The organism is Brevundimonas sp., assembly GCF_035627475.1.
Classification (GTDB): domain Bacteria; phylum Pseudomonadota; class Alphaproteobacteria; order Caulobacterales; family Caulobacteraceae; genus Brevundimonas.
On the sequence record NZ_DASPLR010000062.1, the window covers coordinates 1 to 40,466 of the forward strand.

Genomic DNA, 40,466 nt, shown 5'->3' on the forward strand with positions numbered 1-40,466 from the left:
AGAGAACCTTTAGGCTGTGGACAAACCGCGGCTGTGGACAAGCCGGCGCGGGCGGGACGGCCCGCCGCTCGGCCGCGTCCGCGAGCATCGCCCGCACACCGAGATCCACGAGCCGTTGCCCGAGCTGGACGGCGGCGGCGCCCTCGAGCACCCGCTCGCCCAGGAGCACGCCACCCTCTACGTGCAGCGTCACCCGGACCGTGCGCCCGCCGCCCGCCTCGGTCGCGGCCAGAAAGGTGCGCGGCCGCATCACTTGCCGCGCCGGAACAGCCCGCCCAGGCGCCCGACCGCCCCCACCGCGCTCTCAACCGCGGCGCCCAGCTTCCCCTCCCCGCCCGCCACTTTGCCGGCCTCGCGCGCGAGGATGTAGGTCACCACCACCGCCGCCGCCGGCCCGGTGGCCTCGGCGTAGAGCGTGGCGTAGATCGAGCCGCCGGCGAACATCTGCCCGGCGATCGGCTCGATCCGCGTCGTCAGACCGAACGCCGCAAGGAGCGCGTTTACACACATCGCCGCGCCGTCGATCACGATCAGATAGAGCGGCACGAGCAACAGGTGCGACATGCGCCGCACGATCACCGGGCGGGTGGTCATCCGCAGCCGCGCCACCTCGCCGGCGACCGCCGGCGGCAGCGCGCCCAGGACAGCCGCCGACACCTCGCCCTGCTCGAGCGTCAGGCGCTCGGTCTGCGCGCGGTAGAGCGTCACCTCGGCCTCGAAGCGCCGCGCCCAGGCGTCCGCCTGATCGGGCGGCAGCGCCTGCACCTCGGCGGCGAGCGCCACCGGCGACGTGGCGGCCGGCGGCGCGCCGGTGACGCCTTCATAGATCGCCTTGCCGGTGGCGAACAGGTCGGGCAGTTCGGAGAGCGCGGCGAGCGCCCCCATCAGAAGCGGAGCCATGTCGGAGATCCCTCAAAAACGGCACGGGCGCCCCGAAGGCGCCCGCCGATGGTTGCACGGTTGCGTGGCGCCACGGCGCCACGGCGTCAGGCGAAGCCGCAGCCAGCCGCCGCGTACTTCTCCACGAAACCGGCGGGCGTGCCCTTGCCGGCCTCGGTGTTGTAGTGCCGCTTCCAGTAGCGGCCGTACCCTTCGAGGTCGCCGGCGGCGGGCAGCGGCTCGGCGACGCGCCGGTAGTGCAGCCGGCACAGGGCGGCGGCGTAAGCGAGGTTGGTCACGAGCTGCTCGACGGGGCGCGGCCACGTCGCGAGCAGCGCCTCCACCTGGGCGCGCAGCTCCGGCCGATAAGCGATCATGTTGCGCCACAGGTCATCGTGCGTCGCCTCCTCCATCTGCCACAGCCCGTAGGCCGGGCCGAGGCGGTCATCCGCGCCCGAGGTGACCTGATCGAGCAGGCGCAAGCCGGTTTCGGCGGCCGCGGTGCCAAGCACGAGGTCCTCGGCGGCGGCGCTCCACAGATCGAGGCGGACGAGGACCGGGCGGATCACGAACAGACGGAGGTGTCGGGGACTGAGGCTCATGATTTGGTCTCCTTGGCCGCGGCGCGCGCCTCGGCCCAGCGGGTGAAAACGAGGTCGAGGACACGCGGCCCCAGGAAGGCGACGCCGATCGCGAAGGCGAAGGCCGGGCGGCCGGTCATGCCGGACATGTCGGCCACGCCTTGGCCGATGAACCCCATGGGGATCGCGATCATGGTTTCGACCGCGAGCAGCCAGCCGATCGCCGGCCGGCGGCCGTGGCGCACCTGATCGAAGTGGTAGAGCCAGCGCCCGAGGACCCCCGGAAGGATCGGCGCCGCCTCGGTGAGCAACGTCATGCGGTCCATGCCGGCGCCCTCCCGCATGCGAGACGGGCGCGCGGCGGGCGCGGGGAGGCGGTGGCGCCGGCGGAGCCGGCACCCGGCGGGGGGTGCGTCATGGTCGGGGGTGCCCTTACGAAAAACGCCCGGCGGAGGAGGTCCTCGGCCGGGCGCGGGTGGGGTTGCTGTAGAGTGTCAAGCCGTGGCCGCGGGGTCAAGCCGTGGACGGTGGAGTGTTGTCGCGGGCGCCTCACGCCGCCAGCGCGGTCAGATACCGCAGGATGAAGACGCCCGACCCGCCGGCGCCGGACTGCGACCCGGTGCCCTTGCCGGCGCCGCCACCATCGCCCTTGTTGGCGCGGCCGTTGCCGGCGGCCGGGCCGGTGGACGCGACTTGCGCACCGTTGCCCGTTCCCCCGGTGCCGGCGGCGCCGGGGGTGATCCCCGTCCCGCCGCCGCCGGCCGCGTAGTTGACCGCCGTGCCGGTGATGGACGATTGGCGGCCGGGGCCGCCGTTGCCGCCGAGGTTGACATAGGCGTCACCCCCACGGCCCGCGGCCCCTCCGCCGCCGCCCGCGCCGTAGTTCGGGGCGGCGTCCCAGCCGTTGCCGCCGCCGTACCCTTGGGTCGGGTTGGCGGTGGCACCGCCGGGGGAACCGCCCCCGTTGTTGTACCCGCCGCCGGACGCGCTGCCCACATCGCCGCCGGCGCCCGTCCCGACGTGGACGCCGCCGGCGCCGCCCTTGGCGGTGCGCCCGAGCGCTGTCGTGTTGCCGCCGGCGAGCCCGTTCGTCCCGTCCGTCGAGCGCGCCGCGCCGCCCTGACCAATGACCACCGGATAGGAGCCCGCCGCAATGGCGACGCCCGTCTCTTCGATGACACCGCCAGCGCCCCCGCCGCTGCCCGCATTGAACGCGCCGCTGCCTCCGCCGGCCACCAACAGAATATCGGCCGTCAGCGTGCCGCCGGTGACGATCAAGGTATCGTTGGCCGTGAAGGTTCTGACGGTGTAAAGCCCGTCGTATGTGACGGTGCCGCCGGTGACGGTGATCGCCGGGCCGCCGCCCATCCTCATGCGGTTGAGCATGGCGCGCCTACCACGTGAGCGGGAACAGGGCGCGGATCGCCGCCACGTCGCCCGCAACGCGCGCGGCCTCGGTCGCCACCAGAAGCCCGCGGCGGCGCCCCTCGATTCGGGCGTTGAGCACGGTCCATGCCTCGGCGGTCGCCAGCACCACCGCCGCCACCTCGGCGCGCGTCGCCCCGGTCGCCTCGGCCTCGGCGTCGAGGTAGGGGAACACACCACCCCCGCCGGCCGCGAAGCGCGCGGCCTCGGCCTGCTTGGCGAGGTACGTCGCTTCCTGCCCGACCGCCACGGTGATGTGGGCGCCGCGCTGCGCCCCGGCCTCGCGGTTGATGCGCTCGACGGCCCACCCGGCAACATCGTCCACCGGCTTGTCGGCCGGGCTGTAGACCGCAAGCGCGCTCTGCCCGTCCTCCGCCACCGTCACCACGGGATCGCCGAGGGTTTGCGTGTCGGGGTCGTAGGCGTCCCCGACGACGGCGCAGGGCAGCACCCGGAACGGGCACCCCTCCCAGGAGAGAGCCTCCGTCAGAGTGACATGCCCGCCCAGCGGGACGCCCGCTATCGCTCGATCGGGAAGCGCGTCCAACAGCCCCCCAATCGCTACACCGAAAGAAAAGCCCGACCAGATGGCCGGGCCGAACACGACAGCGTTGTTGCTGTCCACAATCACGGCCTTGGTCATGCCTTCACATCCTTTCGGGCTGACAGGTGCACCCGTCCCGTCGTCTCGGCCACGTAGTCGATGGCCGTGCAGGCGCCGGCGGTGCTGGTGATCACGAGGGTGGACAGGCCGCCGGCCGTCACGTAGCCGCTGGCGAAGGCGAGGGTCCGGCTGCCCGTCCCGTCCTGATAGATGTAAAAGGTACCGGCCTGCTCGGCGGTCACGTTGGACGGGAAGCCGAGCGTGCGGTTGCCCCCGAGGGTCACCTTGAAGCTGTTGCCCAATGAGAAGTCCACCGCGATGGTGGCGGCGTCCGTCAGCGTAACCGCGGCCTTCCCCTGCACCGGGCCGGAGAACTGCCCGCCGGTCTTGAGCATCGGCATGGCTGCCGCCGACAGGTAATCCACGCACCGCCAGTTGCCACCCCCCAGGCTCTCGAACCACGCCACGTCCCCGGCCGCCGCGGTCAGGTTGGCGCCGCCGGGCAGGATCAGCGACGCGGCGTTGTGGGTCAGCGTGAGCGCCCCTGCGAAGGTCACGCGGCGCAAGGCGCCGTTCTGGGCGGTGCCGAGCGCCGTAATCGTTGTGGTGCCCGTTACCCTCACCGCGTTGCCGGCGGCAGCGCCGATGTCCGTGGTCGCGGCACTGGCGATGGTGACGGCGGTGTCGTTCAGGCTTCCGGTCAGGTTGCCGCCGGACAGGCTGCCGGTGGCGCCCACATCGCCGGCCCGCACGAAGCTCACCGTCAGCGGGTCTGCGTTGGCAAAGGGCATCGCGGCCGATCCGCCCACGTGGGCCACCGCGACCTTGCGGTAGCCCACCGCGGCCGCGACCCCGGAGACCGTGAACAGAAGCCACTTGGTCGCGTCGGTGCGGTGCTGGAGGCGTAGGTGGCCCTTCACCGCGTTGGTGCTGTCGTCCAGGCTGTCGAGGAGCGCGGTGAGGTCGGCGCCGGCGGCGTCGGCGAGGTCGGCGAAAAGCTGGGTCGCCGCGCTCGCTGTGGCGGCGTCCAGGCGCACCACGCCGGCGCCGGGGTCGGCGTCGGCGGTCGCGCTCGCGAACGCGCAGCGCCAGGAGAAGCCGGAGGCGCCGGCCGTCGCCACCGCCTCATCCGCCGCGTCCGCGGCCTCCTCGGCGGCGTCGGCCATGGCGCCAAACCCCTTGACGAGGTTGACCTCCATGCCGCTGGGGCCGTCGAGACCGCCCGGATTGTCGTCGGCGTCGTAAACGTCGGTGTTGATCGTCCTCAGCAAAGCCGTTGCGGTGCTCATACCGTGATCTCCTCAAGATGGATCGCGCCGGCCGTGAGCTTCGGCGCAATCCAGCGGTTGGCGTGGGGCTCGCGCTTCTGGAAAAGCCCGCCGTAGCGGAAGCAGTCGCCCAGGCTGTCGACGTCGGGCAACCACACCACCGGCCGGCTCCAATCCACCCGGCGCGCCATGTCAAAGAGCGCGTCGCGCAACCCGCGCGCCGCCACGGCGCGCTGGATCGTCACCGAGCGGTACCCGGTCCCCGGCTCCACCGAGACGCCGCCGCCGGGGAACCGCGTGATCTCATCGGTGGGCGTGTAAACGTCCTCGCTGTCCATATGCCGCGCGAGCGGCACGCCGTCGCTCAGCCACATGTGGCCGATCGAGTAGCCGGTGGCCTCGCTGTTGTCGGCCTCGTACGCCGGCCCGTAGAGGGTCCAGCGGAACGCCGCCGGGCGGCAGACCGGGACGATGCAATGCACGTGCGTCGGGTAGAGCGCGAAGTCCTCGGGCGGCAGATCGCCGCGGAACAGGTTGGGGTCACCCCAGCGGAGATCCCGCCAGTCGGTGAGGCTCGGGATCACCGCCCGGTCGGCGCCGTCGGCGCCGCGCGTGTCGAACAGCCGCGTGGTGGCGTCGAGCGTGACGGCGCTCGAGAACAGCTCGAGGCGCCAGCGCGCCGCCTGCCTCAGGTTGGTGTCGAACAAACCGCCGTAGGTGCAGGGGTAGCGCTCGGGAAAGGCGCCGGTGATCGTCACCGGCCCGCCGGCGGTGCCGAGCGTGGTGGTGACGGCCGCCGCAACCAGCGGAAGCGTTTTCACGTTGTCCAGCGGCGCGTTGGCCTGATAGGCCGCCGAGCTGGTCAAGGTGGCGGTGGGCACGCGGTTGCGATCCGCGAGATAGCCGTACCCCATCAGGTCCTCACCGTGAGTGTGGCGCGCGTCGAGCGCATCGTCTTGCCGATCACCGTCACCAGCCGGCCGCCCTCGAAGCCGGCCACGTCGTCATCGACGGCCACCACCGAGCGCCGCGTGACGCCGGGGGCCAAGTCGTAGACGGGGAGGTCGTAGACCCCGACCACCCGCTTGAGGTCGGCGAGGAACTCGGCCGCCTCGGCGTCGGCGTCGGCGCGGGCGAACAGCGCGGTTTCGATCGTCACCGTCCGGGCGCCTTTGTAGGCGGCGGCGGTGGCCGGGTCGCTCACCGGGCTCTCGCGCCACGCCGCCTTGAGCAGCTTGGCGTCCGCCTCGGTGGCCGAGCTGGCGAGCGTTGCCGCCGGCGTCGGGATGCGGGCGAAGCGCAGCGTCACCGCCTTGGCGGGCAGACCGCGCCCGGCGGCGGCGCGCGGTTGCAGCCCCGGCGTGGTCCGCCCCTTGACGTACGTGGCCGCGGGAGCGCCGGCGGCGGCCGGCAAGCGCCCCACCGAGAGCTTGCCGTCCTCGCCCATCAGCCAATAGCCGCGCGCCAGCGAGCCCAACAGACCGTCCAGCGCCTGCCGGCCGGTCGTGCCGTCGCCGGGCGCCAGCCACAGCCCCATGGTGCGCGGCGTGGCGTCCAGCGTCGCCACGCTGGCGGTGTCCACCTCGGCCAGCGTCAGGACGCCGGTGTGCGTCACCGCGAGGTGCTGCGCCAGCTCGCCGGCGTAGCGCCGCCACACGCCGCCGGTCTTGTCGCCCTTGACCTCGCACATGGGCGCGCTCGGCCGGGTGCCGCCGAGCGTGATGATGCCGGTGGCGGGGTCCACCTTCCATTCGCTGGCGCCCGGCGTGCCGCTGGTGACCTTGGTGAGCCGGGCGCCGCTGTCCCAGAACACCGCCACGTCCTCGATCGCGTGGGCGCCGTTGACCGAATAGGTGTGCTTGCCCCCGATCACCCCCAGATAGGTCGGCTCGGCGTAGCCGTGGCCGAAATGGCGCTCCTTGGTGCGCCCCTCGAGGTCGGCGCCGTCGCCGGCGCTGTAGGTCTCGCGCAACACCGGATCATCGAAATCGGCCTCGCGCGTGCGGATCGGGATGGTGATCGCGCCGCGCGCCGGCTCCGGCATCTCCATCACGCCGCGGAACACCACCGCCGCGGTGGAGAGCGCGGCGCCCGCCTCCACCACCCGATCGACCACGGGCCAGCCGGCAAGCGCGTAATCGGTCAGAAGCAGGTTGAGCGGGCGCTCCGGCAAGGTCACGGTGAGCCACGTTCCGGCGGTGACGTCGTACACCCGCGCGCGGCGCTCGCCCTGCCAGTCGAGCGCGTTGCTCAGCTCGATCCGCCCCACCTCCACCCGCGTGGCGCCGAGCGCCTCGCCGAGCGCCACCAGCGCCACCGAGACCGCCGCCGGCGTACCCACCAGCGGCAGATACGGCAGCGCCGCCGGCGTGTCGGTGGCGCGCGAGCGGTACTTGCCCAGCGAGAGATACCAGCGGTGCACGTGGCCGCTGGCGAGGTGGTAGGCGTCCAGCTCGATCAGCCGGGCTTTGGCGGTCATATCGGCACCCTCTTGCGGGCGGTTTCCTCGGTGGCGGTGGCGACGCGCTCGAGGATCGCCGCGGTGCTGGCGGCGATCATGGCGCGCTGCTGTTGGTCGAGCAGGGTGGCGCTCTCCACCGCCGCGGCGAGCGCGCTCACCGCGGCGGTCAGGGCGCGGACCTCGGCCGCGGTGCGATCCTCGGCCGCGCTGGCGCGCGCGGCGGGGAAGGCCACCACGTTTCCGCGGTCGTTGGCGGCGAAGCGCACGGACGCATCGTGCGGCATGATCGCCTCGCCGCCGCGCAGGCGCATGAGTTCCGGGCCGCGCTCGCCCACCCACGCCCAGCCGGCCGGCGCCGAAGGCGTGCCGGTGGCGAAGCCGGGCACGCCGCCGCCATCGCTGCCGCCGCCGCCGAGCATCCCGCCGGCCAGCCCGCCGATCCCGCCCAGGCTGGCGCCGGCGCCGCCGGCGGCGACGCGGATCGCCGCCTCAAAGGACCGCGCCCAATCGGGGTGCGCGCCCATGAAGGCGAGGAGGCCGCCGGCGCCGAAGTCGCCGGAATACCCCATGGCGCGCGCCACGGCGTTGCGCCGCGCCTGGGACACCGAGACGCCGCCGATCGACAGCATGACGTCCGCGCGGCCGCCGTCGGAGAGCGCGCCCTCCGGGGCGGTGAGGGCGCGCGCCAGCGCCGTGGGCTGGGTGTTGGCAACCACCGCCTCAAGGGCGGTGAGCGCGTCCGTCCGCAGCGTGCCGATCGCCGCGACGATCGGGCTCGCCACCGGGTTTTCCGTGGTCGCGGCGAGGCGGGTGAGCGCGTTGCCGACGGTGGTGGAGAGCACGCCGTGCACCGCCGAGAGCCCCTCGGACAGCGTGCCGTCGGCCTTGGCGATGTCCTTGAACGCGGTGATCTCCGCGCCGCGCGCGGCGGTGATCGCCGTGTTCAGCTCGGCGAGCCGGGAGGCGGAGAGCTTGGTCGCCGTCGCGGTGACCTGGGCTGGCGTCTCGCCCGCCTCGATCTTGTCGGCGAAGGTCTCGAGCGCCCCGGTGACGGCCGTGTAGTCCGCCACATACCCCGCGCTCGAGGCGTACACCCCCTGCGACGCCTTGAGGAAGGTGGAGGCCAGTTCGGTGAGGCGGCCGATCGCGTTGGCGTCGCCCTTGCCGGCGTCGGCGAGCGCCGTCTCGAACGCCGCCTTCGCCTCGGCGCGCTGCGCGTCCGGCGCCAGAACCGACAGCTCCCCCGTCTTGATGTCCGTGAGGTAGTTGCGGATCGACACGCCCAGGCCGGTCATGGCGGCGGCGGTCTCCTCGGCCTTGGCGGCGGTGCTGGCGTACGCCTCGCCCAGCTCGCCGAGGAGGGTGGTGTATTGCTCGGCGCTCATGCGGTCCCGGTCGAGCGCCACGGTGAGCCGGAGCGCGGCGCCGGCGTAGTCATCCGCCGTGGCGGTGCCGGCGCGCGCGGCGGCGACGAAGCCGTTTAAACGCCCCACGAGGTCGGGGAACTCCTCCGGGTTCAGCCCCGCCGACAGCATGGCGTGGCCGAAGCCGGGGGCGCCGCCGCCGAGGGTGGCGCGCACGCCGAGGAGGCCGGTGCGCTTGGCGTCGGCGGTGGCGCCCCGCGCCTGGGCGGCGCTGCGCAGCGCCTCGGCGCCGGTCTTGAACCGCGCGGTGACGTAATCGACCAACGCCCCATACTGCGTGGCGTCGATCCGGCTGGCGTTGAACGCGCGGCCGAGGCGCTCGATCGTGCCGGCGAGGTAGGCGCCGGAGGCGGTGCCGGCGCCGGCGGCGGCGGAGAACGCCGTGAGGTCGGCGGTGAGGGCGGGGCGCTCGCCGGGGTCGATCCCGGCGCCGAGCATGGCGATCCGCGCCCCGCTCACCGTGCCGCCAAGGGTGCCGTAGGCCCTGGACACGGCGGACACCGGCGTCAGCGCGAGGGCACGGTGCGCCGCCAACGCCTCCTGGGCGACACCGCCAAAGAGCTGCACCCCGGCGGCCGCGGCCTCCGCCGCCTTGGCGGCGGCGGTGCGGTAGCTCTCGGTGAGAGCCCCGAGCGTGGCGTTGTACTGATCGGCGGACACGACCCCGGCGCGCAAGGCGGCGTCGAGGGTGGCGAGCACGCCGCGCAGCGCCGCGGCCGAGACCTCGCCGGCGCCGAGCTGATCCCACACCGACGCCACCGCGGCCGCCACCCCGCTCGCCAGCGGCGCGGCGTCGGCGTCGAGGCCGAGGTTGAGCAACAGGTCGGTGGAGGAGACGCGATAGCCGCCGTCGATCGCCGTCTCCACCGCCGCCCGGCCGCCGCGCGTCACCCCGCTCACCATGCGGTCGTAATCGGCAATCATCTTGTCGGTGTACTCGCGCACCAGACGCGCCTGCTCGGCGACGCTGTAGCCGAGCGCTTCCATGGTCGGCCGGAAGGCTTCGAGGTTGATCTCCGCTTGCTTGGTGACGGCGGCGACGCCGCGCAGGCTGTCAAACGTCTTGCCGAGGCCGAGCTGCGCCTCAAAGACCGTGCGCAACTTCGGCAGCGCCTCGGCCTCCGTCGCCAAGCCGAGATCGAGCACCCGCGCCTTGAGGTCCACGAACTGTTCTTTGAACGCCGCGCCGGCGTCTTTCGCCGCCGCGGTCATATCCTTGATCTGTTCGCTGAACGGGTTGTACCCCTCAGCGGTGTATTTCATGATGCCGGACCATTGGACGCCGGCGCCAATGTCCTTGACCGCTTCCTCCGCCGTGGTCGCCTTGGTGTTGCGGATCGCCTGCCGGACGAACTTATCGCCGTGCAGATAGGGGATGCCGGGCGCGATCTCCTGCACCGCGTCGGCGATGGTGCGGGTCACCTCCCGGAAACGTTCGACCAACATCGTGGTCTTGGTGACCATGCCCTCACTGTCACCGCCGATGGTCTCGACTTCATCAAACCCGTCCGAGACGCGCTCGGTGATCGTCTTGGTTGCCTTGCCGCCCTTGCCCGGCGTGAAGTCGGCCGGGGTGTTCGCCTCCATATACTTGAGGGCGTCGATCATCATCTTGCCGGCGTCGGCGCTGTGCGAGACCACCGGCCCATCCCAGCCGCCCAGCTTCAATTGTGGCCCGGTGTTGGTGGCGTTCTCGGTGCCGACGAACAGCCCGCCGCCGGTCAGCGTCAGGCCGGAGCCGCGGACGATCTCGTGAATGCTTTGCGTGATGCCGGTGGCGGCCGACTTCATGCCGTCAACGTTGGTGCCCTTCTTGCCGCCGGCGCCCTCGTTGTAGATCTGCCCGGTCGTCACGTCGGAGAGGTTCCAGGCGCCGGAATACTGCGTGGAGGGCTTGCCCGAGGCGCCCATGATCGCGGTCACCGCCGCCAGAATGGCGGCGGCGATCCAGCCGTAGACGGGGATCGCCGAGAGCGCCGCCGTCGCGCCGGCCATGCCGCTCACCCCCGCCGCGCTCGCCGCCGCGCCCATGCCCATAGCGCCCATGGCCGCGGTGCCCGCCGCCATGGAGCCGACGCCGAGCACCGCGCCGGACACGCCAGCCCCCACCCGCGAGCCGTTCATGAACCGGTTGGAGAGAGCGGCGCCGCCCATGCCGCCGAGCATGCCGTAGGGCGCGGCGTAGCCGATCGCCCCCGCGGCGCTGGTGAAGGCTTGACCGCTCTGGGTCAACGTCATGCCGTTGGTGATCTGCGCGGCCCCGATGGTGTCCACATAGCCGGCCGCAATGCCCGTGCCGGGGGCCACCGCGTTTGAGGACAGGCCGAGGCTGTACCCCAGGGACGAGGTGGCGAAGCCGTTGGCCGCGGTGCCCAAGGTGTTGGTGCCGGTGAGCGCGTTGTAGCCCTGTTGACCGGCTTGCAGGATCTGCCCGTAATTGGCGCCGCCCCCGCCCGCCGCCGCCCCCGCGGCGCCGGCGTTGCCGCCGCTGAAGGCGTCCCACAGCGTCGGCGCGTTGGAGCCAAGGACGGCGTTGCGCAACGGGTTGATCGCGCCCAGGCGGAACAGATCGGCGGCGATCGAGGCGATCACCCCCTTGACGACGTTGCCCCACTTGACCGCCTTGCCCTCGCCCTGCACGAACGCCTGGGTGATCGCGTCGCCCACCCGGTCAAACGCCTGATCGAGCACGCGCCCGACCTCGGCATAGGCCGCCTGGGCACGCTCGGTCTCGCTCCTTTGAACGGCCAGCGCGTCGGCGTTGGCGAGGATCTGCTTCCCCTCCTCCGAGGTCTCCGACACGCCGCGGCGGAGGAGGTCCTGCTTCGCCTTGAGCACCGCCAGTTCCCGCGCGCGGGTCTCGGCGGTGGCGCCGACAAGCCGGCGCTCGGTCTCGAGGGTGGCGCGCTCCTCCGCCTGGGATTGCAGCATGCCGGCGGCGGCCGCCTTGCGCTGCGCCGCGTCCTCGCGCTCGATCGCCGCCGTCTTGCGCTCGATCACCGCGATCAGGCGCTCTTTCACCTCCCCCTCGGCGGTCTCGAGAGCGGTGGTCTCCTCGAGCGTCGCCGCGCGCACCCGCTCGGCCAGCTCGGCGGCGCGCTGCGCCTCGGTGCCGCGCAGCGCCGCCGCCGCAAGGCGCTCCTGGGCTTCGGCCGCGAGCGTGAGGCCGTGCGCCTGTTGACCGCCGGCCTCCACCGCCTTGGCGGCGCGCTCGGTGAGGATCTCCTGGGCGCGCGCCGCCGCGTCCACGCCGCTGGTGAGCGCCTCGAGCGCGGCTTGCCGCTCGGCGTCGGCGCGCGCCGCGGCGGCGGCCGAGGTGAGCCACGCCGCACCGACGGCGAGGGCGCCGCGCGCCTGCACCGAGAGCTGGGCCGACTGATCGGCGATCGCCGCGCCCAGCTCCCGGCGGGCGCGCGTCTCGGCGATCGCCGCCGCCTCGTTGCGCGCGGCGAGGCTCTCGCCGCGGCGGAAGCTGTCCTCCCACGCCTGGGCGCCGGCCATGAGCACCTGTCGCTCGGCCCCCACCGCGGCGAGCGCCTTGAAGTAGCGCTCGTTGGCCTTGCTCACCCCGTCGAGGCGCTTGGCCTCGTCCTCGGTCATGGCGTCGGGGCCACGCGACCGCGGGCGGCCGCCCCCCGGCGCGAAGCCCGGCTTTTGCGCGTCCATGGCGCGCGACAGGCGGCGCTGCTCCTCGATCAGCGCCGCCTCGCGCGCCTCAAGATCGGCGATCTGCGCTTGCAGCGCCGTGATCCGGCCCGCCATGCGGGAGGAGCCGGAGCCTTGAAGGTCAGCCAGCTCGCGGCGCTTGTCGGCGATCTCACGCCCGACACCGACGATCTCCTGCTCCGGCGTGGGGGCGAGCGCCGCTTTCCAGCCGCGCGCCGCCGAGGCCGCGGCCGCGGCCACCCGCTTCGCCGCGTCGCTCGAGCCGAGGCGCTCAAGGAAGGCGTCCCAGGCGGTGGACAGGTCGTGGAAGGCGTTGCCCCACTCCGAGCGCATCGCCTGGGCGGCGCCGCCGAAGCGCTCTTTCAGCGCCGCGGTGGCGACGGCGAGCGCCTCCACCCGGCGCCCCTGCTCATCGAACGTGCGGATGCTCTCGAGCTGATCACGGGTGAGGAAGCCGAGTTCCTCGTCCAGCTTTTCAATCCCGGCGGCGCCCTTGGCGTAGGCGGCGGCGAGCTTGGTCGCCACGTCCTCCACCTTCTGGCCGAGCACGCCCTCCATGTCGGGGGCGAGGCTGGCGAGGTCGCGCACGGTGGCCTCATCCCGCACGCCGCGGTTGGACACGATCGCGCGGATCGCGCCCATGACCTCGGTGCGGGTGCCGGCGCCCTGTTGCGCCACCTCGGCCGCCATGCGGCGCAGCCGCTCGGCGGTGGTGTCGAGCTGAGGGTTGAGGGTGGCGAGCTGGGTGGACAGCGCGCGCGTCTCGCTGGCGATCCCGGCGATCCGCGTCCCCACCAGCGCGGCCGCGCCGCCGATCGCCGCGAAGCCGGCCACCGCGGCGCCGGTGGGCGTGGCGAGCAGCGAGAGCGCCCGCCCGACGCCGCCCACGGCGGCCGAAGCCTGGGGGCCTTGCTGCATGAGGATGAGGAACGGGTTTTGCCCGCCGGCGAGCTGCACCGCCGCATCCTGCAACTGGTAAGTGAGGTTGGTGACCTCGTGCGCCGCAAGCTTGGTTTGCCGGCCGGCGCCGGCGGCCGCGCCGCCCATGGCGTTCGCCGCCGCCACGGCGCGGCGATAGCGCTCCTCGGCGCCCGCCAGCACGCGGTTGGCCTTCTCCTGCTCCATGCGCCCATCGGCCACCGCGGCGGCGATGCGCTTTTGCGTGGCGGCCAGCTCCGCCGTGGCCTTGGCGATCGCCCCGGTGGCGCGCGCCTGGACGTCCTCGCCGAGCACCTTGCGCGCGGCCGCGTCGCCGGCGGCGCCGAGCGCGTCGAGGCGCCGCTTGACGTCGGCGTCGCCCGACAGCGCATAGACGAGATCCACGCGGCGTTGCGTCATGCCGAACCCCTTTTCTTGGCAAGCCGCGCGTCCTCTTTGCCGAGTTCGCGCGCAAAGCGCTGTTCCATTTTCGCGAGGCGGCGCTGATACACCGCATCGACGTTGAGCCGCTTGGCGAGGATCACTTTCTTCACCAGCACCCACAGCACCACGCGGGTGCGGCGCGCCACGATCAGCGCGCGGGTGCTCGAGATCCGGATGAAGACGGTGGGCACCGCCGCCGCCTTGCCGTACTTGAAATCCGCCGGGCGGGCCGGGCGCTCGGAGTTGCCGCGCCCCGCCGCCCTGGGCGTGGCGCGCGTCGGCACCGCGAGCCACGTCGCGCCGTCGGCCTCGATCACTTCGCCGCGGTCGAAGACGTCGAGCAGATCGGTGAACTGGCGCCGGCCGCCCGCCTTCGGGCCGTAGGTCGCCCGGCTGTAGGCGTGCGCCTCGGCCGAGAGCGCGTAGCCGCGCGCCGGATCGGCGCGGAAGCGCACGAGGTTGGCGAAGGTGCCCAGGTGATCCGAGCGGCGCTTGCTGAACGCGCGCTCCGCCTGCTTCACCAGATCGCGGCGCGCCCCGGCGGCGGCGGCGCGGACGGCGATCGTGCCCGCCTTGGCGATGATCGCCGCCTCCTCGCCGAGCTGGGCGCGCAAGGCGCCCTCGATCCGCCCCGCCAGCCTCACGGCGCGCCGTCCCGCCCCCAGGCGTCCCAGGCCACGGCGATCACCGCGAACGCCTCGGACAGCCACGCGCCCTGATCGAGGGCGCCGCCCGGTTCGGGGAGGTGGCCGGCGCTCATCTCGCCGCCCCGGCACCCCAGCCACAGCCGCACCACGTCCACCCACACCGGCGCCAAGCTCAGCCGCGGGTTCTGCGCGTACGTTTCGCCGAGGATCTCCCAGGCGCCGCCGTCGGGAGCGTCGGCGCCGCCGTCGAAACTGCCGGGGGAGTGGCAGACGGCGACGGCGCAGCGGAGTTTTTTGCGTCGTCCTCGGACGGGCTCATCAGCTCCACGATCCGCGCGCCGACGGCGTGCACGTGGTCCTCCGGGATGCGGGCGAGGGCCGCCTCGTCCACCATGCCGCCGACGGCGGCGAACGGCACCGGCGCCCCGGTCGGCGCGAGCACCCGTTCCCACCCGACGATGAAGCGTTTGCACGCCTCCCAGCTCGCCACTTCGATGTACAGCGCGCGATCGGCCTCCACCTGGGACACGCGCGGGAAGTCGGCGCGCACCGTGGCCTCGATCCGCGCGTACAGCTCCACCGTCTCCGGCGTGGCGGCGCGCGCCTCGATCGCGTCGATCACCTCGAGGCAGCGCCCCTGCTGATCCGGCACGATCACCGCGCGCACCCCGTCGCGCATGGCGTTGAAGACGTCGCCGGGGCCGAAGAAGCGCGCGCCGGCCGCCATGACGGCGTGGCGCCAGCCGAACACGTCGCGGCGCGACGGCACGCGCAGCCGGTAGACCGGGCGGGTTGGATCGTCGGCGGCCCAGCCGGGCGGCGTGTGCTCGAGAACGGTGGCGGTGGAGACGGGCAGCATGAGCGAAATCCCTTGGGTCGGAGGTCAAAGGAGGGGGAGGCCGGCGGCGCTCCGACACGCCGCCGGCCGCCTCCGCGCGCCACCACACACGGCGCGCGGAGGTGCGTCGCGCCGCCGGGGGCCGGGCGGCGGTCGGAGAACGGCGCGCCGGCGGGCGGGGCGGAGTGGGCCGCCACCGCCGCCGGCGCGCCGCGTCACCAGATGGTCAGGAAGGCGCCGGCGTCCTCGCCGGTGGTCTGGAACGAGAGGTTGGTGATCGCCGCGCCCTCGCGCTCGCCCAGCTCGTGGCGGGTGTACTGCGCCGCCGGAACCGTGATGCCGATCCGGTTGCCGGCGGTCGTGCCCCACCGCGCGTGGATCAGCGCCGGCGTGCCGGCCTTGAAGTGGCCGAGGCGGTCGGCGGTGGCCTTGAGCCCCTTCTTGGGGTCGAGCGTGCCGGTGATCCGCCGGCTCATGATGTCGGCGACGTCAAAGCCCTCCTCGGCGTTCGGGTTGGGCTGGCTCACCACCTGGTTTCCCGAGGCCAGCGTCAGCGAGGACAGCGCCACCGCGGCGCGGCCGATGCTCATCACGCCGTTGCGCCACACCGGGGCTTGGCCCGCCTGGAACGCGCCGGTGGGCACGCCGGCGTCCTCCTCCGCCACGAAGATCCCGGTCATGGTGTAGGACAGCCGGCCGACACCGCCGGCGTCGGCGCGCAGCGACCAGTCCCCGCGGCAGCCGCGGAACTTGTAGGAGGTGCCGTCCTGATAGAAGCGCATCGACAGCGCGTCCGGATCGCCGCTCACCGGGCGGTACAGGACGTTCGCCGGGATCTGGTAGTCCGAGGTCGCCACCAGCGCGCCGCCGAGCGTGTCGGTGAGCGTCGCCGTCTTGCCGGCGCTGTAGGCGGCGATGAAGCTGGTGCCCTCCACCGCCTCGCTGAAGACGATCGGCATCCCGCGGTACAGGTTGGCGGTGCCGAGGGCGGTGGCGCCGAGCACGGCCGTGGTGGTCGAGCCGCCGGCGGCGAGGGCTTCGGCCGCCACCGGCACGGCGGCGGCCGAAGCCACCTCCTGCCAGTTGCAGGCGGGCATGAGCACGCCCCACTCCGGCGCCGTGCCGGCGGTGCCCGAGCCCTTGAGCAGCACGTCGAAGGCCAGCGAGGCGCGCATGCCGCCTACGATCGGCGCCGAGGCGTCGAGCGAGCCCGTGTATTCGTTGGTTTCGATCATGTTGGGGTCGAAGGTGAGGCGGCAGTTTTCCACCTTGATGCTGTCGGTGGACGCCGTGGGGTCCTCGTACACCCCGGCCTCGGCCTCGGTGACGGCGAGGAGGAGGGCGTTCTTGAGGCGGATCGTTCGGCTCATCGCGCGGTTCCTTTACTTGGCGCGGGGGGTGGGGGCGGGCGCGGCGTCGGCCGGGACCGGGGGGGCGTCGGCCGGCGCGGGCGCGGCCGCGGCGGGCTCGGGCGGTGCGGCCGCCGGACGGGGCGCCGGCGCGAAGGCGCCGGTCGCGGACAGGGCGAAGCGGCCGGCGCGCGTCGGCGCCGGAGGAACGGGCTTGCTCATGGGCCTCCTCGGGGGTCAGGCGCCGGAACGCGGGTTGCGCTCGGCGGTGGCGAAGGTGACGGTGAATTCCAGAACGAACACGGCGGCCGCCGCCGCGCCCTCGGCCTCGGCGTGGTCGAGCGGCGTCATGGCGCCCTCGGCCACGTCGGTGACCAGCCCGCCCAGGCTCGGGTCGGCGGTGAGGGTTTCGACCACGCGGGCGTACAGCTCCGACGCCGCCGGGCCGAGGTCCTCGTCCTTGGCGGCGCCCACGTGCGCCTCGATCTCGACGGACAGCCGGTATTCGGTCTGCCCGGTGAGACACAGCGGCTCGGCGTGCCCGCCGTCGAGCACGTTGAGCGCCGGACGCTCTTTGACCGCCTTGCCGCGCTGGCGGTAGACGGTGACGCCGGACAGGCCGCGCAACGCGGTCACCAGCGCGGCGAGCACGGCCTCGCGATAGGCCAGCGTCACGACGACGCCCGCCCTTCGAGGCGCCAGACCAGCCCGGCGCGGTCCTCGGGGCGCGGCGGCGCGCTGAGGACGATCGTCTTGCCGGCGACCTCGAGCACGCCCTCCTCGGCCGGCGCCGCCAGCGCGGACACCGGCACGAGGAACACGATCCTCTCGAGCGCCGCGCCGCTGCGGCCGAGGTCCACGAACGAGCGGTCGGCGTCGCGCACCAACGGCACGCCCTCCACGGCGGCACCGCCGCCCGGCGGCGTGTAGACGCCCAGCTCCACCCACGGGTTGCCGGGGGCGAACCACACGGCGAGGTCCTTCGCCGGGTCGATCGGCATCGTTTAAACGCTTTCGCCGGGGGCCGGTTCTCCGGGCGGCGGTTCTCCGGGCACCGGGGGCGCGGCGTCGCCGGGCGCGGGGGGCGGGGTGAGGCCCGGTCCGCTCTCGCCCACCAACGCCAAGCCGGCCGGCGCGGCGCCGGGCACCGGGGCGGACGGCCGGCGCGGCGCGCGCAGCGCCGTGGCGCCGTCGCCCTCGAGCGCCACCAGCGCCGCCTTGTTGACGAAGGCGGGCAGCGTGCCGAAGACCTCGCCGGCCTTGAACTGCACCGTGTGCCCGTCGCGCACGGCGAAGACGTCGGGCGCGCCCTTGACCGGCTCGACGGCGTGGGCGCGGGCGGCGAGCTGCTCGCGCGTGAGCGCCAGCACCGCGCCGGGGTTGAACGCCACCGCCGCGGTGGCGCGGACGGTGAGGAAGTCGCGTTTCTTCATGGGGAATGGCTCCGCCAGAGGGGCGCCCGCGACGCCACGGCGACCGGGGATCACCCCCCGCCGCCGCGGCCGCCGGCGCCGGCCGATCAGGTCAGGGTGACGAGGCAGGCGTGCTGCCAGTAGCCGTAGCCGACGTTGCGCCAGCTATCGACGCCGTACTGGTGCGCGTCGTTGTCCATCTCGAATTCCGAGCCCTCGGCCTTCACCTTGAGATCGACCTCGGTTTCCTGCTGCCGGATGAAGGGCTTGACGCGCCCGTCGGTGCGGAACACCGCGAACTTGTCGGTCCACGTCAGGCGGACGTTGCCCTCCACCTCGATCTTGAAGCCCTTCTTCGCCAGCTCGCCCAGCGTGTTGGAGGCGCCGGAGCCCACGAGCGGCGCCGTCACCGCCGCCTGGGCCGCCTCGTAGAGGCCCATCGGCACCATGACGAGGAAGGTGCGGGCGTTCTCGTTCATCGGCTCGCCCTGATCGTCCTTGAACGACAGGATCTGCGCGATCGCCTTGAAAATCGCCTTCTGCATCTCCTCGGTGGTCGGCTCCGTGGCCGAGCCGACGTTGTAGGCGATCGAATTCGACTGCGTGCCGCTGTTGCCCTCGGCGTGGTCGGTGTCGAAGAAGTATTGCCCGTCGTAGCAGACGCCGGCGGCGCCGTTGAGGATCAGGGCCGAGCACAGCGACGCCCAGTGCGAGTTGGCGCGCTCGGCCAGCTCGTCAATGCGCACCATGACCTGCCCGGTCTTGTCGCGGCGCATCTCGGACACCTGAATTTCGATCGTCGCCTCATAGTGCTTGTTGGTGATGGTGAGCCCGTTCTCACGGAAGCCCTTGGCGTTGCGACCGCCCACCCACTCGCGCATGGCCGGGCTCTGGCCGAGCCACTTGTACTCTTCGCCCGCCTGATCGGAGGTGAAGAACATCGACAGACTGTCCACCCACGAGGCGGTGGACTGCTCGAGGGTCTGATAAAAGCGCCCGATGATGGCGCGCGACGAAAGTCCTTTGGCGGACATGCGGAGGTCTCCCTTGCGAGGCGTTTAAACGCCATGGGCCGCCCGCGGCGGGTGCCGGGGCGGCCCATGGCGGCGAGGCGGTGGGGCGGGGCTCAGCCGATCATGCGGACGAGCGCGTTCACCTTGGCGGCGAGGTCGGCGAAGTTGCCGTTGATCGCCGCGCTGACGTCGCCGCCGTTGGTGGCGCCCACCACGGCAATCGTGCCGTCGGCGACGCCGCCGGAGTTGTCGGTCAGCTCGGCCAGCGCGCCGAGGCCGGCGCGGCGGCAGTCGAAAGCGACGATGCCGACGCCGCTCGAGACGAAGCGGTGCACGCGGCCGATGTGCGAGTTGGTGCCCTGGGTCAGGGTGAACGTCGCGTCGTCGCTGGCGTAGACCGGCTTGCCGACGTCGGTGATCGCCAGCCCGGCGATCGCCAACTGGACCTTGCCGGCCTCGCGCACCAGCACGCGGGCATCGCCGGCCGAGCCGGCGGCGTTGTCCTCGCCCACCACGGCGAAGCCGCGGAACTTGTCGCCGGCGGCGAGCGGGCGGGCGTAGCCGGCGCCGTTGTCGCCCACGGCCGCGCCCTCGTACAGGGTGGTGTTCGCCGCGATCGGCAGCGCGTTGCGCTCGCCGGTCTCGTAGTCGCGCGGCGTGTCCTTGGTGAGTGCCGTCATTTCTGGCCCCTTGCCCTAATGGTTGCAGACGTGCGGGCGGCTCAGCGCGCGCCCAGGACCTTGAAGCGGCCGCCCTCGGCCGCCTTCTCGTAGGCGAGGTACGCCTCGAACTTGCCGCCGAACTCGGCGCGCAGATCGGCGTCCTTGTCCCAGGCGAGCTTGGCGCGCTCCTCGAGCGGCAGCGTCGAGGCGTCCACGTCGGAGGCGGGGGCGGCGCTGCGCGGGGCGGCCGGGGCGGTGCCCTTGTCCTTGGCCTCCTGCTCGTCCGTCCGGAGCTGCTCGAGCACGCGCGGCCCCTTCTCCATCTCGGCGGCGAGGATCGCCGCGCCCACCTCGGCGGCGGTGGTCTTGCCGTCCTCGATCGCCTTGCCGATCAGGTCCTCATGCCCCTTCGGGCGCTTGAGGGCGAGGATCGCGCCGATGCGGGCGCGCTCGGCGGCGGCGCCGTCGGCGCGCACCGCCGCGGCGACGTCCGGGTGATCCTTGAGAAGGGTGTCCTTGTCCATCGTCTGTGTCCCTTGCTGTTGCACGTCCGCCGCGGCCGCGGCGCGGCCCGTGCGGGAGGGGGGCCGAGCCGCGCTCAGCTCGGCGAGAAGGTCCTCGAAGTTGCCCAGGCGGTCGGCGAGCCCGGCCGTGACCGCATCGGTGCCGATGCGCATGCCGCCGCGGATCGCGCGCACCGCCGCCTCGTCCATCGCCCCGGCGCGGTAGCGCGCCACGGCGCCGATGAAGATCTCCGTCAGGTGGTCGACGCGCGCCTGGACCACGCCGCGCCCCTCATCGGTGGTGATGTCCGGGCGCTTCTCCGGCGACTGGCTGGAAACGATCTCGATCGTCTTCACGCCGTCGCGGCTGTCGCGCTCGCGGGTGTCCGTCCACACCTGCACGGTGCCGATCGAGCCCACCTCGGCGGTGGCGGCGAGCACGATCTCCGAGCACGCCGCGCCAATCCAGTAGCCGGCCGAGGCGCTCATGTTGGAGACGTAGGACACCACCCGCTTGCGGGCGCGGGTGCGGTGCACCATCTCGGCGAACTCGCCGATCCCCGCGGCCATGCCGCCGGGGGTGTCCTGCTCGAGGATGATCGCCTTGACGTCGGGGTTGTCCGCCGCCGCCATGAAGTCGCGCGCCAGCACCGCCAGCGACGTCGCGCCCGAAACCTCGGTGAACATGTTGGCGTATCGGAAGATCGGCCCGATCGTGGAGACGATCGCCACGCCGTTGCGCTCGGTCACCCGGTGGGTGTTCTCGAGCCGCCGGCCGAGCCGCGCCGCCACCGCCTCCGGCGCCTCGCCGGAGCGGTTGGCGATCGCCAGGATGGTGGGGAGCCACTCCGGCGCGATCAGCCACGGCACCGACGCCACCGCCCGCGCCGCCAGGGTGGCGACGTCGCCGGCGATGATTGGCGCCGTGGCGTCATGGTGGCGTGGCGCCATGGCGTCCGCCTCGGGGTCCGGCCGCTGCTCACCCATTGCCCTGCTCCTCCTCGTCCTTAGCCTCGTCCTCGTCCTCGTCCGCCGGAGCGGCCGGGGGTGCGGCGGCGGCCGGCGCCGGGGCGCCGAGCCCCGCCGCCCGGCGCAGCCGCTCCTCTTTGGCCCGCTGCGGCAGGTTGCGCTCCCAATCGCCGCCGGTGGTGGCGGCGGTGATCTGCGAGAGCGTCTTGACCCCCAGGGCGGCCCACTTCTCCGCCGCGGTGGCGTCCTTGACCGGATCGAGCGAGATCGGCGCGTCCCCGATCCACTCGCACCCGCAGTAGGCGGCGCGCACGAAGGGGTCGGCGAAGAACCCCGGCGCGTCGAGCCAGCCGCGGGCGATCGCCTCGGTGAGCAGGCTCTCGTAAAACGGCTGGCAGTAGCCGGCCGCCAGCCACACCCGGCGCCGGCGGAACGCCTGCCACGCCATTTCGAGCGCCGCGCGCGAGGCGCTGTAGCTCGCCGTGAAGTGCTTGATCACCACCTCAAAGGGCAGCTCGAGGGCGACGCCGATCTGGCGCAGGATCGCCTGCACGAAGGGATCGAAGGCGGCGCTCGGGCGCCCCGGCGTGAAGGACTGGATCTGCTCGTTCGGCAACAGGTCGAAGATGAGCCCGGCCTCGGTGACGGCGATGTTGCTCGCCCCCGCCCCGCCGGCGCCGGCCGCCTTCTGCTCGAGCGAGGAGGCTCCGGTGCCGTCCTCGGTCTTCACCCCCACGGCGAAGCAGGCGTTGACCACCGCCGCCATGATCTCGGCTTCCGAGTACTTTGAGAGCTGCTTGAAATGCTCGATCACCGGCGCCAGGAACGGCACGCCGCGCGCCAGATCCGGGCGCAGCCGCAGAAAGACGTGGTGCACGTTGCGGCGGCCGCTGGTGGGGGCAAACACCGGCACCCGCGCCCACTTGAGCCCGTGCGCGCCGCGCTCGCCGGGGTGGCGGTCGGTGACGTGGTAGGCCACCGGGGCGCCGTTCTCATCGAACTCGACGCCGCCGGCGAGCGTGGCGGTGTCCACCCGGCGGGACGGGTTGCACACCCGATCGGCTTCGATGAGCTGCACCTTGAGCCCGAAGGGCGAGCCGGGGCGCTCGAGGAAGCGCTCCGCCGCGAAGACGTCGCCGGAGCTGAGCGCCGAGCGCAGCGCCAGCGATTGCGTCTCGTAGAAGGTGCTGGTGCGGGTGAGGTCGCACTCGCGCGAGCCCGCCCAGGTCTCGAAGATGCGCGCCGCGTCCTGCTCCCAGCGATCGGCCTCGGCCTCGCTCAGCCCGAGGAACGCCCGGTCGATCGACGGCCGCGCCCGCAAGCCGGTGCCCACCACGTTGGTGTCGTAGGTGTTGAGGGCGCCGGCCGCCAGCGGCGCGTTGCGGTCGAGATCGCGCGAGCGGGCGCGCAGCTCCTCGAGATCGGGCAGCGTGTCGGCGTTCGGCGAGCCGCCGCCCGGCGCCCAGCCCTGGGTGGCGGTGCGGCTGCGCTTGGCGCCCTGGTAGCCGCCGGCCACCGCGAACACGGTGCGGGCGCGCAGCCGCTCCACCCCGGCCGCCGGGCTGACGTAGGCAATCGCGCGGTCGATCCAGTTGAGCGGGACGGGCTTGCGCATGCTCACCCCACCATCGCGCCGCGGCGGAACCGCACGCCGGCGGTGCCGCGCCTGACCAGCCCCAACAGGCGCTCCTCACGCGCGTACAGCGTCGCCAGATCGCCCCGCGTCAGCGTGCGGCCGTCCATCTCGTAGGACTGCGCGCCGCCCTCCACCTCGGCGATCGCCGCCTGGACGCTCTCGAGCTGCTGCTCATAGGTCTTGATTGCCATCAGATCGCCACCCTCCCCCGCATGCCGCGCCGGCGCGCGCCGGCCACGGCCGCCGCCGCCACCGGCGCGGCCACCCGCACCGGCGCCGCCGGCGGCTCGTCCTCGATCTCCACCGCCTCGGCCTCGCCGTCCTCGATCGCGCCCGCCGCGGCCTCACCGTCCCCGGCCGTGCCCGCCGCGGGCGCCGGGCGCGCCGGCACCGCGGCGAGCGGCCCGCCGCCCCACAGCACGGCAAGATCGCCCTGGGCCGGCGGGCCGGCGGCGGCGCGCTCGGCCGCCAGCGCCGCCCAGGCGGCATCCGACAGCTTGTCCATGCCGGCGCGGCACGCGGCCGCCCAGGCGTAGACGCGGCAGTCCAACGGCTCGTTGCGGCCGGTCTTCTTCCACCGCCGCCGGTCGTAGCCGCCCTTGCTCTCATCGCTGATCAGCGTCTCCGCGGTCAGCCCGCGGAAGTAGTCCTCCGGGTAATCGGCCGGGAAATGGCAGTAGCCGCGCGGGACGCTGCGGCCGTCGGCGCCCGGCGCCAGCCCGAGGCGGTCGTAGATCTCGCGCTTCGCGTCCCAGGTCCCGACCGGGTAATACGCGTGCCCGCGCTTGATGGTGCGGCCGTTCTCCTTGAACTGGACGTAGGCGCGCCGGCCGAGCACCGGCACCTTCCAGCCGTCCACGCCCTTGACGGCGATCGCCCGCATGCGGCCGCGCACGAAGGTCTGAACGGTCTGGGTGCGGTAGCCCTCATCGACGGCGAGGACTTCGATCGGCAGCGCCGCGCCGCGGCTGTCGAAGAACGTCTCCTCGTAGAGCGCCGCCAGCGCCCGCCAGCACGGATCGTCGGCGTCGGCGGTGTTGCCGTAGAACACCCGGTAATCGATCGAATAGGCGACCTCGCCCGGCGCCCAGCCCACCACCTCCACCTCGAGGCGGTCGCCCTGGACGTCGCAGCCGGCGGTGAGGAAACACGCCGCGGACGGCACCGTGTTGCGGCGGTAGGCGTCGGCGGCGCGGGCGCGCTCGGCCAGCGCCTCCCACGGCGGCGCCTCGCCCCGTTCCTCGAAGGTCTCGCCCAAGTAGGTGTTGGTGAACACCTTTTCCGCCTTCGGATCGCCCTCGGCCGCCTCATGCTTGCGGGCCATCTGCTCCCAGGTGACGAACGGCGAGTACAGCGCCGAAATGTGGAAGCCAACCGCCTTGCCGGGGCCGGGCGCCGTCGCCAGCCAGCGGCCGCCGGCGAGCATCGCCGGCTTGTGCTTGTGGGCGATGTCGGCGCCGCAGCCGGCGCAGACGTAGACGGCGGTTTCCGGGGCGCCCTTGGTCCACTGGACGCGCTCCCACACGAGGCGCTGCTCGTGCCCGCATTGGGGATGCGGGCAGCGCACCATGTAAAAGCGCTTGTCGCTCGCCTCAAACGCCTTCTCGATCTTCGAGAAGCCCTTGAGCGTCGGGGTGGAGACCTCGAAGATCTTGCGGTTCCAGAAGGTTTCGCAGCGCTTGTCGGCCAGATCGGAGGGGTCGCCCTCGCCGTCCACCTCGTCCGGCCAGCCGTCGAGATCGTCCTTGAGCAGGTAGCGGATCGAGCGCTGGCGCAGGCCGGCGGCCGAGTTGGCGCCGGTGAGGACGAGGAAGCCGCCGGGGAAGCGTTTAAACCGGGTGGCGGAGCCGCCGTCGCGGCTTTTCTGCTCGACCACCCGCTTGCGGGCGATCGCCGTCGCCTCGATCGTCGGGCCGAGCTTCTCCACCGAGAAGGCGCGGGCGAGGTCGATCGACGGCTGGACCACCATCGCCGGGCCGGCGGCGGCGCACGCCACGAACATCAGCCAGTTGGTGGCAAACGCGGTGCCGGCGACCTGGGCGGACTTCATCAGCACCACGCGCTCGGCCGGGTGCGACGGCGACAACACGTCCTGGATTTCCCGGCCGAACGGCACCAACGCGTTGTCCCAGGGGCCGGGGCGCGCCGTCACCTCGGGCGGCAGCACCACGTGCGCGGCGGCCCACTCCGACACCTTGAGATCGGGATCGGGCTCGAGCCCGGCGGCGAACGCCTCGCCCCAGGTCCGCCCCGCGTCGGCGAACATCTACGCCTCGCCCATCGGTTCGCCGATGGCGTCGGGGAAGCTCTCGCGCACCGCCTTGGCGTAGGCGCGCAGCGCCTCGGACAGCTCGAGGGCGAGGCGGCGGGCGATCACGTGCTCATCGGTCTCGAGCGCGAACAGCGGGCCGAGCTTGCCGGGCAGCGCCAGCAGCGCGTCGCGCAGACCGCGCGCCGTCTCGCCGGCGACCTGGGCGACGTCGGCGCGCTTGACCAGCCCGCCGGCGCGCTCCTCGAGGTCGATCCGGCGGCGCTCCACCTCGAGGCGCTCGCGCTCGGAGCGGTGGTCCATGTAGGCGCCGCCCCCACGCCCCCCGTCGGGCTTTGCCCGTCCCGCGTCCGCGGGGTCCGACGCCGGAAGCGCCTCGGCCGCCGGGGCGGGCTCCGCCACGGCGGCGCCGGCGCCGAGGGCGTTGGCGGCGACGCGGCCGGGATCGCGCAACGCCTCGTAGGCGGCGCGCGCCGCCGCCGGATCGAGCTTGGCCTTGCCGTCGGCCCCGGTGGTGACGGGGAGCCGGCCCTGCTTCACGAGCTTGCAGACGTAGGCGGGCGACACGCCCACCAGCGCCGCGAACTCCTTTTGCGTCACCAGCTCCACCGTTCACCCCTCCATCCGGTTAACCGGGCGGCGCGCCGGTTAACCCATTGACGCGCCCACCCACTGGCGGAGCCGCGCGCGGTTTTGGCCCGTATACACCCGGCTCCCGGAAGGACCCGCGTGCCCGCAACACTCTTGCGCGACACAATGTGTCGCCGATGGGGCGCGCCGCGCAATAAACCGTCGCCGACGCACCCCGTCGCCGCCCCGCGCCGCCGCCAACCCCTTGATCGGGCACGAAAAAGGCGCCGCGGCGGTGAGGCCGCGGCGCCAGTGCCCAACAAACGGGGAGGAAACGCCCGGAGGCGGAGCCCAAAACGAAAGCGCCCGGTGGGGTCTCCCCCGCCGGGCGCTCGTGTGGCTCGTGTCGTTTGTCAATCAACCGCCGCCCGAAGTCAAGCGGCGAATTCACCGCCCGCGGTTAACCGCGCCCCGCCCCGGCGAGCGGCGCCCCGTCGATCGCCTGCCCGAGCCGCTCCCAGGGCGTGGCCGGCGGCAGCGCCGCGGTGACCCGGTGGGCGCGCAGCATGCCCGGCTCGGCGCGCAGCCGGACGGCCAGCCGGGCGAGCGCGGCGGCCCACTCGAGCCACTCGAAGCGCGCCGCCTCCACCAGCGCCGGCGGGTCGAGATACTCGACGTGGCACCACTCGGCCTTGCCGGTCGCCCCGAAGTGCATCTTCGGCCGCCCGCGGGCGTTGAGCACCGCCGCCGCCCGCGGCCGCGCCGTCGGCATCCAGTCCGGCCGCGACAGCCCCTTGCCGTGCAGCACCAGCAGCGCCGCGCCGATCCCGCCAGCGGCGCTGATCAGCGCGTGCACCGCCTCGGCGTCGGGGTGCACGCCGGGATCGGCGACGGCGAGCGCGGCAAAGCCGGAGGTGTCGATCGAGCAGCCCAGGCGGCCGTTGCGCCCGACCGCGGCCGTCGCCGTCGAGCCGCCGCCGCGCAACAGGACGCGATCGGCGACGCCGACGCCGGCGAGGTGGGCGCGCTGGCGGTGGTAGGTCCAGCCCACGAGGGCCTCGGCGGACACCGCCTCGCGCCCCGCCGTCACGGGGCGGTAACGGCGGGCGGTGGCGGCGTTACCTGTGGCGTTACCGTCCGGCATGCTTCCTATCCCTTTGATCGACTTATGTTTTTCTATCTCAGTCTTGACAGAGGTAACGAGGTAACGGGGTAACGGCGGTTCGGTCCCAATACGGGCGTGCACACGGATTGCGTCTGTATGGGATGGCCGGCGTTACCGCGTTACCTCGGCCCCGCGGAGGGGGCTCAACCCCGCGCGGCGCCTGGGCCGGGGCGGGGTAACAGCGCGGTAACGCGGCGGTAACGCGGTAACGCTGGCGCCACGGCGCCACGACGCCACGGCGTCGGGACGCCACGCCACCACGGCGGCACGGCGCCATGGTGGCGCCGGGGCCGGGAATGCAGGCACAACCAGGCCGGCGCCATTGAGGCTTTACGTCCTAGCACATAAGACGAAACTCCGCAACCCCGCCGCGTCCGGCTGCACCCCACAGGGTGTAAGGGAGCGGGGAGGGAGGGGGAGGGAGGGCGCGGGAGGCTAGGTGACGGCATCGAGATCAACCTCCTGCTCGTCTGCGGCGCCCACCCACTCCAAGCCGACGTAGACGGCGCGGGAGCGGGCGCCGGCGAAGTTGACCACCTTGTTCGGGATCTCCCGCCCCGGCACCCGCTCGAGGCTCTGGCGCCAGACCCCTTGCGCCCAGCGGGTGCCGGCGAAGATCTCGCGCAGGCTGTCGTGCTGGTTGGCGATGGCAAGGCGCGGCCGGTGGTCCGCCCCGGTCTGCAAGGCCAGCCCGTAGGCGCGCAGCGCCCGCGCCGCGTCGGCGTGCTCGCGCGCCTCGTTGATCAGCTCGCCGATCGTGCGCTTGCGCCCGGAGGACCACGCCTCGGCCGAGCGCGAGAACAGGTGCATGAGGCACTGCACGTGATCGGCGTCCTCGTCCCGATCGAGCACCTCGCCGGGCTTGAAGCCGCCGACGATCGAGGCCGCCTCGGCGGCGGTCGCCTTCTCATCGTTGAGCAGCACGTGGGCGCACGCCAACAGCACGCCGAGCTGATCGGCTTGGCGGGCGCCGTGGCCGAGGTCCTGCAACGCGCCGTCATAAACCACCAGCGCCTCTTGCAGCCGATCCCAGCCGCGCACCATCCGCGCCCGCATGCCGGCGCCGAGGGCGCCGCAGCGCTTGAGCCCCTCGCGCATCCGCGCCGCCGCGCCTTCGATCTTCTGCAACGGATCGAGGTTGAGCACGCAAATGCGGGTGAGGTCCTGCGGCAACAGCGGCACCGTAAGGATCGAGGAGAAGTAGAAGCAGGCGCGGATGTAGTAGCTTTGCGCCTTGCCGTCGGCCGAACCGCGCACCACCGCGCCCTGCCCGTCCGTCGAGCCCAGGCGCGCCAGCGCCACGACGTCGCGCGCGCGCCCCACGGTGCCGTCGCTGGACACCTCGATTTCGTCCAGCGCCACCGGGCGCGCGGCGCCGGCGAGCGCTTGGCGGATGCCGGCGGCGGAGGGGTCGGAGGCGCGGTAGACGGAGGAGCCGAGCAGCGCGTCCGAGAGCTGCTCGAGCGTCGTCTTGCCGGACCCGCGGTCGCCGGTGACCCAGATGTGCGGCCGCCAGCGCAGCGCCCCGACCACCATCGCGGCGCCGAGCCAGCCGAGGTACAGGCGGGGATCGGTCTCCGGCTTCCGCCAGTTCCACGTCTCGAGCAGCTCGAGGAGGTCGCGCACGTCGTCCTGCGCCGCCGGCTTGCGCGCCGGGCGCGGCTCGGGCACCGAGGCGGGGTAGATGTGGTTGCCGATCCGACACCCGGCGTCGAGCCACGCGCCGTCCGGCAAGCGGATCTGATCGCCGCAATGGAGCAACAGGCGCCCGTCGTCGTCGCGCCACGCGCCGGGGCCGCGGAGCTGGCGGTCGGGGTCGAAGAAGCCGGAGCGGGTGGAGGCGCGCATGAGCCACGCCGCCGCGTCCTGCTGTTTAAACCCGACAACCTCGCCTTCCTTGTCGAAGCGCGGGAAGGTCTTGCGCAACCACTCCATGTCGCCATCGAACAGCGACAACAGCCCCGTGTTGGCGTGCTCGCGGTGGTTGAGGCGCGCCAGCGCGCCGCCGGGCGAGAGGTAATAATACGTCTTGCTGCCGTCGCCGGCGGCGTAGCCGAGGCTGCGCACCGGACAGTTCTCGTCCGGCGCCCGGTCCACCGCGTCGCGGATCGTCTCCACCCTATAGCCCTCCCGAGCGCATTTTCAGATCGTTGGCGTCCAGCCCGAGCGGCAGCTCCACCACCACGGGGCGGCGCCCCTCCTCGCGGTAGCGCTGCGCCGCCTTGGCCGCCGCGTCCGGCCCCGGCCAGTAGACCGCGCCGGTTTTTTCGTTGAGGTGGGCAAGGTCGGGGTCGGGCACGATGACGGGCTCGCGCACCAGCCGGGGCAGCACGAGGTTCTGCACCCCGACCGCCGACAGCCCGGCCCAGGTCGGGAGCCCCGCGTCCTCCTGAATGGACAGCCCCGTTTCGATGCCCTCGCAGGTCGCCAGCCGCGGCGCGGCCGGGCCGAGGCGCACCGCGCCGCCGCGGGCGACGCCGAGGCCGAGCTTGGGCTTTTCCACCGGCGCCTTGCCGCGCCCGTCGGCGGCGAGGTAGATGCGCCACACCCCGCTAAAGCTGCCGTCGGGCGCCTGCACCGCCGCCACCACGGCGGGAAAGCGCGGCGCGGCGGGGTTGCAGGGGTGGCCGTAGGGCAGCGCCGGGGCGAAGCGCAGCGTCGGCGGCAGCTCGCCGCCGATCGCGCGGGCGCGGAAATAGACCTCGCCCAGCGTCCCGGCGATCGGCTGCGCCGCGCGCCAGTAGGCGCGGGCGCGCTCGCGCTTCTCACGCACGCTCTCGGCCACCTCGGCGGCGCGCGCCTCGGCCGCCGCCTGGGCGCGCCGCGCGTGCTCCTGGGCGCGGGCTTTGGTCTCGGGATCGAGACCGGGGCCGAGGCCGAGCACCTCTTTCGCCCAGGCCACGGCGTCGGCGCGCGACAGGCTCCACAGGTCCATGGCGGCGTTGATGAGGTCGCCGCCGCGCGAGGCGCTGTTGTGGAAGTACGAGCCGCGCTTGGCGCCGTCGATCACGATCACCAGCGAGCGCTCGACCGGGCGGCCGCCCACCTCTTTGAGCGCCACCCATTCGTGACCACGCCGGCGGCCCCAGGGGATGAGTTTGGGCGCGAGGTCCGCCGCCAGCGGCCGCAGCCGCCGGGCAATCTCGGCCACGCTGAGATCGTCGCCCATGGCGCGCCCCTCAGAAGCCGGGCGGGCGCTTGGGCGCGCGGGCGCGCATCACCGAGGCGTGCTCCTCCTGGGCGCCCTTGAGGCCGCCGAGGAGGGCGCCGATCACCCGGCGCGGGTTGTTGGCGTGGCTGTCGCTGCTCTTGACCTCGGTGGCGCCGCGCACGCCGGCGGCGATCATCGGCCCGTTGACGCCCTCCTCGGCGATCGCCGCGAGCATCGCCACAACGTCGCTGGGATCGACCTTCGCTCGCGCGGCGACGCGCTCGACCCAGGTGGTCGCGCTCACAGGTTGCCCTCCCCATACCCGCGTATGTACTTTCGCGCGATCAGTGCGTTTCGGGCTTGCATATGCAACCCATCGTGCCAAGATGTTTCGGCAGTCGAAACAGGTTGCGTCAGGCCCTTATGACCGATCCCCTTGCGGAGCGGATTGCGCTCCTGCGCGCCCAGGCGGCGTTGAGCCCGTCGCAGGCGCCGGGCATCCTCGCCTTGGCCGATCGCCTCGAGGAGGCGGGGCGGCTGGCGGGCGCCCCGCGTCACGCCGCCGCCCCCGCCATGGCGCCCGCCGGGCGCGGGCGGTCGAAGAAATCCTCCGGGCTCAGATCGACACGCTCGGCCGCCGCCAGATCGAGCAGCGGTTGATGGTACTCGACCGGGATCAGCCCGCCCGTTCCGCCCCGCGCCATCGGGTAATCCCACTTGTAGACCGTGGCCGGCGCCAGCCCGAGCAGGCGGGCGAGGCGGCGCGCGCCGCCGAACTTTTCGATGATCCGCTTCGCCTGTCCGCTCACGCCCGTCACCACATCTCGCCCACGCCCGAAGTGGCTACCACCATATTTCGATTATCGAAACGCCGTCAAGGGGGCTCGGCCTAGACCGTTTCGGAATTCGGCATATCCAACGCAACGAGGTCCGACTATGCGACAGACAACCATGCACTGCGCCGCCCAGCCGGGGAGCCTCGCCCTCGTGCCACCACCCGTTGATAAAAAATGGTTTCAACAGCGTTTACGCGAGATGCGGCGCTCACAGGCGGAGCTTGCCCGCTTTATGGGTGTGCCGCCGGCCGCGGTGAGCCTGATATTTGCGGGGCGCCGGACGGTGCGCGCGCAAGAGGCGAGCGACATGGCGCGCTTCTTGTCCGTGCCCGTCAACGAAGTGTTAAAACGCCTCGGCACTACCATAGCCATATCCCCAAACGCCGTGCGGGTTGCCGGCATTCTCAAGGATCGGGACGTGGTAGCATCAATATCCGACGCGACAACCGACCCGGACACCCTCGCGATCATTGCCCCGCCGGGGCTGATGGACGCGGAATGCATCATCGTCGAGGCGAGCGACGCCGCGCCGCGGTTCTTTCCGGGCGATCAGATATTTTTCTACCGCCACGATGACGGCGACCCGGCCGAGCTGATCGGCAAGACGGTTGTCGGCGCCACCGCCGACGGCCGTCTGTTCGTCAAACGACTCGCCCCAGGATCGCGCCCCGGCCACTACACGTTGCTCAGCTTCAACCCGCTGGTCATGCCGGAACTCGACGTCCGGGTGAGCTGGGCGGCGCAGATCGCGTGGGTGCGGCCGGTCTGAGAGGCGCCGCGCCGGCGGCGGCGCGTTTCGCCGATCGAACGTCCTCGTTTCGCGGATCACAACGTTTTATGCGAAACGCATAAATGAGCGCTTGACGCGGATTATGCGATCCGCATAGCCTTCGGCCGTTCACCCCGCGCCGGAGGCCACCCATGGACCGCACCCCACCCCTTGAACTCGTCTGGATCGTCGCCCCGAACGGGCTCCCCGCGCTCGGCGTGCGCGCCCGCCGGCCGGCGCCGCCGCCGCCGCGCCGCGCCCGCCTGCTCAACCTCGCGCTGGCGCTGGTGGTCGCGATCGCCCAGGCGGCCGAGCGCTGACGCGGCCGCCGTCTCAGGGGAGTGGAAGAGGGGCGGCCCGGTGAAAGGCGCCCCTCTTCTTTCGTTGCGGATCACAGGAAACCGCTTGCCCTCCTCGTATGCGGATCGCATAAAGTGACGCAGACCAGCAACCGCGCGGAGCCGCCCATGCCCAGCCCCCACGGAGAGCGGAGCGCCGCCGCACCGGCCGGCGGCGCCAAGAAGCAGACCGCCCGCATGATCAAGTGCACATGCGCGACGTGCGGCTATGTGGCCCGCACGTCGCGCATGTGGATCGTGGAGGTTGGGGCGCCGCACTGCCCGCGGCACGGCGCCATGACCACGGACGGCCGGGAGCGCGACGAGCGCCAGACCGACCTCGAGGACTTCGTGCGCCGCGGCGCCTAGCCCACCCCGACTTTCGTTTGCCGAAACATTGCCCCGTTGCGCGTGGCGCGGCGGGGCGTTATGTTTCGCAAATCGAAACACACGGGAGGAGCGCCACCCATGAGGGTCTTCCGCGCCGGCAACATCAAACCCCGGACCACGCGCCCCATTCTGCTCCGCCTCGCCACCGAAATGCGCCGCCAGCGCTGCCCGGCCCTCGAGCTGTCCGACCGCCACGGCGCGCTGTCGAACGGCGCCATCAGCCGGTGGCTGTGCGATCGCACCTCGCCGCCGCTCGCCGATCTGGCCGACGTCTTCTCGATCCTCGGGCTCCGCCTCGATCTGGTGCGCCGCGCCCCGCCGGCGATCCCGCCGAGCCCGCGCTTTACCCCCCACGCCATCCCACCGCACGCGCACCCGCTCGTGCGGCGCTTCTACGCGGAACTCAACCGCACGGGCATCGCCGCGGCCGACGTCGCGGACGCGGCCGGGCTGAGCCGGCAAACCCTCGTCACGTGGAAGATCAGCCGCGCGCCGCTGCTCGTCACCTTCGAGCGGGCGCTCACCCCGCTCGGCCTCGCGATCGTCGCGTTCGCCCAGGCGGAAAGCCGGAGGGCCGCGGCATGAGCGAGCCCCGCCGCGTCTCCCTCAAGGACCTGTCGGAGCTGCTCGACGTCACCGGCGGCTCCGTCGCCCGCTACGTCACCCGCGCGCCGGACGGTGCCCCCGAGCACGCGCTCATCATGGTCCGCGGGGAGCGGATGATCCGCCGGGTGATCGCCCTCATGGACGAGGCCGAGGACGTTCTCCGCACCAAGGATCTGTGATCATGGCCGTCACGACCCCAACCTACCCGCTCGAGGCGCTGCGCACGCGGCTGCGCGTGGACGCCATTCTCGGCGCCGCCCAGGTGGACCCCGGCAACCGTTCCGCCGCCACCGTCCTCGCCGAGGCGGCGCTGCAAACCGCGGGCGGGCTCCCGTGCCGCATGCGCGTGGAGTTCCTCGAATGGCTCACGGCGGCGGTCGCCGGCGAACTGGAGGACGCGCACCGGGTCATGCGGGAGCGCGACGAGCCATGAGCGCCACCGTCCTGCGCCTCACCCAATGGCGGCGACCGATCCTCGAGGTGTGCACCCGCTGCTGGCGGGAGCCGAGCCTGGGCGCCGCGCTGCTCGGACGGTGCAACGGCTGCGGCTACCGCGCCCCTCCCGAGTTGGTCGACGCGCACGCCGGCGAGATCGCCGCCATGGTCGCGGCCTTCTCCAGCGGCGAGGACCCGCTCGCCTCGGACACGCTGTTCTGAGATCCGCGCCGCCGGCGCCCCATCCATCCGCCCCGCACTCCGGAGGATCGCACCATGCCCAAGCCGCCGCCCAGGTTCGCGCCCAATCCACCGCCCAGGATCGCCGGCCTCCGCCGCCCGCCGGGGTTCCTCACGCTGGCCGAGGCGGACGCGCCGCTCTACCGGCGCGGCGTGCGGGACGGGCGCCTTGAGGGCGCCGGCATGGCCTCGGCGCTGTGGATTGCGCTCGCCGCTGCGGTGGCGATCGGCCGCTGGTGGGTGTAGGGGGCGATCATGCCGCTCAAGGCGAAGCAGTACATCACGCAACAGGACGTCCGCCGGCGACGGGATTGCGTGTTTGTGTTCGGCGACAACGACACGCGCAAGGGGCGCGGCGGGCAGGCGCATGCGTGCCGGGGCGAGCCCAACACAATCGGCGTGCGGCTGCGGAAGCATGCCGGCGACCATCCGTCCGCGTGCTGGACGGATGAGGAGTTCGCCGAGAACCGCGCGAAGATCGATGAGGACGTGAGGGCGATCCGCGCCGCGCTCGAGGCAGGGAAAACGGTGGTGTTCCCCAAGGGAGGGCTGGGCTCGGGCTCCATCCCGATCGAGGAGGCCGCACCCAACACCGCGCGATACCTCCTCGAGCAGCTCGCCGCCCTCAAGGCGATCCCCGGCGCCGTCGCCCAGGCGCCGCGCGAGACCGAGCCCGTTTAAACGGGCTCAGCCACCCCTTCCGCTATGATGCGGGGAGATGCGCGGCGAGCAGCGCCCACGCCGCCCGCTGCACCTCGTTCAGCGCCTTCTCATCGCCAGCGGCGGCGCGCGCCACGGCGCTGCTGAACAGCTCGCGCATGTCGGAGCCAGTGGAAAAAAAGCAGGCGGCCGCCCCGTTGAACTCGGGGCCGGTGACCTCGGGCGCAACCGAGACACGGACCTCGTTCGCGGCGCGCCGTCCGCGATCGAACGCAAAGAGGATCGCGCGGACGGCGACCTCGAGCGGAACAGAGGCGCCGGGCTCCCGGCCGCCGGCGGTGTCGTGCAACAGGTCAAGCGCTTCATCGCGTGTCATGGTCTCCCTGTTGTGGCGCCGGGGAGTGTGATCCTCCCCGGCGCGTGGCGGAAGGGCTCGGTTAGCGCACGTAGCCGCAGAAGCCCCGGCGTTCCGCTGGCGTCTTGTCGCGCACCCAAAGGGCGGAGAAGGACGCTGAGGGAGGGTCCTCGTCCCAGCATCGGCAGGACGTGGAGCGAAGCCGCCAGCCGTCGCCGGGCGGCGGAGAGGGCTCCCAGGAGCGGAGCGCCAGCTCGATCTCCTCGCGCGCCGCGACCACCTTCTCCTGGGCGGCGTCGTAAACCTCATTCGTGGCGTTGTGAGGGAGATCGTCACGCGCCGTCACCGCGGCGACGAAAGCGGCGTCATCCGGCCGAAAGCTGGTGGTGATCTGCTCGAGCGGATCAGCGTCCGCGTCGTTCGTCCACTGCCACGCCATGCACGTGGCGCCGATGCACAAGCGGCCGACGGCGTTGATGTAGGTGAGCGGGCCGTTCACGAGCGCGGAGCCGGTGGCGACGCCGCAACCCTCCGGGCCGCAGCACCGGAGGGTGAGGGCGGTTGCTAGGGTGTGGGTGGTGGGCATGGGGCGAGGCTCCTCGGGCTGGGCCGGCGCCTGGGGCGGCGCCGGCGCGTGGCGGAAGGGTTCGATAGCTCCGCGTTTAAACGTGGCGCCATGACGCCATGGTGTCACGGCGTCATGGCGCCGTCAAACGGATTTATGCGATACGCATAGTTACGCGGGGCCGCCCGCTCATCCCGCCGCGCCAGGACCATGAGCCGGCTCAATACGCTGTGGTGCCGGCGGCCCATCGCCCGGCCGATCGCCGCATAGGTCATGCCCGATCGCGCCAGCCGGAGGAGACGCTCGTCCTCCTCCGGCGTGAAGCGCCGCACCGGACGGCCGTTGCGCTCGACCACCATCGGCCCGACCGGCGACGCCTTGACCGGCTCCGGCGGCTCGGCTCCGAGCTTGAGGCACTGCCATTCCACCGCGCCGCGCGAGCACCCGACGATCGCGGCGATCTTCGGATAGGAGAGCCCCTCCTCGCGGAGTTCGCAGATCCGGTCAATCTGCTCCTGGGTGAGGCGGGCGTACCTCATGGCTCCGCCTCCTCCACCGCGAAGCACCCGCAGCCGCCGATATCGTGCCTATCGACCTGGGCGCCGGCCTCGATCCGCTCGCGCAGTTCCCGCAACGTCATCGGCCGGCGCTTCCCGCCACCGCGGCGGTCCACCAGCATGGCGATATCAGTTCGGCCCAGGTATTCGCGGATCTCCTGCTCTCGACGCTCATGGTAGGCGTAGCGCGCCGGCATGGTGCGCAACAGGTTCGCGAAATGTCCGTGTCCAGCCTTGATACAGAAGCCCCCGCAATTGTTGTGAGAGAACCCCAGAGCGTAGAGGCGCGCCGAAGCGATCCCCTCCGCTTCGAGCGCCCGGCGAATGTCGTCTTTCAAGACGTAAGGGGCGCCACACAACGGGGCCTCGTAGCGCCAGCCGACAGCGGCTCGGCGATCACGAAGCTCCGTGTATCGGTGCTCCTCGGTCCAGTCGATCCCGACATAAACGACCGTTTGAGCCGGATCGCAATTCTCCCGAAGCCACCGATCGGCCAACTGCCGCTTGAGGATCTTTGAGCACGGATCGTGCCGCGAGTTGCCAAGGAACCGCTCATCAAAGAATACTTGCCACGGAGTTCGCCCCTCGGCGACCCACACAAGACGAGGCAGGACCTCCGCGGCCGCCGCCGCGAGATCCTGCAAGAACCGGCCGCGCGCGGCCTCGTCTTCCATTGGCGGAATGCCGGCCAACCGATCAAGGAGCCGCTGCGGCGCCGGCACTCCAAAGACGTTCGCCGCCCCCTCGATCAGGAAGCGATAGAGGTCCTCATCCTCCACAAGGGTGTCGCTGAAATAGAGGTACAGACGATCCACGCCATGCGCACCCACAACGCGCTTGGCAGAGCCCCACGAGCCCTCACCGCCGGAAAACATCTGCACGTGCACCGGTCCGCTGTCGGTAAGCATGGGGCGCCTCAGATCTCGGCGCGATGCGCGCGGTATGTGCCCTCCACCTCGCGGCGATAGAGGTCGTACCACGTTTCCCCGTCCGGCAAGACAACGGCCCGCGCGAGGCGGGCAACCGAATGGTACAGGTCAATAATCGCGTCGGCTCCGGCCAGACCGGGCGACGTCTTGTAGTACTCCGCACACCGCTCGGCGTCGCCCGCGACGGCCGCCAGTTCGCGCACCACTCCATTTCTCGACATACAGGCGCCCTCTTTTTGAATGTTTAAACATCCGGCAACCGGCCGGCGCGGTGCCACAACCTCACCCTTTCACCGCGACCGCCACCGGGCGAGGCCGATCGCGGCCTCCGCGCTCCAGCACCAGCCGGTGAACCACGCCTCAGCGGCAGCGCTGCCCGACGGGTACGGGTTGACGTTGAAGTCGCGCCCCTCACGCTGGGCCTGGGCACCCTGGGCGCGCCAACGCACGACAAGATCCACCACCTTCGCACCCACCATGAGACACCTCACCTTGCGCGTGATGTTTCGATTTCCGAAACATGCCACGCCCAGGCGCCGGCGATCAAGCGGGCTTTCATGCCAAAATCGAAACGAACCGCCACCGCCCACGGCGCCGCGCTTGCGCCGGGCTTATGCGCGCCGCATACTCCGCCCTCAGCGGAAGAGGATCGGATGGACAAAGACGGATACGCCGCCGCCGTGGATGAGCTGGGCATCACCGACGCCGAGGTTGCGCGGCGGCTCTCGATCGCCGGCGGCTACACGGTGCAGCAAACCACGCTGTGGCGCATCCGCATCGGCGAGACCCGCCGCGTGCCGCCCGCCCTCGCCGCGTACCTGTATCTGCTCCTCGCCATCAAGCGCGCCGGCGTGGACGCGACGCCCTTCCTCGAGCGCGCCGCCAGCCTGCCCGCCGGCGCCGGAGCCCGCCGCCCGCATGAGGACGGATAGACCCCTGATCGCCCCGCCCCGGCTCGTCCGCGCCGCGCTGGCGGGGGCGGTGGCCGAGCTGCGCCTCCCCGCCGGCCATCCGCTCACCGAGGCGATCCCCGGCGATCGGCTCTATCTGCGCGAGGAGGTCCACCTCGAGGGCCGCGCCGGCGAGCCCCCGACCGGCGCCGTCTACGCGATCGACGGCGCGCCGGTGGACCTCGGGCGCTTTCCCGCCGGCAAGGTGCTGCCCCCGGCCTTCCAGCCGGTGCGCTACCCCGGCGCCTGGGCCGCGCGGCTGTGGTTCCGCATCGTGCGCAAGCACTATCACCCGCTCGCCCAGATCTCCGAGGCCGAGGCGATCGCCGAGGGCATCCCGCCGGCGCCGGCGCGGCCGCGCGGCATGCCGGCGTGGGTGGCGCACCCCACCGCACGGGGCGATCGCCTCCGCTTCTGGGATGCCGAGCACCCCGACCACCCGGCGGCGGGCAACCCGACCGCGCTCGCGCTCACGCTGGCGCCGATAGACCGCCCGTCCTGATCGAGGACGCGCCGCCCATCCGCCGGGCGCCTGGTTGGGCGTTCCGTCTTATGCGAGCCGCATAAATTCCCGCTTTACGACGCCGTGGCGCCATGGCATCGTGACGCCACAGCGCCACGAAGGAATGACGCCATGCCACCAAGACGAAAACCCACGCCGCTGCGCGCGGTCGCCGTGATGATGCAGAAGGGCGGGGCCGGCAAAACCACGCTTGCCGTGCACCTCGCCGTTGCCGCCGGCGCCGCCGGCGAGCGCGCCGTGCTGATCGACGCCGATCACCCGCAAGCCTCCGCCTCGGTGTGGGGCGAGCTGCGACAAGACAGCGAGCCGCCGGTGATCACCGTTGAACCGATCAACGTCGCCGCGGTGCTCGCGGCGGCGCGCGAGGACGGCCGCACGCTGGCGATCATCGACACCAGCCCACACGCCACGCCGTCGGCCGCCGAGGCGGCGAACGCCGCCGATTTCATCCTGATCCCCTGCCAACCGAGCCTGTTCGATCTGGCGGCGGCCGAGCGCTCGGCGGCGATCGCCAAGGCCGCCCAGGCGAAGGCGGCCGGCGCCGGCCGGCGCGTCGGCGCCGCCTTCGTGCTCAACGGCGTGCCGGCGCGCGAGGATGATCCGGAGGTGATCGACGCGCGCGCCGCCCTCGAGGCGATCCTCCCGGTGGCGCCCATGGCGATCGGCCGGCGCAAGCCGTTCGTCCGCGCCGTGGCGCACGGTGAAGCGGTCACCGAGTTTCAGCGCCGCGGCAAGGCCGCCGGCGAAATCTCCGCCCTGCTCACCTGGATCAAAGGAGCCCTCGAGCGATGAGCGACAAGAGCGCAAAGAAGACCTCCTCCGGCCTCGCCGCGTGGCAGAACCGCCGCCCGGCCGCCGGCGCGGACCCGGCGCCCCCGCCCGCCGCCCCGGCCGGCGACGAACGGCTGGTGCCGGTGACGATCCGCTTCACCGAGGAGCAGCACCGCCGCGTGGCCGAGCTGGCGCGCGCCACGCCCGGCAAGCGCAAGCGCACCGCCAGCGTGCAGGAACTCGTGATCGAGGGGCTGTCGCGGCTGTTCGCCGAACGCGGCCTCCCGCCGCTGTGAGGCATGGCGCCACGGCGTCACGGCGCCGTGGCGTCTTCCTTGGCGCCGGTGATCCGCGCCTTGCGGCCGGCGCTGTGGCGGCGAAGCTCCTGAAAGGCTTCCTTCAACTCATCCGGCGTCTTGCGCGCCCAGGCGAGCGTGATCGCCTCCACAGCCCGCCCCTTCTTCACCGGCTCGATCGACACCCAATAATCGCCGAGCGCATTGACCTCGGCCACCGCGGGCTTGAGCGCCCAGGCGTTGAGGTTGCGGAACCCCTCGAGCTTGCCCGGCTCGACGCCGAGGTATGAACGGATCTCGTCCAGAGTAAAGGTCTGCGCAGACTGATAGATCATGTTGCCGCGCTTCTGCACCATCTCGTACAGCGCGAGCGCATACTTGCTCGACAGGTGCAACATGATGTCCCGCCGCAGTCGCCCGAAGGTCTCACTGTTGACGATCACCACGCGCATTTCTTCCGAGAAACGGTAGCGGAACATCCCGTCCGGAACGACGTCCTCATAGTTCGGGGCCAGGAGCTGCACGCGCAAGGTCTGCTCAATGTCCTTGCCCCTGCGCTCGTCCCGACGCTTGATGCGCACGCGCAGGATTGCCGACATGAGGCGCTCAATGCTGTCGCCCAGGCGGTCATTGCTCTCGTGCGAGCCGCGCAGGTCAGCCTTTGGAATGACGTGCTGCACCGGCTCGCCGATCCGGTCCCAAGCGTGCGCAATGAGCAGGTTCCAGATCTTGCGGTCCTGCAACGTGAGCGGCGTCATTTCCACCACGTCGATCAGCTCGCCCGGCTTGATGATCGTATCGTGCGAAGGGCGCGCCTGGATGGTCTTGTAAGGCTCTGGCGTCATGATCGGACCCCGTATGGTTTCGCCGGGAACCATACATGTTAGTGTTAGGTGCCGTCAATTCTCACCTAACACAGCGCCATGCGAGGACGGTTAGGTTTGGGGCGGCGCAGCGAGGCGGACAAAGCGCAGCCACCCGCCCAAAACCTAACCGATGGGCCAGCCGCAACCGGTGCCACGCCTGGGCCCGGTTGCCACCCGCCCAAAACCTAACCGTTCGCCGGGGGCCTGTGGACAACCGGGCCGCGGCCCGCACAACACCCCGCCCAATCCCTAACCGTAGCCATCCCAAAACCTAACCGTTCGCCGCCCAATCCCTAACCCGACTCCGCCCAATCCCTAACCGATCGGGCACTTTTTCAGTTTCGGAACAGTGACTTAGCCTTGGCGAACATAGAACAAGAAGAACAGAGAACCTTTAGGCTGTGGACAAACCGCGGCTGTGGACAAGCCGGCGCGGGCGGGACGGCCCGCCGCTCGGCCGCGTCCGCGAGCATCGCCCGCACACCGAGATCCACGAGCCGTTGCCCGAGCTGGACGGCGGCGGCGC

At 72.4% G+C, this 40,466-nt stretch carries 49 protein-coding genes; 13 read left to right on the plus strand and 36 right to left on the minus strand.

Annotated features, from left to right (window positions below):
- From VEA62_RS15950 to VEA62_RS16095, 30 genes are all read right to left on the minus strand, one after another.
- Positions 1–250, minus strand: a 250-nt coding sequence (locus tag VEA62_RS15950; RefSeq protein WP_324823654.1) for a hypothetical protein, incomplete at its 3' end; no start/stop codon positions are given.
- Positions 250–900 (minus strand): hypothetical protein, encoded by a 651-nt coding sequence (locus tag VEA62_RS15955; protein ID WP_324823656.1) that lies wholly within the window; start codon positions 898–900, stop codon positions 250–252. The genes VEA62_RS15955 and VEA62_RS15950, both read right to left, overlap by 1 nt.
- An 86-nt stretch (positions 901–986) precedes the next feature.
- The gene (locus tag VEA62_RS15960) at positions 987–1,481 is read right to left on the minus strand and encodes a hypothetical protein (RefSeq protein ID WP_324823658.1); all 495 of its coding nucleotides are present in this window, start codon (positions 1,479–1,481) and stop codon (positions 987–989) included.
- The gene (locus VEA62_RS15965) at positions 1,478–1,786 is read right to left on the minus strand and encodes a phage holin family protein (protein WP_324823659.1); all 309 of its coding nucleotides are present in this window, start codon (positions 1,784–1,786) and stop codon (positions 1,478–1,480) included. Before VEA62_RS15965 ends, VEA62_RS15960 begins: the two co-directional genes overlap by 4 nt.
- A 223-nt stretch (positions 1,787–2,009) precedes the next feature.
- A complete protein-coding gene (locus tag VEA62_RS15970) occupies positions 2,010–2,846 on the minus strand; it encodes a glycine-rich domain-containing protein (protein ID WP_324823660.1) in 837 nt (278 codons plus the stop codon).
- A 7-nt stretch (positions 2,847–2,853) separates the two neighbouring features.
- Positions 2,854–3,528 carry a hypothetical protein gene (locus tag VEA62_RS15975; protein ID WP_324823661.1) on the minus strand — a complete coding sequence of 225 codons (675 nt, stop codon included), beginning with the start codon at positions 3,526–3,528 and terminating at the stop codon, positions 2,854–2,856.
- Positions 3,525–4,778, minus strand: coding sequence for a hypothetical protein (locus VEA62_RS15980; protein WP_324823663.1), 1,254 nt, complete (start codon positions 4,776–4,778; stop codon positions 3,525–3,527). Before VEA62_RS15980 ends, VEA62_RS15975 begins: the two co-directional genes overlap by 4 nt.
- Complete coding sequence (locus VEA62_RS15985) at positions 4,775–5,671, minus strand: hypothetical protein (protein ID WP_324823665.1); 897 nt, start codon at positions 5,669–5,671, stop codon at positions 4,775–4,777. The genes VEA62_RS15980 and VEA62_RS15985 overlap by 4 nt, the downstream gene beginning before the upstream one ends.
- Positions 5,671–7,236, minus strand: a complete 1,566-nt coding sequence (locus VEA62_RS15990) for a hypothetical protein (protein WP_324823666.1) — start codon at positions 7,234–7,236, stop codon at positions 5,671–5,673. The genes VEA62_RS15985 and VEA62_RS15990 overlap by 1 nt, the downstream gene beginning before the upstream one ends.
- A complete protein-coding gene (locus tag VEA62_RS15995; protein ID WP_324823739.1) occupies positions 7,233–13,646 on the minus strand; it encodes a phage tail length tape measure family protein in 6,414 nt (2,137 codons plus the stop codon). Before VEA62_RS15995 ends, VEA62_RS15990 begins: the two co-directional genes overlap by 4 nt.
- The gene (locus VEA62_RS16000; protein ID WP_324823667.1) at positions 13,643–14,284 is read right to left on the minus strand and encodes a hypothetical protein; all 642 of its coding nucleotides are present in this window, start codon (positions 14,282–14,284) and stop codon (positions 13,643–13,645) included. Before VEA62_RS16000 ends, VEA62_RS15995 begins: the two co-directional genes overlap by 4 nt.
- A gap of 26 nt (positions 14,285–14,310) precedes the next feature.
- Positions 14,311–14,487 (minus strand): hypothetical protein, encoded by a 177-nt coding sequence (locus VEA62_RS16005; RefSeq protein WP_324823668.1) that lies wholly within the window; start codon positions 14,485–14,487, stop codon positions 14,311–14,313.
- 2 nt (positions 14,488–14,489) lie between these two features.
- The gene (locus VEA62_RS16010) at positions 14,490–15,176 is read right to left on the minus strand and encodes a hypothetical protein (protein WP_324823669.1); all 687 of its coding nucleotides are present in this window, start codon (positions 15,174–15,176) and stop codon (positions 14,490–14,492) included.
- A 194-nt stretch (positions 15,177–15,370) separates the two neighbouring features.
- Positions 15,371–16,525 (minus strand): hypothetical protein, encoded by a 1,155-nt coding sequence (locus tag VEA62_RS16015; RefSeq protein WP_324823670.1) that lies wholly within the window; start codon positions 16,523–16,525, stop codon positions 15,371–15,373.
- Positions 16,526–16,537: 12 nt separating this feature from the next.
- Positions 16,538–16,726, minus strand: coding sequence for a hypothetical protein (locus VEA62_RS16020; RefSeq protein ID WP_324823671.1), 189 nt, complete (start codon positions 16,724–16,726; stop codon positions 16,538–16,540).
- A gap of 15 nt (positions 16,727–16,741) precedes the next feature.
- A complete protein-coding gene (locus VEA62_RS16025; protein ID WP_324823672.1) occupies positions 16,742–17,179 on the minus strand; it encodes a hypothetical protein in 438 nt (145 codons plus the stop codon).
- Positions 17,176–17,505 (minus strand): head-tail joining protein, encoded by a 330-nt coding sequence (locus VEA62_RS16030; RefSeq protein ID WP_324823674.1) that lies wholly within the window; start codon positions 17,503–17,505, stop codon positions 17,176–17,178. Before VEA62_RS16030 ends, VEA62_RS16025 begins: the two co-directional genes overlap by 4 nt.
- A 3-nt stretch (positions 17,506–17,508) precedes the next feature.
- On the minus strand, positions 17,509–17,937 hold the full coding sequence (locus VEA62_RS16035; protein WP_324823676.1) for a hypothetical protein: 429 nt from the start codon (positions 17,935–17,937) through the stop codon (positions 17,509–17,511).
- Positions 17,938–18,023: 86 nt separating this feature from the next.
- Positions 18,024–18,950, minus strand: coding sequence for a Mu-like prophage major head subunit gpT family protein (locus tag VEA62_RS16040; protein ID WP_324823678.1), 927 nt, complete (start codon positions 18,948–18,950; stop codon positions 18,024–18,026).
- Between the two features lie 92 nt (positions 18,951–19,042).
- A complete protein-coding gene (locus VEA62_RS16045) occupies positions 19,043–19,609 on the minus strand; it encodes a hypothetical protein (protein WP_324823680.1) in 567 nt (188 codons plus the stop codon).
- Between the two features lie 41 nt (positions 19,610–19,650).
- The gene (locus tag VEA62_RS16050) at positions 19,651–21,081 is read right to left on the minus strand and encodes a S49 family peptidase (RefSeq protein WP_324823682.1); all 1,431 of its coding nucleotides are present in this window, start codon (positions 21,079–21,081) and stop codon (positions 19,651–19,653) included.
- Positions 21,074–22,678 (minus strand): phage portal protein, encoded by a 1,605-nt coding sequence (locus VEA62_RS16055; protein ID WP_324823684.1) that lies wholly within the window; start codon positions 22,676–22,678, stop codon positions 21,074–21,076. Before VEA62_RS16055 ends, VEA62_RS16050 begins: the two co-directional genes overlap by 8 nt.
- A 2-nt stretch (positions 22,679–22,680) precedes the next feature.
- Entirely contained in the window at positions 22,681–22,890 is a 210-nt protein-coding gene (locus tag VEA62_RS16060; RefSeq protein WP_324823686.1) for a hypothetical protein, read from the minus strand.
- Positions 22,890–24,965 carry a phage terminase large subunit family protein gene (locus VEA62_RS16065; protein WP_324823688.1) on the minus strand — a complete coding sequence of 692 codons (2,076 nt, stop codon included), beginning with the start codon at positions 24,963–24,965 and terminating at the stop codon, positions 22,890–22,892. The genes VEA62_RS16060 and VEA62_RS16065 overlap by 1 nt, the downstream gene beginning before the upstream one ends.
- Entirely contained in the window at positions 24,966–25,568 is a 603-nt protein-coding gene (locus VEA62_RS16070) for a hypothetical protein (RefSeq protein WP_324823690.1), read from the minus strand.
- Positions 25,569–25,998: 430 nt separating this feature from the next.
- Positions 25,999–26,682: a hypothetical protein gene (locus tag VEA62_RS16075; protein ID WP_324823692.1), complete on the minus strand. Its 684-nt coding sequence runs from the start codon at positions 26,680–26,682 to the stop codon at positions 25,999–26,001.
- A 456-nt stretch (positions 26,683–27,138) separates the two neighbouring features.
- Positions 27,139–28,821, minus strand: coding sequence for a hypothetical protein (locus VEA62_RS16080; protein WP_324823694.1), 1,683 nt, complete (start codon positions 28,819–28,821; stop codon positions 27,139–27,141).
- A gap of 1 nt (position 28,822) precedes the next feature.
- Entirely contained in the window at positions 28,823–29,872 is a 1,050-nt protein-coding gene (locus VEA62_RS16085) for a DUF7146 domain-containing protein (RefSeq protein ID WP_324823696.1), read from the minus strand.
- A gap of 10 nt (positions 29,873–29,882) precedes the next feature.
- Positions 29,883–30,158: a hypothetical protein gene (locus VEA62_RS16090; RefSeq protein WP_324823698.1), complete on the minus strand. Its 276-nt coding sequence runs from the start codon at positions 30,156–30,158 to the stop codon at positions 29,883–29,885.
- Between the two features lie 250 nt (positions 30,159–30,408).
- Entirely contained in the window at positions 30,409–30,663 is a 255-nt protein-coding gene (locus tag VEA62_RS16095) for a carph-isopro domain-containing protein (RefSeq protein WP_324823700.1), read from the minus strand.
- A 142-nt stretch (positions 30,664–30,805) separates the two neighbouring features.
- On the opposite strand from VEA62_RS16095, the gene VEA62_RS16100 reads away from it, so the two are divergent.
- The 9 genes from VEA62_RS16100 to VEA62_RS16140 all read left to right on the plus strand — a co-directional run bounded on the left by VEA62_RS16100 (position 30,806) and on the right by VEA62_RS16140 (position 34,149).
- Positions 30,806–31,459, plus strand: a complete 654-nt coding sequence (locus tag VEA62_RS16100; protein WP_324823701.1) for a helix-turn-helix domain-containing protein — start codon at positions 30,806–30,808, stop codon at positions 31,457–31,459.
- Between the two features lie 152 nt (positions 31,460–31,611).
- The gene (locus VEA62_RS16105; protein ID WP_324823703.1) at positions 31,612–31,779 is read left to right on the plus strand and encodes a hypothetical protein; all 168 of its coding nucleotides are present in this window, start codon (positions 31,612–31,614) and stop codon (positions 31,777–31,779) included.
- Between the two features lie 147 nt (positions 31,780–31,926).
- On the plus strand, positions 31,927–32,166 hold the full coding sequence (locus tag VEA62_RS16110) for a hypothetical protein (protein WP_324823706.1): 240 nt from the start codon (positions 31,927–31,929) through the stop codon (positions 32,164–32,166).
- Between the two features lie 99 nt (positions 32,167–32,265).
- Positions 32,266–32,772, plus strand: a complete 507-nt coding sequence (locus VEA62_RS16115) for a hypothetical protein (protein ID WP_324823708.1) — start codon at positions 32,266–32,268, stop codon at positions 32,770–32,772.
- Positions 32,769–32,972: a hypothetical protein gene (locus tag VEA62_RS16120; RefSeq protein WP_324823710.1), complete on the plus strand. Its 204-nt coding sequence runs from the start codon at positions 32,769–32,771 to the stop codon at positions 32,970–32,972. The genes VEA62_RS16115 and VEA62_RS16120 overlap by 4 nt, the downstream gene beginning before the upstream one ends.
- A 2-nt stretch (positions 32,973–32,974) precedes the next feature.
- Complete coding sequence (locus tag VEA62_RS16125; RefSeq protein ID WP_324823712.1) at positions 32,975–33,226, plus strand: hypothetical protein; 252 nt, start codon at positions 32,975–32,977, stop codon at positions 33,224–33,226.
- The gene (locus tag VEA62_RS16130; protein WP_324823714.1) at positions 33,223–33,450 is read left to right on the plus strand and encodes a hypothetical protein; all 228 of its coding nucleotides are present in this window, start codon (positions 33,223–33,225) and stop codon (positions 33,448–33,450) included. The genes VEA62_RS16125 and VEA62_RS16130 overlap by 4 nt, the downstream gene beginning before the upstream one ends.
- Before the next feature lie 54 nt (positions 33,451–33,504).
- Positions 33,505–33,714, plus strand: a complete 210-nt coding sequence (locus tag VEA62_RS16135) for a hypothetical protein (RefSeq protein ID WP_324823717.1) — start codon at positions 33,505–33,507, stop codon at positions 33,712–33,714.
- A gap of 9 nt (positions 33,715–33,723) precedes the next feature.
- Positions 33,724–34,149 carry a hypothetical protein gene (locus VEA62_RS16140; protein WP_324823719.1) on the plus strand — a complete coding sequence of 142 codons (426 nt, stop codon included), beginning with the start codon at positions 33,724–33,726 and terminating at the stop codon, positions 34,147–34,149.
- 22 nt (positions 34,150–34,171) lie between these two features.
- On the opposite strand, the gene VEA62_RS16145 is transcribed toward VEA62_RS16140, so the two are convergent.
- The 5 genes from VEA62_RS16145 to VEA62_RS16165 all read right to left on the minus strand — a co-directional run bounded on the left by VEA62_RS16145 (position 34,172) and on the right by VEA62_RS16165 (position 36,740).
- On the minus strand, positions 34,172–34,504 hold the full coding sequence (locus VEA62_RS16145; protein ID WP_324823721.1) for a hypothetical protein: 333 nt from the start codon (positions 34,502–34,504) through the stop codon (positions 34,172–34,174).
- Between the two features lie 61 nt (positions 34,505–34,565).
- On the minus strand, positions 34,566–35,069 hold the full coding sequence (locus tag VEA62_RS16150; protein WP_324823722.1) for a hypothetical protein: 504 nt from the start codon (positions 35,067–35,069) through the stop codon (positions 34,566–34,568).
- 104 nt (positions 35,070–35,173) lie between these two features.
- A complete protein-coding gene (locus VEA62_RS16155) occupies positions 35,174–35,587 on the minus strand; it encodes a helix-turn-helix domain-containing protein (protein ID WP_324823724.1) in 414 nt (137 codons plus the stop codon).
- Complete coding sequence (locus VEA62_RS16160; RefSeq protein ID WP_324823725.1) at positions 35,584–36,513, minus strand: hypothetical protein; 930 nt, start codon at positions 36,511–36,513, stop codon at positions 35,584–35,586. The genes VEA62_RS16155 and VEA62_RS16160 overlap by 4 nt, the downstream gene beginning before the upstream one ends.
- Before the next feature lie 8 nt (positions 36,514–36,521).
- Positions 36,522–36,740 carry a hypothetical protein gene (locus tag VEA62_RS16165; protein ID WP_324823727.1) on the minus strand — a complete coding sequence of 73 codons (219 nt, stop codon included), beginning with the start codon at positions 36,738–36,740 and terminating at the stop codon, positions 36,522–36,524.
- Positions 36,741–37,187: 447 nt separating this feature from the next.
- Here VEA62_RS16165 and VEA62_RS16170 point away from each other — a divergent pair, with 447 nt between their 5' ends.
- The 4 genes from VEA62_RS16170 to VEA62_RS16185 all read left to right on the plus strand — a co-directional run bounded on the left by VEA62_RS16170 (position 37,188) and on the right by VEA62_RS16185 (position 39,074).
- A complete protein-coding gene (locus tag VEA62_RS16170) occupies positions 37,188–37,466 on the plus strand; it encodes a hypothetical protein (protein WP_324823729.1) in 279 nt (92 codons plus the stop codon).
- Positions 37,453–37,986, plus strand: coding sequence for a hypothetical protein (locus VEA62_RS16175; RefSeq protein ID WP_324823731.1), 534 nt, complete (start codon positions 37,453–37,455; stop codon positions 37,984–37,986). Before VEA62_RS16170 ends, VEA62_RS16175 begins: the two co-directional genes overlap by 14 nt.
- A gap of 132 nt (positions 37,987–38,118) precedes the next feature.
- Positions 38,119–38,799, plus strand: a complete 681-nt coding sequence (locus VEA62_RS16180; protein WP_324823733.1) for a ParA family protein — start codon at positions 38,119–38,121, stop codon at positions 38,797–38,799.
- The gene (locus VEA62_RS16185) at positions 38,796–39,074 is read left to right on the plus strand and encodes a hypothetical protein (protein WP_324823735.1); all 279 of its coding nucleotides are present in this window, start codon (positions 38,796–38,798) and stop codon (positions 39,072–39,074) included. Before VEA62_RS16180 ends, VEA62_RS16185 begins: the two co-directional genes overlap by 4 nt.
- A 17-nt stretch (positions 39,075–39,091) precedes the next feature.
- Here VEA62_RS16185 and VEA62_RS16190 read toward each other — a convergent pair whose 3' ends face one another.
- Positions 39,092–39,919 (minus strand): replication initiation protein, encoded by an 828-nt coding sequence (locus VEA62_RS16190; protein ID WP_324823737.1) that lies wholly within the window; start codon positions 39,917–39,919, stop codon positions 39,092–39,094.
- Positions 39,920–40,466: the final 547 nt, after the last annotated feature.

Coding starts and splice junctions, on each gene's coding strand:
- VEA62_RS15955 (WP_324823656.1), bottom strand. CDS start 900: ATGGCTCCGCTTCTGATGGGGGCGCTCGCCGCGCTCTCCGAACTGCCC.
- VEA62_RS15960 (WP_324823658.1), bottom strand. CDS start 1,481: ATGAGCCTCAGTCCCCGACACCTCCGTCTGTTCGTGATCCGCCCGGTC.
- VEA62_RS15965 (WP_324823659.1), bottom strand. CDS start 1,786: ATGGACCGCATGACGTTGCTCACCGAGGCGGCGCCGATCCTTCCGGGG.
- VEA62_RS15970 (WP_324823660.1), bottom strand. CDS start 2,846: ATGCTCAACCGCATGAGGATGGGCGGCGGCCCGGCGATCACCGTCACC.
- VEA62_RS15975 (WP_324823661.1), bottom strand. CDS start 3,528: ATGACCAAGGCCGTGATTGTGGACAGCAACAACGCTGTCGTGTTCGGC.
- VEA62_RS15980 (WP_324823663.1), bottom strand. CDS start 4,778: ATGAGCACCGCAACGGCTTTGCTGAGGACGATCAACACCGACGTTTAC.
- VEA62_RS15985 (WP_324823665.1), bottom strand. CDS start 5,671: ATGGGGTACGGCTATCTCGCGGATCGCAACCGCGTGCCCACCGCCACC.
- VEA62_RS15990 (WP_324823666.1), bottom strand. CDS start 7,236: ATGACCGCCAAAGCCCGGCTGATCGAGCTGGACGCCTACCACCTCGCC.
- VEA62_RS15995 (WP_324823739.1), bottom strand. CDS start 13,646: ATGACGCAACGCCGCGTGGATCTCGTCTATGCGCTGTCGGGCGACGCC.
- VEA62_RS16010 (WP_324823669.1), bottom strand. CDS start 15,176: ATGCTGCCCGTCTCCACCGCCACCGTTCTCGAGCACACGCCGCCCGGC.
- VEA62_RS16015 (WP_324823670.1), bottom strand. CDS start 16,525: ATGAGCCGAACGATCCGCCTCAAGAACGCCCTCCTCCTCGCCGTCACC.
- VEA62_RS16020 (WP_324823671.1), bottom strand. CDS start 16,726: ATGAGCAAGCCCGTTCCTCCGGCGCCGACGCGCGCCGGCCGCTTCGCC.
- VEA62_RS16030 (WP_324823674.1), bottom strand. CDS start 17,505: ATGCCGATCGACCCGGCGAAGGACCTCGCCGTGTGGTTCGCCCCCGGC.
- VEA62_RS16035 (WP_324823676.1), bottom strand. CDS start 17,937: ATGAAGAAACGCGACTTCCTCACCGTCCGCGCCACCGCGGCGGTGGCG.
- VEA62_RS16040 (WP_324823678.1), bottom strand. CDS start 18,950: ATGTCCGCCAAAGGACTTTCGTCGCGCGCCATCATCGGGCGCTTTTAT.
- VEA62_RS16045 (WP_324823680.1), bottom strand. CDS start 19,609: ATGACGGCACTCACCAAGGACACGCCGCGCGACTACGAGACCGGCGAG.
- VEA62_RS16050 (WP_324823682.1), bottom strand. CDS start 21,081: ATGGGTGAGCAGCGGCCGGACCCCGAGGCGGACGCCATGGCGCCACGC.
- VEA62_RS16055 (WP_324823684.1), bottom strand. CDS start 22,678: ATGCGCAAGCCCGTCCCGCTCAACTGGATCGACCGCGCGATTGCCTAC.
- VEA62_RS16060 (WP_324823686.1), bottom strand. CDS start 22,890: ATGGCAATCAAGACCTATGAGCAGCAGCTCGAGAGCGTCCAGGCGGCG.
- VEA62_RS16065 (WP_324823688.1), bottom strand. CDS start 24,965: ATGTTCGCCGACGCGGGGCGGACCTGGGGCGAGGCGTTCGCCGCCGGG.
- VEA62_RS16075 (WP_324823692.1), bottom strand. CDS start 26,682: ATGCCGGACGGTAACGCCACAGGTAACGCCGCCACCGCCCGCCGTTAC.
- VEA62_RS16085 (WP_324823696.1), bottom strand. CDS start 29,872: ATGGGCGACGATCTCAGCGTGGCCGAGATTGCCCGGCGGCTGCGGCCG.
- VEA62_RS16100 (WP_324823701.1), top strand. CDS start 30,806: ATGCACTGCGCCGCCCAGCCGGGGAGCCTCGCCCTCGTGCCACCACCC.
- VEA62_RS16105 (WP_324823703.1), top strand. CDS start 31,612: ATGGACCGCACCCCACCCCTTGAACTCGTCTGGATCGTCGCCCCGAAC.
- VEA62_RS16110 (WP_324823706.1), top strand. CDS start 31,927: ATGCCCAGCCCCCACGGAGAGCGGAGCGCCGCCGCACCGGCCGGCGGC.
- VEA62_RS16115 (WP_324823708.1), top strand. CDS start 32,266: ATGAGGGTCTTCCGCGCCGGCAACATCAAACCCCGGACCACGCGCCCC.
- VEA62_RS16120 (WP_324823710.1), top strand. CDS start 32,769: ATGAGCGAGCCCCGCCGCGTCTCCCTCAAGGACCTGTCGGAGCTGCTC.
- VEA62_RS16125 (WP_324823712.1), top strand. CDS start 32,975: ATGGCCGTCACGACCCCAACCTACCCGCTCGAGGCGCTGCGCACGCGG.
- VEA62_RS16130 (WP_324823714.1), top strand. CDS start 33,223: ATGAGCGCCACCGTCCTGCGCCTCACCCAATGGCGGCGACCGATCCTC.
- VEA62_RS16135 (WP_324823717.1), top strand. CDS start 33,505: ATGCCCAAGCCGCCGCCCAGGTTCGCGCCCAATCCACCGCCCAGGATC.
- VEA62_RS16140 (WP_324823719.1), top strand. CDS start 33,724: ATGCCGCTCAAGGCGAAGCAGTACATCACGCAACAGGACGTCCGCCGG.
- VEA62_RS16145 (WP_324823721.1), bottom strand. CDS start 34,504: ATGACACGCGATGAAGCGCTTGACCTGTTGCACGACACCGCCGGCGGC.
- VEA62_RS16150 (WP_324823722.1), bottom strand. CDS start 35,069: ATGCCCACCACCCACACCCTAGCAACCGCCCTCACCCTCCGGTGCTGC.
- VEA62_RS16155 (WP_324823724.1), bottom strand. CDS start 35,587: ATGAGGTACGCCCGCCTCACCCAGGAGCAGATTGACCGGATCTGCGAA.
- VEA62_RS16160 (WP_324823725.1), bottom strand. CDS start 36,513: ATGCTTACCGACAGCGGACCGGTGCACGTGCAGATGTTTTCCGGCGGT.
- VEA62_RS16170 (WP_324823729.1), top strand. CDS start 37,188: ATGGACAAAGACGGATACGCCGCCGCCGTGGATGAGCTGGGCATCACC.
- VEA62_RS16175 (WP_324823731.1), top strand. CDS start 37,453: ATGAGGACGGATAGACCCCTGATCGCCCCGCCCCGGCTCGTCCGCGCC.
- VEA62_RS16180 (WP_324823733.1), top strand. CDS start 38,119: ATGCCACCAAGACGAAAACCCACGCCGCTGCGCGCGGTCGCCGTGATG.
- VEA62_RS16185 (WP_324823735.1), top strand. CDS start 38,796: ATGAGCGACAAGAGCGCAAAGAAGACCTCCTCCGGCCTCGCCGCGTGG.
- VEA62_RS16190 (WP_324823737.1), bottom strand. CDS start 39,919: ATGACGCCAGAGCCTTACAAGACCATCCAGGCGCGCCCTTCGCACGAT.